Origin of the sequence: Pseudomonas sp. IB20 (genome assembly GCF_009707325.1) — a bacterium.
In the GTDB taxonomy this organism is placed as follows: domain Bacteria; phylum Pseudomonadota; class Gammaproteobacteria; order Pseudomonadales; family Pseudomonadaceae; genus Aquipseudomonas.
Genome location: NZ_CP046103.1, coordinates 57410 through 115080, shown reverse-complemented (window position 1 = coordinate 115080; position 57671 = coordinate 57410). Strand labels below are relative to the sequence as shown.

Annotated in this window: 54 protein-coding genes and 1 pseudogene (1 of these 55 cut by a window edge); 27 read left to right on the top strand and 28 right to left on the bottom strand. The window is 60.5% G+C overall.

Features of this window, described 5'->3' with window-relative positions; all coding sequences use genetic code 11:
* Positions 1-78: 78 nt before the first annotated feature.
* From GJU48_RS00545 to GJU48_RS00485, 13 genes are all read left to right on the top strand, one after another.
* The gene (locus GJU48_RS00545) at positions 79-399 is read left to right on the top strand and encodes a DUF2388 domain-containing protein (RefSeq protein ID WP_094949645.1); all 321 of its coding nucleotides are present in this window, start codon (positions 79-81) and stop codon (positions 397-399) included.
* A 105-nt stretch (positions 400-504) separates the two neighbouring features.
* Positions 505-813: a DUF2388 domain-containing protein gene (locus GJU48_RS00540; RefSeq protein ID WP_094949646.1), complete on the top strand. Its 309-nt coding sequence runs from the start codon at positions 505-507 to the stop codon at positions 811-813.
* A gap of 26 nt (positions 814-839) precedes the next feature.
* Positions 840-1160, top strand: coding sequence for a DUF2388 domain-containing protein (locus GJU48_RS00535; protein WP_094949647.1), 321 nt, complete (start codon positions 840-842; stop codon positions 1158-1160).
* On the top strand, positions 1157-3118 hold the full coding sequence (locus GJU48_RS00530; protein WP_094949648.1) for a DUF7844 domain-containing protein: 1962 nt from the start codon (positions 1157-1159) through the stop codon (positions 3116-3118). Before GJU48_RS00535 ends, GJU48_RS00530 begins: the two co-directional genes overlap by 4 nt.
* A gap of 246 nt (positions 3119-3364) precedes the next feature.
* Positions 3365-4672, top strand: coding sequence for a CitMHS family transporter (locus GJU48_RS00525; protein WP_094949649.1), 1308 nt, complete (start codon positions 3365-3367; stop codon positions 4670-4672).
* Positions 4673-4737: 65 nt separating this feature from the next.
* The gene (locus tag GJU48_RS00520; protein ID WP_094949650.1) at positions 4738-5505 is read left to right on the top strand and encodes a TerC family protein; all 768 of its coding nucleotides are present in this window, start codon (positions 4738-4740) and stop codon (positions 5503-5505) included.
* 199 nt (positions 5506-5704) lie between these two features.
* Entirely contained in the window at positions 5705-7363 is a 1659-nt protein-coding gene (locus tag GJU48_RS00515) for a Na/Pi cotransporter family protein (protein ID WP_094949651.1), read from the top strand.
* 165 nt (positions 7364-7528) lie between these two features.
* A complete protein-coding gene (locus GJU48_RS00510) occupies positions 7529-8914 on the top strand; it encodes a M16 family metallopeptidase (protein WP_094949652.1) in 1386 nt (461 codons plus the stop codon).
* A gap of 67 nt (positions 8915-8981) precedes the next feature.
* Positions 8982-10013 (top strand): DUF5924 family protein, encoded by a 1032-nt coding sequence (locus GJU48_RS00505; protein WP_094949653.1) that lies wholly within the window; start codon positions 8982-8984, stop codon positions 10011-10013.
* 54 nt (positions 10014-10067) lie between these two features.
* The gene (locus GJU48_RS00500; protein WP_094949654.1) at positions 10068-11216 is read left to right on the top strand and encodes an ABC transporter permease; all 1149 of its coding nucleotides are present in this window, start codon (positions 10068-10070) and stop codon (positions 11214-11216) included.
* Entirely contained in the window at positions 11213-12016 is an 804-nt protein-coding gene (locus tag GJU48_RS00495; RefSeq protein WP_094949655.1) for an ABC transporter ATP-binding protein, read from the top strand. The genes GJU48_RS00500 and GJU48_RS00495 overlap by 4 nt, the downstream gene beginning before the upstream one ends.
* 1 nt (position 12017) lies before the next feature.
* Positions 12018-12956: an MlaD family protein gene (locus tag GJU48_RS00490; RefSeq protein ID WP_094949656.1), complete on the top strand. Its 939-nt coding sequence runs from the start codon at positions 12018-12020 to the stop codon at positions 12954-12956.
* Complete coding sequence (locus tag GJU48_RS00485) at positions 12953-13564, top strand: ABC-type transport auxiliary lipoprotein family protein (RefSeq protein ID WP_094949657.1); 612 nt, start codon at positions 12953-12955, stop codon at positions 13562-13564. The genes GJU48_RS00490 and GJU48_RS00485 overlap by 4 nt, the downstream gene beginning before the upstream one ends.
* Positions 13565-13658: 94 nt before the next feature.
* Here the strand turns inward: GJU48_RS00485 and GJU48_RS00480 are convergent, their stop codons facing one another.
* The 5 genes from GJU48_RS00480 to GJU48_RS00460 all read right to left on the bottom strand — a co-directional run bounded on the left by GJU48_RS00480 (position 13659) and on the right by GJU48_RS00460 (position 18043).
* Entirely contained in the window at positions 13659-14888 is a 1230-nt protein-coding gene (locus tag GJU48_RS00480; RefSeq protein ID WP_094949658.1) for a nucleoside recognition domain-containing protein, read from the bottom strand.
* Positions 14889-14984: 96 nt separating this feature from the next.
* On the bottom strand, positions 14985-16316 hold the full coding sequence (gene gltP, locus GJU48_RS00475) for a glutamate/aspartate:proton symporter GltP (protein ID WP_094949659.1): 1332 nt from the start codon (positions 16314-16316) through the stop codon (positions 14985-14987).
* A 730-nt stretch (positions 16317-17046) separates the two neighbouring features.
* Positions 17047-17514, bottom strand: coding sequence for an inhibitor of vertebrate lysozyme family protein (locus GJU48_RS00470; RefSeq protein WP_094949660.1), 468 nt, complete (start codon positions 17512-17514; stop codon positions 17047-17049).
* 2 nt (positions 17515-17516) lie between these two features.
* Positions 17517-17681, bottom strand: a complete 165-nt coding sequence (locus tag GJU48_RS00465) for a DUF1328 domain-containing protein (protein ID WP_003170804.1) — start codon at positions 17679-17681, stop codon at positions 17517-17519.
* Positions 17682-17758: 77 nt separating this feature from the next.
* Positions 17759-18043, bottom strand: coding sequence for a hypothetical protein (locus GJU48_RS00460; RefSeq protein ID WP_094949661.1), 285 nt, complete (start codon positions 18041-18043; stop codon positions 17759-17761).
* Between the two features lie 389 nt (positions 18044-18432).
* Here GJU48_RS00460 and algB point away from each other — a divergent pair, with 389 nt between their 5' ends.
* Both algB and GJU48_RS00450 read left to right on the top strand, forming a co-directional pair.
* Positions 18433-19779 carry a sigma-54-dependent response regulator transcription factor AlgB gene (gene algB, locus GJU48_RS00455; protein ID WP_094949662.1) on the top strand — a complete coding sequence of 449 codons (1347 nt, stop codon included), beginning with the start codon at positions 18433-18435 and terminating at the stop codon, positions 19777-19779.
* 10 nt (positions 19780-19789) lie between these two features.
* A complete protein-coding gene (locus tag GJU48_RS00450; RefSeq protein WP_094949663.1) occupies positions 19790-21577 on the top strand; it encodes an ATP-binding protein in 1788 nt (595 codons plus the stop codon).
* Between the two features lie 184 nt (positions 21578-21761).
* On the opposite strand, the gene GJU48_RS00445 is transcribed toward GJU48_RS00450, so the two are convergent.
* From GJU48_RS00445 to GJU48_RS00420, 6 genes and pseudogenes are all read right to left on the bottom strand, one after another.
* Positions 21762-22538, bottom strand: a complete 777-nt coding sequence (locus GJU48_RS00445) for an N-acetylmuramoyl-L-alanine amidase (protein WP_094949664.1) — start codon at positions 22536-22538, stop codon at positions 21762-21764.
* 89 nt (positions 22539-22627) lie between these two features.
* Positions 22628-24681: pseudogene (locus GJU48_RS00440) on the bottom strand (GGDEF domain-containing protein).
* Positions 24678-25556, bottom strand: coding sequence for an endonuclease/exonuclease/phosphatase family protein (locus GJU48_RS00435; protein ID WP_094949666.1), 879 nt, complete (start codon positions 25554-25556; stop codon positions 24678-24680). Before GJU48_RS00435 ends, GJU48_RS00440 begins: the two are co-directional and overlap by 4 nt.
* A 10-nt stretch (positions 25557-25566) precedes the next feature.
* Positions 25567-26202 (bottom strand): thiol:disulfide interchange protein DsbA, encoded by a 636-nt coding sequence (gene dsbA / locus GJU48_RS00430; protein WP_094949667.1) that lies wholly within the window; start codon positions 26200-26202, stop codon positions 25567-25569.
* Positions 26203-26372: 170 nt separating this feature from the next.
* Positions 26373-26999, bottom strand: coding sequence for a c-type cytochrome (locus GJU48_RS00425; protein WP_094949668.1), 627 nt, complete (start codon positions 26997-26999; stop codon positions 26373-26375).
* Between the two features lie 33 nt (positions 27000-27032).
* Complete coding sequence (locus GJU48_RS00420; RefSeq protein ID WP_094949669.1) at positions 27033-27335, bottom strand: c-type cytochrome; 303 nt, start codon at positions 27333-27335, stop codon at positions 27033-27035.
* 192 nt (positions 27336-27527) lie between these two features.
* Between GJU48_RS00420 and yihA the strand changes: the two genes are divergently transcribed.
* Positions 27528-28169, top strand: a complete 642-nt coding sequence (gene yihA / locus GJU48_RS00415; RefSeq protein ID WP_025854318.1) for a ribosome biogenesis GTP-binding protein YihA/YsxC — start codon at positions 27528-27530, stop codon at positions 28167-28169.
* 269 nt (positions 28170-28438) lie between these two features.
* Here the strand turns inward: yihA and polA are convergent, their stop codons facing one another.
* Complete coding sequence (gene polA, locus GJU48_RS00410; RefSeq protein WP_094949670.1) at positions 28439-31228, bottom strand: DNA polymerase I; 2790 nt, start codon at positions 31226-31228, stop codon at positions 28439-28441.
* Between the two features lie 74 nt (positions 31229-31302).
* Here polA and GJU48_RS00405 point away from each other — a divergent pair, with 74 nt between their 5' ends.
* Positions 31303-31593, top strand: a complete 291-nt coding sequence (locus tag GJU48_RS00405; protein WP_094949671.1) for a DUF2782 domain-containing protein — start codon at positions 31303-31305, stop codon at positions 31591-31593.
* A gap of 56 nt (positions 31594-31649) precedes the next feature.
* Complete coding sequence (locus GJU48_RS00400) at positions 31650-32603, top strand: homoserine kinase (RefSeq protein WP_094949672.1); 954 nt, start codon at positions 31650-31652, stop codon at positions 32601-32603.
* 111 nt (positions 32604-32714) lie between these two features.
* On the opposite strand, the gene GJU48_RS00395 is transcribed toward GJU48_RS00400, so the two are convergent.
* Positions 32715-33644, bottom strand: a complete 930-nt coding sequence (locus GJU48_RS00395; RefSeq protein ID WP_094949673.1) for a zinc ABC transporter substrate-binding protein ZnuA — start codon at positions 33642-33644, stop codon at positions 32715-32717.
* Positions 33645-33702: 58 nt separating this feature from the next.
* Between GJU48_RS00395 and zur the strand changes: the two genes are divergently transcribed.
* The 4 genes from zur to GJU48_RS00375 are packed head-to-tail and all read left to right on the top strand — an operon-like array spanning position 33703 to position 36508.
* Entirely contained in the window at positions 33703-34185 is a 483-nt protein-coding gene (gene zur, locus GJU48_RS00390; RefSeq protein WP_094949674.1) for a zinc uptake transcriptional repressor Zur, read from the top strand.
* Positions 34185-34970 (top strand): zinc ABC transporter ATP-binding protein ZnuC, encoded by a 786-nt coding sequence (gene znuC / locus GJU48_RS00385; RefSeq protein ID WP_094949675.1) that lies wholly within the window; start codon positions 34185-34187, stop codon positions 34968-34970. Before zur ends, znuC begins: the two co-directional genes overlap by 1 nt.
* Complete coding sequence (gene znuB / locus GJU48_RS00380) at positions 34963-35751, top strand: zinc ABC transporter permease subunit ZnuB (RefSeq protein ID WP_094949676.1); 789 nt, start codon at positions 34963-34965, stop codon at positions 35749-35751. The genes znuC and znuB overlap by 8 nt, the downstream gene beginning before the upstream one ends.
* Before the next feature lie 37 nt (positions 35752-35788).
* The gene (locus GJU48_RS00375; RefSeq protein WP_094949677.1) at positions 35789-36508 is read left to right on the top strand and encodes a PA5502 family lipoprotein; all 720 of its coding nucleotides are present in this window, start codon (positions 35789-35791) and stop codon (positions 36506-36508) included.
* Between the two features lie 99 nt (positions 36509-36607).
* Here the strand turns inward: GJU48_RS00375 and katE are convergent, their stop codons facing one another.
* Entirely contained in the window at positions 36608-38749 is a 2142-nt protein-coding gene (gene katE / locus GJU48_RS00370) for a catalase HPII (RefSeq protein WP_094949678.1), read from the bottom strand.
* Positions 38750-39014: 265 nt separating this feature from the next.
* On the opposite strand from katE, the gene GJU48_RS00365 reads away from it, so the two are divergent.
* Genes GJU48_RS00365 through GJU48_RS00355 form a run of 3 tightly spaced genes read left to right on the top strand, consistent with a single transcriptional unit; the run spans position 39015 to position 41521 of the window.
* A complete protein-coding gene (locus GJU48_RS00365; protein ID WP_094949679.1) occupies positions 39015-40022 on the top strand; it encodes a methionine ABC transporter ATP-binding protein in 1008 nt (335 codons plus the stop codon).
* Entirely contained in the window at positions 40022-40696 is a 675-nt protein-coding gene (locus GJU48_RS00360) for a methionine ABC transporter permease (RefSeq protein ID WP_094949680.1), read from the top strand. The genes GJU48_RS00365 and GJU48_RS00360 overlap by 1 nt, the downstream gene beginning before the upstream one ends.
* Before the next feature lie 51 nt (positions 40697-40747).
* Positions 40748-41521, top strand: coding sequence for a MetQ/NlpA family ABC transporter substrate-binding protein (locus tag GJU48_RS00355; protein WP_094949681.1), 774 nt, complete (start codon positions 40748-40750; stop codon positions 41519-41521).
* A gap of 405 nt (positions 41522-41926) precedes the next feature.
* Here the strand turns inward: GJU48_RS00355 and GJU48_RS00350 are convergent, their stop codons facing one another.
* The 5 genes from GJU48_RS00350 to GJU48_RS00330 are packed head-to-tail and all read right to left on the bottom strand — an operon-like array spanning position 41927 to position 45850.
* On the bottom strand, positions 41927-42562 hold the full coding sequence (locus tag GJU48_RS00350) for an SCO family protein (RefSeq protein ID WP_094949682.1): 636 nt from the start codon (positions 42560-42562) through the stop codon (positions 41927-41929).
* A complete protein-coding gene (cyoE, locus tag GJU48_RS00345; RefSeq protein ID WP_083355933.1) occupies positions 42559-43458 on the bottom strand; it encodes a heme o synthase in 900 nt (299 codons plus the stop codon). The genes GJU48_RS00350 and cyoE overlap by 4 nt, the downstream gene beginning before the upstream one ends.
* Complete coding sequence (locus GJU48_RS00340) at positions 43446-44525, bottom strand: COX15/CtaA family protein (RefSeq protein ID WP_094949683.1); 1080 nt, start codon at positions 44523-44525, stop codon at positions 43446-43448. Before GJU48_RS00340 ends, cyoE begins: the two co-directional genes overlap by 13 nt.
* 10 nt (positions 44526-44535) lie before the next feature.
* On the bottom strand, positions 44536-45120 hold the full coding sequence (locus GJU48_RS00335) for a hypothetical protein (protein ID WP_094949684.1): 585 nt from the start codon (positions 45118-45120) through the stop codon (positions 44536-44538).
* On the bottom strand, positions 45086-45850 hold the full coding sequence (locus GJU48_RS00330) for an SURF1 family protein (protein WP_094949685.1): 765 nt from the start codon (positions 45848-45850) through the stop codon (positions 45086-45088). Before GJU48_RS00330 ends, GJU48_RS00335 begins: the two co-directional genes overlap by 35 nt.
* Positions 45851-45878: 28 nt before the next feature.
* Here GJU48_RS00330 and GJU48_RS00325 point away from each other — a divergent pair, with 28 nt between their 5' ends.
* Positions 45879-46082 carry a twin transmembrane helix small protein gene (locus GJU48_RS00325; RefSeq protein ID WP_016969525.1) on the top strand — a complete coding sequence of 68 codons (204 nt, stop codon included), beginning with the start codon at positions 45879-45881 and terminating at the stop codon, positions 46080-46082.
* Positions 46083-46088: 6 nt separating this feature from the next.
* Here the strand turns inward: GJU48_RS00325 and GJU48_RS00320 are convergent, their stop codons facing one another.
* The 4 genes from GJU48_RS00320 to coxB form a co-directional block, all read right to left on the bottom strand.
* Positions 46089-46976 carry a cytochrome c oxidase subunit 3 gene (locus GJU48_RS00320; protein WP_094949686.1) on the bottom strand — a complete coding sequence of 296 codons (888 nt, stop codon included), beginning with the start codon at positions 46974-46976 and terminating at the stop codon, positions 46089-46091.
* Positions 46977-47011: 35 nt separating this feature from the next.
* Entirely contained in the window at positions 47012-47563 is a 552-nt protein-coding gene (locus tag GJU48_RS00315; protein ID WP_094949687.1) for a cytochrome c oxidase assembly protein, read from the bottom strand.
* 135 nt (positions 47564-47698) lie between these two features.
* Entirely contained in the window at positions 47699-49285 is a 1587-nt protein-coding gene (gene ctaD / locus GJU48_RS00310) for a cytochrome c oxidase subunit I (RefSeq protein WP_094949688.1), read from the bottom strand.
* Positions 49286-49343: 58 nt separating this feature from the next.
* A complete protein-coding gene (gene coxB, locus GJU48_RS00305) occupies positions 49344-50471 on the bottom strand; it encodes a cytochrome c oxidase subunit II (RefSeq protein ID WP_094949689.1) in 1128 nt (375 codons plus the stop codon).
* A gap of 369 nt (positions 50472-50840) precedes the next feature.
* On the opposite strand from coxB, the gene GJU48_RS00300 reads away from it, so the two are divergent.
* Entirely contained in the window at positions 50841-51488 is a 648-nt protein-coding gene (locus GJU48_RS00300) for a hypothetical protein (RefSeq protein WP_094949690.1), read from the top strand.
* 130 nt (positions 51489-51618) lie between these two features.
* Here the strand turns inward: GJU48_RS00300 and GJU48_RS00295 are convergent, their stop codons facing one another.
* The 5 genes from GJU48_RS00295 to GJU48_RS00275 form a co-directional block, all read right to left on the bottom strand.
* Positions 51619-53160 carry a SulP family inorganic anion transporter gene (locus GJU48_RS00295; RefSeq protein ID WP_094949691.1) on the bottom strand — a complete coding sequence of 514 codons (1542 nt, stop codon included), beginning with the start codon at positions 53158-53160 and terminating at the stop codon, positions 51619-51621.
* Between the two features lie 84 nt (positions 53161-53244).
* Positions 53245-53976 (bottom strand): carbonic anhydrase, encoded by a 732-nt coding sequence (locus GJU48_RS00290; RefSeq protein WP_094949692.1) that lies wholly within the window; start codon positions 53974-53976, stop codon positions 53245-53247.
* Between the two features lie 227 nt (positions 53977-54203).
* Entirely contained in the window at positions 54204-55262 is a 1059-nt protein-coding gene (locus GJU48_RS00285; protein WP_094949693.1) for a PA0069 family radical SAM protein, read from the bottom strand.
* An 81-nt stretch (positions 55263-55343) separates the two neighbouring features.
* Positions 55344-56642, bottom strand: coding sequence for a cytochrome c (locus GJU48_RS00280; RefSeq protein ID WP_094949694.1), 1299 nt, complete (start codon positions 56640-56642; stop codon positions 55344-55346).
* Between the two features lie 12 nt (positions 56643-56654).
* Positions 56655-57671: the 3' portion of a GMC family oxidoreductase gene (locus GJU48_RS00275; protein ID WP_094949695.1), read on the bottom strand. The gene runs 768 nt beyond the window's last position; the window shows 1017 of its 1785 coding nt (coding positions 769-1785); its start codon lies beyond the right edge, outside the window; the stop codon is at positions 56655-56657.

Genomic DNA, 57671 nt, shown 5'->3' with positions numbered 1-57671 from the left:
GATGCTCAATCGCAACACTGTCGGTTTCACAGTGGCCGCTTTGCGCCGCTTTATTTGTTCATCTACAGGAGTCACTCCATGTCCCGTCTTCGCCTGCTCAGTGCCGCCGCCCTGTTGGCCGTGGCTGCCAATGCCAACGCAAGCAGCTTCATCGTGACCACCGATTCAATCGTCGGCGCGCTGAAAGCCACCTCCGACGCCAGCTCGGATGCCACCTCCTCACTGCGTGACAATAAAGTCGTGCAGGCCGCGCGTGACGACGCCGCCAGCTTTGTCGCCAGCGAAGGCGCCATCCGCGGTGTGAAACTGGAGAGCGCCCTGGCGCAGATCCGCCAACAGGCACCCCAACTCAATACCGCTACTGACGCACAGCTGGCCCAAGCGATCCTGGCCATCTGACCAAGGTAAATGCAAGAGGGCGCCAGCCGCTACCAAATGTGTCAGCGCTGGCTCTCGCCCGGGCATTGCGCTAGCCTTGGCGCTCGCTTTCAGTTGTCGAGTCCCATGGTTTTTTCATACCGCTTGTTGATCGTTCCCGTGTTGTTTTCCGCCTGTTGGTCGCCATCGGTGTTTGCCTTTGATGTGACCACCCAGAGCACCGTCATCAGTGCGTATGCCACCAGCAAGGTGACCTCCGCACCTTTTGACAGAAAGTTGATAGTGGCCGCCCAGGATGACGCTGCCGCTTTTATCGCCACTGACGGCCAATGGCGGGGCGCTCGTCTGGAATCTGCGCTGGATTATCTGCGCCGCACCCAGCCAAAACTTAACGCCAGCGACCTTGAACTGGCGCAAGCAATTCTCGTCCAATAATCATCTTTGTAATTCGGAGTTTTTCCATGCGTAGTCCGCTGATCGCCGCCGCTCTCGGCTTGCTGTTGTTGGCCGATGTTGCCCACGCGCAAACCCTGAAGGCCACCAGTAACATCATCGTGCGTGCATCGGCCCGCACCATTGACTTCACCTCGGACACCACCACGTCTATCCGTGATTCCAAAATCGTGCGCGAAGCCCACGATGACGCCGCCAGCTTCGTCGCCACCAACGGCGAGATCCGCGGCGCACAGCTCGAAGCTGCCTTCGACACCCTGCGAACCCGCGTGCCGCAAGCCCGCGACGCCAGTGACCAGACCCTCGCCGAAGCCATTCTCGCTCTGTGAGGCGCCTAGTCGCCTGGCTATTGGCTGGGACTGTGCTGCTCTGTGCAAGCGCGGCTCAGGCCGGCCTGCAACTGCGGCTCAAGACCGATGGCTTGAGCCCGGCCGAACAGCAGGCCAGCCAGGCATTGCTCGATGAAGCGATGCGCGCCTTGCCGCCGCGTTTTATCGAGCAGTTGGACCGGCGCATTGATGTCGGCTGGACCGACAAAATGCCTGAAAACGCCTACGGCCAGGCCTCACTGGTGTCCGAACTGGACCTCAACCAGAACCTGCTCGCCAGCCTGACCGACGGCAGCGCCGCCACCCAGAAGACCAACCGCCCCCACGGCACCGTGCGCCGCGAAATGCTCGCCACCGTGCTGCATGAACTGACCCACATCTATGACCGTGCGCGCCTGTGGTCCAAAGACGAGCGCACACTGATCCGTCGCTGCAGCCGCCAGAACAACATCACCGGCCTGATCGGCCTGACCGATCAATGCCGCGGCCAGAATGACCGCCGCTTTACCCTAAGTGACGACCCGCGCCTGCTGGACCTTGCCGGCTGGCCGCAATACGTTGGCCGTCGCGGCGAACGTGAACAAAACAACCATCAAGTCGCCCGCAGCCCAGATATCTACGAAACCACCAGCCCGCTGGAGTTCGTGGCGGTTAACATGGAGTACTTCCTCCTCGACCCAAGCTACGCCTGCCGCCGCCCCTCGCTGTTCCGCTATTACAAGGAACACTTCGGCTGGGCGCCGCCTGAGCAAGAAACCTGCGCCCAAACCTTTGCGTTCCTCAACGCAGGCAACGATTTCGCCAAGACGCCGCTGGGCCAGGTCGACCCGGAGCGGGTGTATGAAATCGACTACCTGCTCGCCGAAGCCAACCAGAACCTGGTCAGCCGCTGGGGCCACAGTATGTTGCGCCTGGTGATCTGCGCGCCCGGACGCCCACGCGGCCCGGATTGTCGGCTGGACTTGGACCAACACCTGGTGTTGTCCTACCGCGCCTTCGTCGGTGACGTACAACTATCAAGCTGGGATGGACTGGTGGGTAAGTACCCGTCGCGACTGTTCGTGCTGCCGCTGGCACAAGTGATCGACGAATACACCAAAACTGAGCTTCGTGGCCTGGCATCTGTTCCGCTCAAACTTACGCGTCAAGAGATCAACGACACCGTCGAGCACGCCGCCGAAATGCATTGGAGCTACGACGGCAACTATTTCTTCATTTCCAACAACTGTGCGGTGGAGAGCCTGAAGCTGTTACGTAGCGGCAGCGCCAACCCCCAATTGACCGGCCTGGACAACATCACCCCCAACGGCTTGCTGGAAGTTCTCAGCGCGCGCGGCCTGGCTGACACCAGTGTACTCAACGACAAACGCGAGGCGTTGCGCCTGGGTTACCACTTCGACTCGTTCCGCGAGCGCTACCAGGCGATGTTCGATGTGCTGCGCAAACACTTGCCGATCAAACAGACTCAGGTCGAAGACTGGCTGGCCCTCAGCGCCGAAGAGCGCCGCCAATGGTTCAGCCAGGCCGACCTGCGCACCAGCGCAGCACTGTTGCTGCTGGAACAGGCCAGCTATCGCAGGCAACTGATGTTGGCCCAGGACGAAGTCAAACAACGCTACCTGGGTGCTCGCGAGCTGAAAAACGGTGGCATGGAAAAAGCCAACAACACGCTGCAACAAATCCTCGCCAACAGCGGCTTCCTCAGCCGCCCGGCGGAACTGCTTGGCAGTGGCGGCTACGGCCTGCCGCAACCGTCGGAATCCAAACGCCTGGAATCGGAAAGCGCCGAACGCCAGAAGCAGCTGCAATCCTTGACCGGCGAGCTGGATAAAGAGGTGAGGGTGCTGCTGGAGCCTTCCCGCGCCGCCGAGATTGCCGCCTCCGAAGCCAACCTCAAGCAGGTGGGCGAGCACCTGCGGGCGCTGCACAAAGCGGCCGGGGGCCTTGAGCTTCCCTGATCCAAAAAAACAGGATAAGCCTCTCATCATCTGATTACACAGCGAAAGCTGGCTGAAAGCTTCCACGTCTAGGATCGCCCCACTGCCGGCAACAGACCGGCTGCTAACAACAACAATGGTGATTCCTGATGTCCGCTCGTAACCGCCTGTCCGCCCCCATTCCAACCGTACGCTACGTGCCTTTCGTACTGCGCTGACCCCACTCGGTTCGCCATTTCCTAGCCGCGCTACGCCTGGAGTATTCCTATGCTGACCTTCCTTGGCTTTGCCATGGTCATCACGTTCATGTTCCTGATCATGACCAAGCGCCTGTCTGCGCTGATTGCCTTGATCATCGTGCCGATCCTGTTCGCCCTGTTTGGTGGTTTTGCACCCGAAATCGGCCCAATGATGCTTGCGGGCATCACCAAACTTGCGCCGACCGGCGTGATGCTGATGTTCGCCATTCTTTACTTTGCCCTGATGATCGACTCCGGCCTGTTCGACCCGGCCGTGCGCAAGATCCTCAAGATGGTCAAGGGCGACCCGCTGAAAGTGTCGGTCGGCACCGCCGTGCTGGCTCTGGTGGTGTCCCTCGACGGTGACGGCGCCACCACCTACATGATCTGCGTCGCCGCCATGCTGCCGCTGTATCAGCGCATCGGCATGAGCCCGCGGATCATGGCCGGCCTGATCATCCTCGCCGGCGGCGTGATGAACATGACCCCGTGGGGTGGCCCCACCGCCCGCGCCGCCAGTGCGCTGCATGTGGACCCCTCAGATATTTTCGTACCGATGATCCCGGCCATGGCCGCCGGCGTGGTGGCGATCCTGGTGATCGCCTACATGTACGGCAAGCGCGAACGTGCGCGCCTGGGTGAACTGCACCTGCAAGGTGATGAAATCGACCACAGCGAGATCAGCGTTTCGCAATTCCCGGACGCCCGCCGTCCGAAGCTGATCTGGTTCAACGGTGCCCTGACCTTCGCCCTGATGTGCACCCTGATCGCCGGCCTCTTGCCGCTGCCGGTGCTGTTCATGGTGGCGTTCAGTATTGCGATGATCGTCAACTACCCGTGCCTGCAACAGCAGAAAGACCGCGTCGCCGCCCACGCAGGCAGCGTACTGGCGGTGGTGGGGCTGATCTTCGCCGCCGGTATCTTCACCGGCATCCTGTCGGGCACCGGCATGGTCGACGCCATGTCCAAAAGCCTGCTGGCGGTCATTCCGGAAGCCATGGGCCCTTACCTGGCGGTGATCACCGCGCTGGTCAGCATGCCGTTTACCTTCTTCATGTCCAACGATGCGTTCTACTACGGCGTACTGCCCGTACTCGCCGAAGCCGCCAGCCACTACGGCATCACCGCCGTGGAAATGGCTCGCGCGTCCATCGTCGGCCAACCCGTGCATTTGCTCAGCCCGCTGGTACCCTCGACGTACCTGCTGGTAGCCCTGGCCGGTATCGAATTTGGCGACCACCAACGCTTTACCCTCAAGTGGGCAGTGCTGGTATGCCTTTGCATAATGTTCGCCGCTTTGCTGATGGGGATTTTTCCGCTGTTCAGCACTCTATAGTCGTACCCGCTCACCCGCGCGGCGCTGCAGCTTGCGCGGTTTAACATTTGCTTAAAGGAATACACATGGAATGGCTGACCAATCCGGAAATCTGGATTGCCTTTTTCACCCTGACGGCCCTCGAGATCGTCCTGGGCATCGATAACATCATCATGATTTCGATCCTGGTCAGCCGCATGCCCAAGCATATGCAGGCGCGCACTCGGATCTTCGGCCTGGCCCTGGCCATGGTCACGCGAATCCTGTTGCTGCTGTCGATCACCTGGGTCATGCAACTGACCGCCGACCTGTTCGTGGTCTTCGGCCAAGGCATTTCCGGTCGCGACCTGATCCTGTTCTTCGGTGGCCTGTTCCTGCTGTGGAAAAGCTCCCAGGAGATGTACCACGCGCTGGAAGGTGAAGACGAAACCCACGACGAACCAGGCGGCAAGGGTGGCAAATTCATCTACACCATCATCCAGATCGCGATCATCGACATCGTGTTCTCCCTGGACTCGGTGATCACTGCGGTCGGCATGGTTTCCCACGTGCCCGTCATGATCGCGGCGATCGTGGTGGCCGTACTGGTGATGATGCTGGCGGCCGGCACCATCAGCGAATTCATCGACAAGCACCCGTCGCTGAAAATGCTCGCACTGTCGTTCCTGCTGGTCGTGGGTACGGTGTTGATCGCCGAATCCTTCGGTGTGCACGTGCCAAAAGGCTACGTCTACTTCGCCATGGCGTTCTCGCTGGCGGTGGAAGCGGTCAACATCAAGATGCGCACCGCCATCGCGAAAAACAGGAAACAGCAGGATCCGGTGAAACTGCGCAAGGACATTCCGGGTCAATAACACACACCCGCTGGAGGCGATGCATTTCCACGCAGAGCGTGGGAACGATCTTCATGACAGTTTTATTTCAAACCCTACTTTAGCTATGCGATGCTGGCGCGCAGCCCATTCGCCAACTACAGCTTAAGTACAAGACGTAGAGCGGCACGCGGCAATTCTTATTTGCTCTTTTTGAGCTAAACCACACGGGGGGCCGAGCATGCTGACCTTGCTCAATCTGCTTTCCGCCGTGACCCTGCTTATCTGGGGCACGCACATCGTTCGTACCGGCATCTTGCGGGTCTACGGTTCCAACTTGCGCCAAGTCATCGGGCAGAACATGTCCAAGCGCTGGCTGGCGTTTATCGCCGGTATCCTGGTGACGGCCATGGTGCAGAGCAGCAACGCCACGGCGATGCTGGTCACCTCATTTGTAGGCCAAGGCCTGATGGGGCTGATGCCCGCCCTGGCGACCATGCTCGGCGCCGACGTCGGTACGGCGTTGATGGCGAGGGTGCTGACGTTTGACCTGTCCTGGCTGTCGCCGCTGCTGATCTTTCTGGGGGTGATTTTCTTCCTGTCGCGCAAACAGACGCGGGCCGGGCAGATGGGCCGCGTCGGGATCGGCCTGGGCCTGATCATTCTGGCCCTGCAGTTGATCGTCGAAGCCGCCGGGCCGATTACCCATGCCCAAGGCGTCAAAGTGCTGTTCGCCTCGCTGACCGGCGACATCTTGTTGGATGCCTTGGTCGGCGCACTCTTCGCCATGATTTCCTACTCCAGCCTGGCCGCCGTGTTGCTCACGGCAACCCTGGCCGGCGCCGGCGTGATCGGCCTGCACGTGGCGATCGGTCTGGTGATCGGCGCCAATATCGGCAGTGGCGTGCTGGCTTTCCTCAGCACCAGCATGCAGAACGCAGCCGGTCGGCAAGTGGCACTGGGCAGCCTGCTGTACAAACTGATTGGCTTGCTGTTGATCATTCCGGTACTCGACCCGCTTGTCGGCTGGATGGACGGTCTGGACTACAGCGCCCAAGGCATGGTCATTACCTTCCACCTGCTCTACAACGTCAGCCGCTGTCTGATCCTGTTGCCGACCATCGGGCCGATGTCACGCCTGTGCGCCTGGTTGCTGCCGGAACAAGCCGAGACCAACGGCAAAGCCAAACCACGCCACCTCGACCTTGCGGCACTCGCCACCCCAAGCCTGGCCCTCGCCAACGCTGCCCGCGAAACCCTGCGCCTGGGTGACCTGATCGACAACATGCTCACCGCGATGCTCGAAGTGTTGCGCGGCAAGCAGACCGCCATCACCCAGGAAATGCGCAGCCTCAGTGATGACGTCGAGGCGCTGTACAGCGCGATCAAACTTTACTTGGCGCAAATGCCCCGCGAAGACCTCAGCGAACAAGACAGCCGCCGCTGGGCCGAGATCATCGAACTGTCGATCAACCTGAAACTGGCCGGTGACCTGATCGAACGCATGCTGCGCAAGGTCCAGCAGCAGAAAACCTCGCAGCGCCGGCAGTTCTCCGAAGTGGGCCTGGAAGAGCTGGCGGGCCTGCATACTCAGCTGATTGCCAACCTGCGCCTGGGCCTGTCGGTGTTCCTCAGCGCCGACCCGGAAAGCGCCCGCCAATTGCTGCGCGAGAAGCGCCGCTTCCGCGCACAGGAACGGCGCCTGGCCCACGCGCATGTCAGCCGTCTGCAACGCAAAATCGTACAGAGCCTGGAAACCAGCTCCTTGCACCTGGAGCTGATTGCCGACATGAAACGCCTCAACTCGCTATTCTGCAGCAGCGCCTATGTGGTGCTCGAAACATCCGACACCGGCGCGCTCTCCGCCGAAGATATCGCCGACATCACCCATTCACCCTGAACGTAAGACGGCGAGTGAAGTCAGTTAACAGTGGACCCCACTCGCCAGGAAGCTGTTATGCGTCGCCTGTTATTCGTCTGCCTGCTCGACATCACCCATTCACCCTGAACGTAAGACGGCGAGTGAAGTCAGTTAACAGTGGACCCCACTCGCCAGGAAGCTGTTATGCGTCGCCTGTTATTCGTCTGCCTGCTCATGGGCTCTGCACACGCCTTCGCTTTTGACCGCTTGCAAGTCGAGGGCTACACCTTGCCCAACGGCCTGCAATTGCTGCTCAAGCCGGGCACCGAACGCGGGCACGTGGCCATCCGCTTGGTGGTAGGCGTAGGCCTGGATGACTTCCCCTGCGAAGAAAAGGAGCTGCCGCACCTGCTCGAACACTTGTTGTTCAGTGGCATCGACGGCGGTGGCGAAGGCGACCTCGAAGACCGCATGCAGGCCTTGGGCGGCGAGTGGAACGCCTACACCAGCAACGCCGACACCACCTTTGTGATCGAAGCCCCGGCGCAGAACCAGCGCAAGGTGCTCGACCTGCTGCTGGCGATCCTCACCCGCTCCGAGCTGACCGACGCCAACATCAGCGCGGCAAAGCAAGTGGTCGAACGCGAAGACGGCGGCCATTACTCACACCTGCAACGCCTGCTCGACCGCCAGGACCTCGGCCACACCGCCAGCAACCAATTGGCTGTTGAGTTGGGCCTCAAATGCGCCGAACGCGCCGAGGTCGACCACCTGACCCGCGATCAGCTGCAGACCCTGCGCAAAAACTGGTACGCGCCCAATAACATGACGCTGATCATCGTCGGCGACCTCGACAAGCTGTTGCCGGCTTACCTGGAACGCACCTACGGCCAACTTGATCCCATCGAACCGAGCGAGCATTTGCCGCTACCGCAAATCCAGCACGCCGCCGCCAGCCACCGTGACCTGATCCACGGCTGGGTCGGTGACAGCGCCAAACTGCACTGGCTGTTCCCCGAACCGGTGCTGGACGACCAGCACGATGAAACTTACGACTTGCTCAAGGACTACCTCGACTGGGCGCTGTACCGCCAACTGCGCCTCAAGCACGGTTTGTCCTACGGCCCATGGAGCGAGCGCGAAGTGCTCGGCGGCGTCGGTTTCCTCAGCCTGAATGCCGACCTCGAGCGGGATAACCTGCCCGAAGCCGAACAAGTGCTGCAGGACCTCAAGGCGCAACTGCTCAAGGACGGTCTCGACGCAACGACATTCGTGCGCCTGCAGCAAGCCGCCATCGCGCGCCAAGCCTGGGCCGTGCAGGGCAACAGCGCGTTGGCCGATTATTACTGGAGTGCCTCCGGCGACTACGCCGACGGCCACTTCAGCGACCCAGTCAAACGCATCAAGGCCGTGAACCTGAAACAGGCCAACCAGGCCATGCGCCAGGTTTTCGAGCAGCCGGGCTATTGGCGCATCGAAAAACCACTGCTGAGCTACGACAGCCTGACCTGGATCGGCGCCGGCGTGCTCGGGTTAATCGCGATTGTGCTGGGCGGCTTGCGGCTTTATCGCAAACGGACCGCGCAATGAGGCACCGAACACAGGGCTAAGACGTTATTCTGTCTGGGTTTTTTCCTACATACACTGTGAACCGCCCATGCCAAACCTGCCGCCCCTTATCCAGCGCATCCTCGTACTGATCAAGCGCTACCCTGGGGTGATTGCGCTCGGCGGCTTTATCTCGGGCGTGTGCAGTTTCATCTTGGTGGACCGCCAGCAAGGCATGGCCAGCTGGATCGCGGTGATCATGCTGGTGAGCTGGCTGTGGCTGATGCTGGAAAACAGCTTTACCCGGCTGTTCACCAAAGTCTTCAACCGGGAAATCCCCGAGCCGCTGCTGCGCTACGCCACCCAGATGATCCACCAGGAAAGCCTGTTCTTTGTCCTGCCGTTCTTTTTTGTCACCACCGCCTGGAACAGCGGCCAATCGGTGTTCACCGGCCTGCTCGGCGCGGCGGCGCTGGTGTCGATCACCGACCCGCTGTACTACAAGTGGCTGGCGCCGAAACGCTCGCTGTTCCTGGCGCTGCACACTCTGACCCTGTTCGCCGCGCTGCTCACCGCGTTGCCGATCATCCTGCACCTGACGACCGCAGAGAGCTACAAATTGGCGCTGGGCGTAGCCATGGCGCTGTCGATCCCGAGCCTGGCCGCAAGCCTGCCGCTGCGCAGTATCAAAGGCTGGGCGATGCTACTGGGCGTGACGGCCGCCATTGGTTGCGCGGGTTGGTTCCTGCGCAGCTGGGTGCCGCCCGCCACGTTATGGATGACCGAAGTGGCAATCAGCACGCAGCTGCAAGACCGCACGCCCGGTGACGACCTCAAGGAAGTCAGCGCCGCCCAATTGCGCAGCGGCGGGCTGTACGCCTACACCGCAATCAACGCACCGCGCGGGCTGGACGAGCGGATTTACCACGTGTGGAAATTCAACGGCCAAGAGGTCGACCGCATCGCCTTGGATATCCACGGCGGGCGCAAGGAAGGCTACCGCGCCTGGACCCACAAGCAGAACTTCCCCGCCGATGCGGTAGGCCGCTGGCAAGTGCGAGTGCTGACGGAAGACGGCCAGGTCATCGGTGTGCTGCGCTTCAAAGTCACTGACACAGCACAAACGGACAACCCAAAGTAGGTTGTATCGTGCTATTACGTAGGGATTCTGGATAGCCAAACAAGCTCGGAGCTTATGACCACCCGTACAACAGCCGGCGCAGCCCACCTGGATACTTCTTCCGCCCCCCCGTTACTCAGGATTACGGGGGACTGGACGCTTGCCCACTACGCAAACCTGAAGAAGCTGTCGGACACGCTCGACGGCCAATACGACGCCGGCGCGCGCATCGACCTGAATGGCTTGGGCGCCCTGGACACCGCCGGCGCGTCGCTGCTGGTGGAGCTGCTGGGCCCGGAGCGTATCGAGCAGTCCGCCGAGCAAATCGATTGCAGCTTGTCTGCCGCCGACCGCGCGCTGCTCAAGACTGTCTACCGCTCACTCAATGATTTCTGCGTACCGACCAAAGAGCCGGAAGAGGCGACCGGCATCCAAGTGTTGGCGCGCATCGGCCGCGCCGTAGATACCGTGTGGCAAGACGGCATGAAGCTGCTCGGCTTCATCGGCCTGATCCTCGAAACCTTCGCCCGTGGCATGTTCCGCCCCAAGCGCTGGCGTCTCACACCGATGGTCGCGCACATCGAACAAACCGGCCTGGATGCCGCGCCCATTGTGGCGTTGCTGACCTTCTTGGTCGGCGCGGTGGTGGCGTTTCTCGGCGCCACGGTGCTCAAGAGTTTTGGGGCGACCATCTTCACCGTGGACCTGGTGGCGTTCTCGTTCCTGCGGGAGTTCGGCGTACTGCTCACCGCCATCCTGATCGCCGGCCGCACCGCCAGCGCCTTTACCGCACAAATCGGTTCGATGAAGGCCAACGAAGAAATCGACGCGATCCGCACCCTGGGCCTGGACCCGATGGAGCTGCTGGTACTGCCACGGGTGATGGCGCTGCTGGTGTCGCTGCCGATGCTGACGTTCCTGGCGATGCTCTCGGGGATTGTCGGCGGCGGTGTGGTGTGCGCCTTGGCCTTGGATATTTCCCCGGCGATGTTCCTCTCGCTGCTGCAATCGGACATTGGTGTGCAGCATTTCCTGGTCGGTATGGTGAAAGCACCGATCTTCGCCTTCCTGATTGCCGCGATTGGCTGCCTCGAAGGCTTCAAGGTCAGCGGCAGCGCCGAGTCGGTCGGCGCCCACACCACCTCCAGCGTGGTGCAATCGATCTTTGTGGTGATCGTGCTGGATGCCGTCGCCGCACTGTTCTTTATGGAGATGGGCTGGTGAGTCGTCTACACCGTGCGCCCACTGAGGCGGTGATCGAAGTGCGCGGCCTGTGCAACCGCTTTGGCAGCCAGAGCGTGCATGAAAACCTCGACCTGGAGTTGTATAAAGGCGAGATCCTGGCAGTGGTCGGCGGCTCCGGCAGCGGCAAGTCGGTGTTGCTGCGCAGCATCGTCGGCCTGCGCCGCCCCAGCGAAGGCGAAGTGCGGGTGTTCGGCAAGAACCTGCCAAGCCTGTCCGAACATGAGCGCTCACTGGTGGAACGGCGCTTCGGCGTGCTGTTCCAGAAAGGCGCGCTGTTTTCCTCGCTGACCGTCACCGAGAACGTCGCGCTGCCATTGATCGAACACGCCGGCCTCAGCCGCGCCGATGCCGAGCACCTGGCTGCGGTCAAGCTTGCCCTTGCGGGGTTGCCGCTGTCGGCGGCGGACAAGTACCCATCGTCACTCTCCGGCGGCATGATCAAGCGCGCGGCCTTGGCGCGGGCGTTGGCATTGGACCCGGACATCCTGTTTCTCGACGAACCCACCGCCGGCCTCGACCCGATTGGCGCCGCGCAATTCGACCAACTGATCCTGACCCTGCGCGATGCGCTGGGCTTGAGTGTGTTCCTGGTCACCCACGACCTGGACACGCTATACACCATCACCGACCGCGTGGCGGTGCTGGCGCAGAAAAAAGTGCTGGTGGCCGATGCCATCGATGTCGTCTCGGAAACGGACGACGCCTGGATTCACGAATATTTCCACGGCCCCCGGGGCCGCGCGGCATTGAATGCCGCTCAATCGCTCAACGAGGTATGACATGGAAACCCGAGCCCATCATGTGATGATCGGTCTGTTCAGCGTGATCGTGGTAGTCGGCGCGATGCTGTTTGGCCTGTGGCTGGCCAAGTCCAGCGTCGATAGCGCCTTTCAGGACTATGAAGTGGTGTTCAACGAGGCCGTCAGCGGCCTGTCCCAGGGCAGTTCGGTACAGTACAGCGGGATCAAGGTCGGCGATGTGATCAGCCTGCGCCTGGACCCCAAAGACCCGCGCCGTGTACTCGCACGCATCCGCCTGTCCGGGCAGACGCCGATCAAGGAAGACACCCAGGCCAAGCTGGCCCTGACCGGCATCACCGGCACCTCGATCATCCAGCTCAGCGGCGGCACACCGCAAAGCCCGGAGCTCAAGGGCAAAGACGGCAACCTGCCAGAAATCATCGCCTCGCCCTCGCCGATCGCACGCCTGCTCAATAACAGCAACGACCTGATGACCAGCATTAACCTGCTGCTGCACAACGCCAACCACATGTTCTCCCGCGAGAACGTCGAGCGCCTGAGCAACACGTTGGACAACCTGCAGCAAACCACCGGCGCGATTGCCGAGCAGCGCGGCGACATCAAAGTGGTGATGCAGCAATTGATGCAGGTGAGCAAACAGGCGACTGCCGCCCTGGAGCAAACCACCGTGCTGATGCGCAACGCCAACGGCTTGCTCAACGAACAAGGCAAGCAAGCCTTCGGCAGCGCCGAGCAAGCGATGAAATCCCTCGAGCAAAGTACCGCGACCATCAACACCTTGCTGACCAACAACAAGGACTCAGTGAACAGCGGCATGCAAGGCCTCAACGAACTGGCGCCAGCCGTGCGCGAGCTGCGCGAAACCCTGGGTTCGCTGCGCGCCATCTCTCGCCGCCTGGAAGCCAACCCCAGCGGTTACCTGCTGGGCAGCGACAAGAATAAGGAGTTCACGCCATGAAGCGCGCTTACCAACTGATCGCCCCCGTGGCCTTCGCGCTGATCAGCGCGTGCTCGATCCTGCCCAAGGCCGACCCCTCCGACGTGTACCGCCTGGCTTCGGCCCAGACACCCACCCAAGGCACACCGGTCAGCTGGTCGTTGCGCGTGTCCAAGCCGCAGAGCAGCGAATTCCTCGACAGCCCGCGCATTGCCGTGGTGCCCAATGGCAACCTGATCAGCAGCTACGCGAATTCACGCTGGAGCGACCCGACGCCGGTGTTGCTGCGCAATCGCTTTATGGACGGCTTCCAGCGCGATGGGCGCGTGACGCTGCTGAGCACCGACGAGACGAACCTGCAGGCCGACTATGAGCTCGGCGGGCAGTTGCAGGCGTTTCAGAGTGAGTATCGCGCCAGTGCGGTGGACGTGGTGATCCGCCTGGATGCGCGGTTGGTGCGCGGGAGTGATCAGCGGATTATCGCCAGCCGGCGGTTTGAGGTGCGCCAGCCGGTGGGTGACACCAAGGTGCCGGCCGTAGTGGCTGCGTTTGGGCAGGCGGGGGATCAGTTGAATAAGCAGGTGGTGGATTGGGTGGTGCAGCAGGGCAATACTGCTGCGAAACGCTGAGGGCCTCATCGCAGGCAAGCCAGCTCCCACATTTTGATGTGTAAATACATTCAAACAGGTGGGAGCTGGCTTGCCTGCGATAGCAATCTAAGCCTTAACCAAAGAACCAGTAGCACACCGAAATCGCCGCCACGACGCCAGCAAACTCAGCCAGTAACGCACATCCCACGGCATGCCGTGCCCGCTGGATCCCCACCGAGCCAAAGTACACCGCCAACACATAGAAGGTGGTCTCCGTACTGCCTTGGATCGTCGCCGCCACCAACGCCGGGAAGCTGTCCACGCCCTGGGTCTGCATGGTCTCGATCAGCATGGCCCGCGCGGCACTGCCGGAGAACGGCTTGACCATCGCGGTCGGCAACGCGTCGACAAAACGCGTGTCCATGCCCGTCCAGGCCACCACGTGGCGAATGCCTTCCAGGCCAAAGTCCAAGGCGCCAGATGCGCGCAACACGCCCACCGCGCAGAGCATCGCCACCAGATACGGCAGCAGGTTCTTGGCAACGTCGAAGCCCTCTTTGGCGCCTTCGACAAACGCTTCGTACACCTTGACCTTACGCAGCGCACCAATCACTAGAAACAACATGATCAGGCCGAACAGCGTCAGGTTGCCGAGGATCGAGGACAAGCCGGCCAACGCCGTGGCGGACAAGGTCGCCAACAGCGCCATAAAGCCACCGAGGATCAGCGCGCCGGGAATCAGGTAAGCCAGCACCACCGGGTCCCACAGCCGCAGGCGCTGCATTACCGCCACCGAGAGCAGACCCACCAAGCTCGAAGCGCTGGTAGCCAGCAGGATTGGCAGGAACACCAGCGTCGGGTCGACGGCGCCTTGCTGAGCGCGGTACATGAAGATGGTCACCGGCAACAGCGTCAGCGAAGACGCGTTGAGCACCAGGAACAGAATCTGCGCGTTACTCGCGGTGTTGGGGATGGGGTTGAGTTCCTGCAGCGCCTTCATGGCTTTCAGGCCGATAGGCGTGGCGGCGTTGTCCAGGCCCAGGCCATTGGCGGCGAAGTTAAGGGTGATCAAGCCAATGGCGGGGTGGCCGGCCGGTACTTCCGGCATCAGGCGGCGAAACAGTGGGCCCAGAGCCTTGGCCAGCCAGTCGACGATCCCGGCTTTTTCGGCGATGCGCAAGAAGCCCAGCCACAAGGTCAGGGTGCCGAACAGCAGCACCATCACTTCCACCGACAGTTTGGCCATGGCGAAAATGCTTTCCACCATTGCCGCAAAAATCCCGGCATTACCGCCAATCAGCCATTGCGCCAGTGCTGACACCATTGCCACGACAAAAAAGCCAAGCCACAGGCCATTGAGCATCAGTTAAATCCCCCGAAAGATGGGCGAATGATAGCGGGGCTGGCAGAAACGACAAACCCCGGATTTCCCGGGGTTTGTCTCAAAGCAGTCGTGCTATCAGCCGCGGGTAGCTTGCGCGGTTGGCGAAGCTGGCTTGCTGCGCCAGTGCGGCAGGGAGTTCCAGTAGCGCTCGCCCTTGGCGTCGTCGTACATGCCTTCCCAGCGAGAGATGACCAGTACGGCCAATGCGTTGCCGATCACGTTCAAGGCGGTACGCGCCATGTCCATGATGCGGTCGACACCGGCGATGAACGCCAGGCCTTCCAGCGGGATACCCACGCTGCCCAAGGTGGCCAGCAGCACCACGAAGGACACGCCCGGTACGCCAGCGATGCCTTTGGAGGTGACCATCAGGGTCAGCACCAGCATCAGTTGCTGGCCGATCGACAGGTCGATGCCGTACAGCTGGGCGATAAAGATAGCGGCGATGCTCTGGTACAGCGTCGAACCGTCGAGGTTGAACGAGTAGCCGGTCGGCACCACGAAGCTGCAAATGGCTTTTGGCGCGCCGTAGGCTTCCATCTTCTCGATCACACGCGGCAGCACGGTCTCGGAGCTGGCGGTGGAGTAAGCCAGGACCAGCTCGTCTTTGAAGATGCGTATCAGCTTAAGGATCGAGAAGCCGAACAGGCGCGCGATCAAGCCCAACACTACAAACGCGAAGAACAGGATGGCGACGTAAACCAGGATCACCAGCTTGGCCAGCGGCAGCAAGGAGGCGAAGCCGAAGTTGGCGACGGTCACCGCGATCAGGGCAAATACGCCGATGGGGGCGTACTTCATGATCATGTGGGTGACTTTGAACATGCTCTCGGACACGCCCTGGAACATGGTTACCAGCGGCTCGCGCAGTTCCGGCTTGAGGCTCGACAAGCCCAAGCCGAACAGTACCGAGAAGAAGATGATCGGCAGCATATCGCCACGGGCGACGGCGGCGAAAATGTTCGAGGGAATCAGGTTGAGGATGGTCTCGATGAACGCATGCTCATGCTGCACTTCGGCGGCAGTGGCCGTGTACTTGGAGATATCGACGGTACCCAGGGTACTCATGTCGATGCCGGCACCTGGGTGGAACAGGTTGGCGAGCAACAGGCCGACCACGATAGCGATGGTGGTGACCACTTCGAAGTAAAGGATGGTTTTGACGCCGATTCGACCGAGCTTCTTCGCGTCACCCACACCGGCGATGCCGACGATCAGCGAGGAAATCACAATCGGGATCACGATCATCTTGATCAGGCGGATAAAGATATCGCCCGCCGGCTGCAACACATTGCTGATCCACCAGGCTTTTTCAGCACTGAAATGGTTGAGCACTGCACCGATTGCGATCCCCAACACCAAACCGATGAGGATCTGCCAGGCGAGGCTTAGCTTTGCCTTCTTCATGTCATTACCCTTACTTCAAGTGGACTTAAGGCAAATGCGCCATCTGGAACGCTCGGAAGCGAAAAAGTGTGTGCATCTGCCTCCGTAGAAGGTCACCGCCGCATGGCCGAAATGGCTTACTGGCAGGCGAAAAAAGGCGCAACTATTCCCATGCAAGAGAGCGACGTCTAATGCCGTAAACGCCTACCCTATGCCGAATCGGCATGGCTTTTTTTGTAAATAACTGTCCGAACGGTCAGTTCAAATACGCCATTTAGGCAGGTGAATATGCCGTTAACCGGCCAATACCGGCTCGCTCAGAGATTTTGGACGACCTTCAGTCGCTGGCAAAAATGCCTGGGATTTGATGAGCTTGGCGTCGGATATGTCCTATGGCACGCGCAAAATTTTCTCGATAGAAGGTCACCGCGACACACCAAGTAATGTTTGCGAAGAGACAGAAAAGAAAATAGCGGCTATGGACAACATACAAGATGGGCAATGGGTGCCATAAGCCCGCCGCAAGTTCAGCAAGCTTGAGGACTTGTGAACTTGCGTCGCAGCTTTTCGCCTGACCCGGCCCTTGCGCAGGCACTCCCTGTACCCGTAGGTCACGCCGACCTCGATGGATCAGAGCAACCCGGCCCCCTGGTCATGCATCACCCTTGGCGGGCGATGCAGACAGAAAGAAGCGAAGGAGCTTCTTTCTATGGACGCCGGCCCCGTTGACGACAGAAGCGTCAGACGGAACCTAGTACCAATTCGGATCTTTCTTAAGCTGCTCCATCAGCAGCTTTTGCATGCCTTCGTTCGGCTTACCGATGAAACGGTAGTCGGCATGCCGTGTCGGGGACTTGTCTGCCGGCAGACCGGCCGGGACTTGTACCAACATGGCGTAGGCATCTTCCTTGTCGTAGCTGAAGGCAACGATCAGGCGCTTGTTCAAGCAGGTATCTGCTGTTTCGCAGAGCGGCCCGACCAAGTATTTCTCGCCATCTTCTTCCAGCGCATTCATTTGTTCGGCCGTACCCGACAGGTTCATCACCCATTCCGGCAGGCGCTCTTCTTTCTTCACCACGCTTTGCCAGGTTTCGCGGTACTGCTTGTCCGCACTGATCAACTCGTTGGCCCGGGATTGGCCGTCATTGGCGGCCATCACCAGGCCGCTACCGCCCAAGAGCAGGGCGGCAGCAATGGCTTTGATAGACAAAGTGGTCATATTCAGCCTCGGCCGCGACGACCAAAGAAGAACGAAGCGATGAACATCACCAGGAAGACCACAAACAGAATTTTTGCGATACCCGTGGCGGTGCCCGCGATACCACCGAAGCCCAGGACTGCAGCCACAATGGCGATGATCAGAAATGTGATTGCCCAACTCAACATGGTAATTCTCCTTACGCTTCTAGAGGGGTAACAGCGGTAGTGCAGTGCGCCGCTCAACACAAGCGACCTTTTGTTGCCTAGAACACCCAACGCTCTTGAGCGGGCAATTCGCCCAGGGTCGAACCCTGGTCAGCCACTCTCAATTGCGGGGCGGTTACATCGGCAGTCGCGCTGCCAACGGAACGGAAATGGGTCTGGGTCATCATCGGACGTTCAAATTGCGGGGCTTGCTGCTGACTCTGCTGCCAATGCTGCATCTGCTGGCCGGCAATCAACGTGACCATCAAGGCCAGGCTGGCGAACAGACCTTGCTGCAAGCGCAGTGGCGATACACGCAATTGGCTGAGGCTTTGGCGAGTCATGCTGCATTTCTCCCGCATTCTGAATATTCGGTCATGACACTGTTGGGAGAGGTATTGCAGGGTGCATGCCAGATCTTTTACAAAATAAAACTCAATAGAATCAGATAGTTATAAATACATTACAGCCGCTGAGCCCAGCATCCTGCACGATGCCCCTATCCAGGCCGTGCGAAATGCACGATGGTCAATGGTCGGGTCAAGGGATCGAAATCGGATATCGAGTTGCCGAAGTGGCAAGAGGGCATGAAAACGCCATCAACCAGCGCGTTTGTAGAGGGGTGTGCAGATACCTGCGCGAAGGTGCTTTTTATCAATCAGAATAAACCATGCAACTTGCCCGATTATTCCGGGACTAAACACCATCATTTATATTAAGGAGCGCGGGACAGATGGAATCAGCCAAGGAACTTCAAGGCCGTATTCTTTTAGTGGATGACGAATCCGCGATCCTTCGCACCTTCCGTTACTGCCTGGAAGATGAAGGCTATACCGTAGCCACCGCCAACAGCGCCGCCCAAGCCGACGCCCTGATGCAACGCCAGGTGTTCGACCTGTGCTTTTTGGACCTGCGCCTGGGCGAAGACAATGGCCTGGACGTACTGGCCCAGATGCGCATTCAGGCGCCGTGGATGCGCGTGGTGATTGTTACCGCGCATTCCGCCGTGGATACCGCGGTCGACGCGATCCAGGCCGGCGCCGCCGACTACCTGGTCAAGCCATGCAGCCCTGACCAATTGCGCCTGGCCACCGCCAAGCAGTTGGAAGTGCGCCAACTCTCGGCACGCCTGGAAGCGCTGGAAGGCGAAGTGCGCCAACCCAAAGACGGCCTCGATTCCCACAGCCCGGCCATGATGGTGGTGCTGGAGACCGCGCGCCAAGTCGCGGGCACCGACGCCAACATCTTGATCCTCGGCGAGTCCGGTACCGGTAAAGGTGAATTGGCCCGGGCTATTCATGGCTGGAGCAAGCGCTCGAAGAAGTCCTGCGTGACCATCAACTGCCCGTCACTCACGGCCGAGCTGATGGAAAGCGAATTGTTCGGCCATAGCCGTGGTGCGTTTACCGGTGCCAGTGAGAGCACCTTGGGCCGCGTCAACCAAGCGGACGGCGGCACGCTGTTTCTCGACGAGATCGGCGATTTTCCCCTCACCTTACAACCCAAGTTATTGCGCTTCATTCAGGACAAAGAATATGAGCGCGTAGGCGACCCGGTCACCCGGCGCGCCGATGTGCGCATCCTGGCGGCCACCAACCTGAACCTCGAAGACATGGTGCGCGACGGCCGTTTCCGCGAAGACTTGCTCTATCGCCTCAACGTCATCACCTTGCACCTGCCGCCGCTGCGTGAACGTAGCGAAGACATCCTGACCCTCGCCGACCGCTTCCTGGCGCGCTTCGTCAAAGAGTACGCGCGGCCCGCTCGCGGTTTCAGCGATGACGCCCGAGAAGCGCTGCTCAACTACCGCTGGCCAGGGAATATTCGAGAGCTACGAAACGTTGTAGAGCGAGCCAGCATTATCTGCCCACAGGAAAAGGTTGAAATCAGCCACCTCGGCATGGCCGAACAGCCGACCAACAATGCACCGCGTATTGGCGCGGCGTTGAGCCTGGATGAGCTGGAGAAAGCCCACATCGGCGCGGTACTTGCCACCAGCGACACCCTGGACCAGGCGGCCCGTACTCTCGGCATCGACGCGTCGACCCTGTACCGCAAACGCAAACAGTACAACTTGTGAGCTGTACCTTATGAAGCTAGCGATGAAACTGCGCACTCGTTTATTCCTGAGTATCTCAGCGCTGATCACCGTCGCCCTGCTGGGACTGGTCCTGGGACTGGTCAGTGTTATGCAAATGGCCAAGAGCCAGGAGTCGCTGATCCGCAGCAACTTCATCACCCTGGACCTTGGCCTCAAGCTGCGCCAGACCTTGGGCGACCAGTTGATCCTGATGTTGCAGGAGAAACCGGACCCCGAGGTGCTGAAAACCTCAAAACAGCAATACTTCGCCTTGCTGGATGAGGGCATCGCCCATGAACAGCAAGACGGCAGGCTCAGCGGGTTCAGCCAGGCACGCGTTGACTACCTGAATTTTATCAAGGCATTTGACGAGGCCCAGCAAAGCTCGCTGATCAACAATAAAAACCAAAAGCTGACCGAAACCTTTAATGCGTTGCGCAACGGCCTGATCTCCGAACACAAACAAGCCTTGGAGAATATCAACGCCAGCGAACACAAATCCCGCGACCGAGCGCTGTTGATTGCCGGTCTTCTGGGCCTGGTGGGCCTGGCGGTGTTGATCATCGGCTTCATCACCGCCCATGGCATCGCCCGGCGCTTTGGCGGGCCGATCGAAGCCTTGGCCAAAGCCGCCGACAAGATCGGGCAGGGCGATTTCGAAGTGACGCTGCCGATCTCTTCAGCAGCGGAAATGAACCTGCTGACCCGGCGCTTCGGCATCATGGCCGAAGCGTTGCGCCAGCATCAGGCGACCAATGTCGATGAATTGCTGGCTGGCCAGCAGCGCCTGCAAGCGGTGCTCGACAGCATCGACGACGGTCTGTTGATGATCGACCGCCAAGGCCGCCTGGAGCATCTCAACCCCGTCGCTCAGCGCCAGTTGGGCTGGGACGAGGCACGTTTAGGCCAGGGCCTGGGCGAGGCGCTGGGCCGCGCGGAAATGGATGAACAGTTGCAGCTAGTACTGCGCGGCGGCAACCTCGAGCGGGCGCCGGAAGATCTGGAAGTGGAGGTTGAAGGCGAACTGCGCCTGCTGACCTACAGCCTGACGCCGGTCAGCCACACCCAGGGGCATATCCTCGGGGCAGTGATGGTGTTGCATGACGTCACCGAACAGCGTGCCTTTGAGCGCGTGCGCAGCGAATTCGTGTTGCGTGCCTCCCACGAACTGCGCACGCCGGTGACCGGCATGCACATGGCCTTCGGACTGTTTCGCGAGCGGGCAAAGTTTCCGGCGGATTCCCGTGAAGCGGACTTGCTGGATACGGTCAATGAAGAAATGCAGCGCCTGATGCAGTTGATCAACGACTTGCTCAACTTTTCGCGCTACCAGAATGGCCTGCAAAAACTCACCTTGGGGCCCTGTGATGTCACCGACCTGCTGGAGCACGCACGAGCGCGTTTCACTGAGCTGGCGAGTGCTCAGAACATTGAATTGCTGGTGGAAGCCCAACCTGATTTGCCCAGGCTGTATGCAGACCAGGCTCAGCTTGAGCGTGTACTCGACAACCTGTTAGGCAACGCATTGCGCCATACCGCCGATGGCGGGCAAATTCGCCTGCAGGCACGCCGCCATGGCGAGCGCGTGATTATCAGCGTCGAAGATAACGGCGAAGGCATCGCCTACGGCCAGCAGGGGCGGATTTTCGAACCCTTCGTGCAGGTGGGCCGCAAGAAAGGCGGCGCCGGCCTGGGGCTGGCACTGTGCAAAGAGATCGTGCAACTGCACGGTGGCCGCATGGGTGTGTATTCGCGGCCGGGGCAAGGTACGCAGTTCTATATGGCGTTGCCGCTGTAGTCTGACTACTCGGGTTACCTACCGGCCGCGCCGAACAAAATGTGGGAGCGGGCTTGCTGTGGCGGGCCCGCTCCCACATTTTGAATCGGCTTACACGCTTAACTGCGGTTCAATGCGCGCACACAATGTGGGAGCGGGCTTGCTGTGGCGGGCCCGCTCCCACATTTTGAATCGGCTTACACGCTTAACTGCGGTTCAATGCGCGCAATATCGCAGCACTTTCAGCATCCGGCGTGCCATCAAACAGCGCTGGCCGGAAGTGCATCTGGAACGCCGCGATCACATGCCGTGTGGCGACATCCAACTCGCCGGTCTGCGGTGTCTGGTAGCCCAGGCGTGCCAGCTCTTCCTGGAACCAGGTGACGCTCGGCAGGTCAGCCGCGTACTGCACTTGGAATCGAGCAACGACTTGCGCGTCCGGCCAGATCCCCAAACCCTCAGCCGCTAAACGCTTCCACGGAAACAACGGGCCCGGATCGAGCTTGCGCAGCGGCGCGATGTCGCTATGGCCGATGATGTTCTTGGGATCGATGCCATTGCGCTTGCTGATGTCCTTGAGCAACACCACCAACGACTGCACCTGCGCCTCGGAATACGGGTACCAGACACGGCCCGTCGGTGTGTCGCGATAGCCTGGGTTGACGATCTCGATACCGATGGAGCTGGAGTTGAGCCAGGTACGGCCCATCCACTCGCTTTGCCCGGCGTGCCAGGCACGCTGGCTCTCGTCCACCAATTTGTAAATGGTGCCAGAGGCGTCGTCACCGATCAGGTAATGACTGCTGACCTGGCCGTGGGTTAACAGCGCCAGGGAGCGTTCAAGGTTGGTTGCGGTGTAATGGACGACCACGAACTGCACGCGGTTATCGTGGTTGACCGACGGGTGGCTGGTGTCCAGGCGCGGGCCACTGGCGCAGCCGGCGAGCAGGAGGAACATAAAGGCGATGCAAAAGGATTTCATAGCAGAAGACATTACGCTGAAGACGATAATGCAATAGTGTAACGTACCGTTTGTGGCTGAGCGGCCAAATTACAAAAATGGAACATATTTTAGGCCGCCTGCACTTGATTACGTCCCGCCGCCTTCGCACGGTAAAGCGCCTCATCGGCGCGCTTGAGCGCCAGGTCACTGCGCTCACCCGGCTGGAACTGCGCCACACCCATGGAGACCGTGATCGTTACCGGCTCGCCCTTGAAGTGGAAAGGGCACGCTTCGATCGCGGCACGCAGCACTTCGCCCACGGCGAGGGCATCCGTCAAGGCTGAGTCCGGCATCAGCAACACAAACTCTTCACCACCGAAACGCGCGATAAAGTCAGTGGGGCGCAGGCGTTTGCGCAACACATTGGCGATGATCTTCAGCACCTTGTCGCCCGCCAGGTGGCCGTAGCCGTCGTTGATGCGCTTGAAATGGTCCAGGTCCAGCATGGCCAGCGACAGGTTATTGCCGCTCTGGTGCCAGGTATTCACTTCATGATCCAGGCGCTCGCTCCAGGCCGCACGATTGGGCAGGCCGGTGAGCGGATCGATCAAAGCCTTCTGGCGCTGTACTTCCAGATGCTCGCGATAGCCTTGGGCTTCTTGCTCCATGCTCGCCACCCGCTCAGCCAGACCTTTGAGGCGCGCTGCCACTTCCTGCTCGCGCTGGTCACGCTGCTGCTGGTGCGCGTCCATCGTGCCGAGCAGGCCTTCGAGGTGGCTCTCCAGCACGTGCTTGAGGCTGTCCAGATCGGCCGCGTCCTGCACGCTGCTTTGCAGACCGTCGACCTGTTCACGAATCTGCGTGTCCAGCTCCTGAGCGGCCGAGCGGCTGTCGGCATGGCCTTCACTGGCTACCTGCAGGTGGCCCTGGAATGCCTCGAGGCGCTCGTTGAGCTGCTTGAGGTAGGCTTCGAACTCGTGTTGGCCACTGTCGGTGATCGCCAGCATCAGCACGGCCAGGTCGTCGAGGATCGGCAGCAACTCGTACCAGTTCAAGCCGTGGGCCAGGCGCTCGCGCATGGCTTCGGCCTGGGGCCGGTGACGCTCAGGCAGCGACAGGTCTTCCAGCAGGCCGAGCAAAGTGTCTTCGATATGCTTGGCGACGGAGCTGTAGGACGGCTCCGGCGAGTCAGGCAGAGCGTAGATGCCGTCCGATTGCAGTTCATCCGGATCGGGCTCGGGGCTCTCCAGCACCGGCGGCAGGGACAGACTGCCGATGGTGGTTTGCTCCGGCGTGTCGACCGCAGCCTGCGGCTCTTCGATAAATGCGGCGAGCGCGCTTTCGGGAGCAGCTTCCTCTGTCGGCGGCACAGGCGTCTCGGGTTCAGGCGCCTCGACAGACAGGACGGTAGCCTCCACTGATGCCGGAGCTTCGAACACAAATGTTTCACCAGCGGCCTCTGCAGTACGGGTGCAACACGTTCAGGCTGCGAGGGTGTCGGTGCTTGCGGCAACGGCGCGAAGGCGCGCAAAGCTTTTGTCAGTTCTTCGGATTGCGCCGGCTCTTGAGGCTCAGGCGCGGGTTTGGGCGCAGCGGGCTTTGGTGCAGCCAGCTCTGGCGTGGCTTCGACCAGCGGCGCGTCATTTGAGACTTCCTTCGCGCCAAACAGGCGTTGCAGCAGGCCTGGCCCAGGGCGCGTGGTTTCGCCGTCCGGCTCCAGGTTATTGAGGGCTTGCCCCTGCAGGCTGCTCAGCTCACTGAGTAGCAGCGGAATCTCCCGCGCCTGTCCGACTCGGCTATCCAGTTGCTTGGCGAAGGTTTTCAGCGGGCGGGCCACCTCACGCGGCAGCGGCAGCTTTTGCAGCTGCGCGACCAGGGCTGTGAGTGCAGTGCTCATCTGGTCGACGCGCGTTTCGCGGCGCTGCTCCGAATCCAGCACGGCTTTTTCCAAACGCGGCAGCAAGGCGGCGAGGGCGGCGTCCATGTCGTCGGTACGCACCACGTCGCGCATCTCCTTCATGCATTGGTCGACCGCGCGGTCGGTCCCTTCCGCCGCCAGCGTGCTGCGCACCAGCCCTCTGCGCAGCAGGTCGAGGCGGGCAGCCCAGCGGCGCTCGAGCTTGTCTTGCTGCTCGATGCTTTTGAGGTATTTCTCTTTCCAGCGCTGGGTGTCGTCGCTCATGCAAGGGGTCCGCGAGGGCCTGGGCTCAACGCGGGTAATGCATCAGCCGTGAGCGAACCCGGCAGACGAATCTCTACCGCGACCGGCAGGTGATCGGAGATGGGCTGCGCCAGCACCTGCACGCTTTCGAGCGTGAGGGTGGGGCTAAGCAGGATATGGTCAAGACAGCGTTGCGGGCGCCAGCTGGGAAACGTGGCTTCGACTTGCGGCGCCAGTAGCCCGAGGTCCCGCAACGGGGAATTCTGCAGCAGGTCGTTGGCATGGGTGTTCATGTCACCCATCAGTACCTGGTGTTTGTAGTTGCCAATCAATTCACGAATATAGGCGAGCTGCAGGTTGCGCGTACGCCCCCCGAGCGCCAGGTGCATCATCACCACGACCAAGGCTTCAGGGCCTTCGCCGAAACGCACAAGGATCGCCCCCCGGCCCTTAGGGCCTGGCAAGGGGTGATCTTCGATGGCAGTCGGCTTCAAGCGGCTGAGCACACCATTGCTGTGCTGCGCCAGGCGCCCGAGGTTGCGGTTGAGTTGCTGATACCAGTACGGGAACGCGCCGAGCTGGGCCAAGTGTTCCACTTGGTTGATATAGCCGGAGCGTATGCTGCCGCCGTCGACCTCCTGCAGGGCGACCAAGTCGAAGTCGTTCAGCAGATGGCCGATCTTTTGCAAGTTAACGGCCCGCCCGTTGTGTGGCAGCAGGTGCTGCCAACCACGGGTGATGTAGTGCCGATACTTCTCGGTACTGATGCCCACCTGAATATTGAAGCTGAGCAGGCGCAAGCGGCTGTCTGCCGGCAGGCCTGTGGTTTCCAGGTGGTGCTCGTTGACCTGCGGGTCGTGCAGGCCAACGACGCGTTCAGTACCCCAGCGGCGCATGGTAGGCCCCTTACTTGGCTGCGCGCTCTTTGGCGATCAGTTGGTCGGCAACGTTGAGGGTTTGCTCAGGACCACCGGTAGTGCCCAGGTCGAAACGGTATTTGCCGTTAACGACCATGCTCGGTACGCCTTGCACGCCGTATTTCTGCGCGAGTTCCTTGGCCTGCTTGATCTGACCTTGGATGGCGAAGGAGTTGAAGGTAGCCAGGAACTTATCCTTGTCGACGCCTTGAGTGGCGACGAAATCAGCCATTTCTTCAGGCTTGGTCAGGCGCTTACCTTGCTTCTGGATAGCTTCGAACACGGCGTTGTGGACTTTGTGCTCCACACCCATGGCTTCCAGGGTCAGGAACAGCTGACCATGGGCATCCCATGGGCCGCCGAACATGGCCGGGATGCGACGGAAATTAACGTCAGACGGGAGTTTTTCGGCCCATGGATTGATGGTCGGCTCAAAGGCGTAGCAATGCGGGCAGCCATACCAGAACAGCTCCACCACTTCGATCTTGCCTGGCTCCGAAACCGGGACCGGGTTGGCCAATTCAACGTAGGTTTTACCGGCTTCAAGCGGCACGTCGGCAGCTTGTGCGGTCATGCCGAAGAGGCTGACAGTGACGAGAGCGGCGCTGAGGATCAGATTACGCATGCTTTACTCCTGGACAAATAAAGTCGCCTCACGCGACCTTTAGTTGTGACAGGTCTACGCGGGCATGAGTTCGTTAGTGTACCGGCACCGGCCACAAAAAAGGGCGGCCTAAGCCACCCTTTTTATGCTTGCATCGATGGATTAATCGAGCGTTAACGTCGCCGGACTCATCAGTGCAGGCCCTGGATATAGCTGGACAGTGCTTCAATATCTTTATCCGACAGCTTTGCCGCAATGTCAGTCATCATTTTGTTGCTGGCATCGCCATCGATGTAGCGAACCTTCTCGCGGAATTCCTTCAATTGCTTGGCGGTGTATTGGGCGTGCTGACCACTCAGGTGAGGGAAGCCAGCCTCTGCCAGGCCACTGCCGCCTGCGATGTGGCAAGCCTTACAGGCGGGCATGCCGCCGATGGGCTGGTCTTCAGCGAGCTTGCCACCCTGAAACAACGCCTGGCCTTTGTCGACCAGCTTCGGATCGGCAGCTCCCACACTGCCCTTCTGGCTGGCAAAATACGCCGCGATGTCCGCCAGGTCCTGATCGCTGAGGTTAGTCAGCAGGCCGGTCATTTCCAACACCGTGCGCTTGCCATCCTTGATGTCGTGCATCTGCTTGGTCAGGTAACGCTCACCCTGGCCGGCCAGTTTGGGGAAGTTCGGCGCCGGGCTATTGCCATCCGGTCCATGGCAAGCACCACAAACGGCGGCTTTCGCCTGGCCCGCTGTAGCGTCGCCTGCAGCATGGGCAACACCGGTGATGCCCAAGGTCAACAGCAGACTCACGATCAGTTTGTTCATCAGCTAATCCAACTACGGCTAAGGGTTTAAGAGTTATCTACCGGGTTTACTCACCATCAACTCAATGATGGCCTGGTAATCCTCAGTACTGCAGTCCATGCACAAACCACGCGGCGGCATTGCCTTGAAACCCTGGGTCACGTGTTGCACCAGCGTGTCCATACCTTGCGCCAGTCTGGGCGCCCAAGCTACCTGGTCACCCCGTTTAGGGGCATTGGGCAGTTGGCCGGCATGGCAAGCCACGCAAACTCGGTTGTACACCGCCTCCGGATCCTGTGTAGCCTGAGCGCCGTAAAGCGGAATCAGGACACCAAAAGCGAGCAACCATCGGGTCATACATCGACCTTTTCAGGGTTTGAGAGCGTTTTGCGTTCTAATGCGCAATGAAGGTCTTTCGCTCCCGTGAACTTCATCCTTCGCTGGGACAAAGCACACACAAAATCTGCGGCATTATATACTGGCGCTACTGAAACGGAAACGACACCGCTTGCCGCACCCTTTTTCGGCACCGCCCACATCGGAAATCTCATGCAACTCAAGAACCCCATCCTCGGCCTGTGCCAACAGTCCACGTTCATGCTCAGCGCCGCCAAAGTGGACCAATGCCCCGATGACGAAGGCTTTGAAGTCGCCTTTGCTGGCCGTTCCAACGCCGGCAAATCCAGCGCGTTGAACACCCTGACCCACGCCAGCCTGGCGCGTACCTCGAAAACCCCGGGCCGCACGCAACTTCTCAATTTCTTCAAGCTAGACGATGATCGGCGTCTGGTCGACCTGCCGGGCTACGGTTATGCAAAAGTACCCATCCCGTTGAAGCTGCACTGGCAGCGTCACCTGGAGGCTTATCTGGGTGGTCGCGAGAGTTTGAAGGGTCTGATTCTGATGATGGACATCCGTCATCCAATGACCGACTTCGACCTGTTGATGCTCGATTGGGCCGTCGCCAGCGGCATGCCGATGCATATCCTGCTGACCAAGGCCGACAAGCTGACCTACGGCGCGGCCAAGAACACGCTGCTCAAAGTGCAGTCCGAAATCCGTAAGGGTTGGGGTGATGCGATCACCATCCAGCTATTCTCAGCGCCTAAGCGCATGGGCCTGGAAGAAGCCTACACCGTGCTGGCCGGTTGGATGGAATTAGCCGACAAAGGCGCGGAAATCGCGGAATAACTTTTCTGCAGGCAAAAAAAACCCCGGACTTCGTATGGGGAGGGGAAGTTCGGGGTCCAAGTTCCGGACCGCTAGGGCGGGGTCCAGATATCTGCCAACACTTAACACAACATAGGAGCATTGAAGGGCTTCACCACCCATTCAGTAACTCTGAGTAGCAGTTCACGGGTTAAGTTCCGGCAGGTCCAAAAAACTATTGGAAATAACTGGCGCCCGTTTCTGATCTAAAGCGCTCTGCCACCACGCCCGGTGACGGCAGAGCCGCGAAATCAATGCGCCTCGTCCCAGTTATCGCCAACGCCCACGTCTATTACCAAAGGCACATCCAGCTTGGCCGCCGCGCTCATGTGCTCGCGGATCTTCTCGCTGACCTCTGCAACCAGATCCTCACGCACCTCCAGCACCAGTTCATCGTGCACTTGCAGGATGACCTTGGCATCCAGGCCCGACTCAGTCAGCCAATTATCCACCAACACCATGGCTTTCTTGATGATGTCCGCTGCGGTGCCCTGCATCGGCGCGTTGATCGCCGTGCGCTCGGCCGCCGCTCGCTCCTGAGGCTTGTTGGAATTGATATCCGGCAAGTACAGCCGGCGCCCGAAGAAGGTTTCGACATAGCCTTGATCGGCCGCCTGGGCGCGCGTGCGTTCCATGTACTCGCGAACGCCGGGGTAGCGCGCGAAGTACACATCGATGTAGGCCTTGGCGGTCTTGGTATCGACGCCAATGTCCTTACCCAGCTTCTGCGCGCCCATGCCGTAAATCAGGCCAAAGTTGATCGCCTTGGCACTGCGACGCTGGTTGGAACTGACTTCAGCCAATTCAACCTTGAACACCTCGGCCGCCGTAGCGGTGTGCACGTCCAAATCGTTACGGAACGCATTCATCAAGCCCTCGTCCTTGGACAAGTGCGCCATGATCCGCAGCTCGATCTGCGAATAGTCCGCCGCCAGCAGCTTGTAGCCTTTTGGCGCGACAAACGCCTGGCGAATCCGCCGCCCTTCAGCGGTACGTACCGGGATGTTCTGCAGGTTCGGATCGCTGGACGACAAGCGCCCGGTCGCGGCCACAGCCTGATGATAAGACGTGTGAATGCGCCCGGTACGCGGGTTAATCTGCTCCGGCAGGCGGTCGGTGTAAGTGCTTTTCAGCTTGCTCATGCTGCGGTACTGCATCAGTACCTTGGGCAGCAGGAAGTCGTCTTCGGCCAACTTGGCCAGCACTTCCTCAGCCGTGGACGCCTGGCCCTTGCCGGTCTTCTTCAGTACCGGCAAGCCAAGTTTTTCATAGAGAATCGCCCCGAGCTGCTTGGGCGAACCCAGGTTGAACTCTTCACCAGCGATCTCGAACGCCTGGCGCTCCAGCTCAACCATCTTGTTACCGAGTTCGATGCTCTGGATACCCAGCAGCTCCTTATCCACCAGCGCACCCTGGCGCTCGATACGCGCCAGCACGGGCACCAGCGGTATTTCGATGTCCGTCAGCACACTGGCCAGGCTCGGTATGGCCGCCAGCTGTGCATGCAAGGCCTGATGCAGGCGCAGGGTCACGTCGGCATCTTCGGCGGCATACGGGCCAGCCTGCTCAAGCGCGATCTGGTCGAACGTCAGCTGCTTGGCGCCTTTGCCGGCGATGTCCTGGAAGCTGACGGTGTCGTAGTCCAGGTACTTCTTGGCCAGGCTGTCCATGTCATGCCGGGTCGCGGTGGAGTTCAACACGTAGGATTCAAGCATGGTGTCGAAGGCAATGCCGCGCACGGTGATGCCTTGCGCAGGGTCGCCACCGATGGCGCAGTTGGCCAGGATGTTCATGTCGAACTTGGCGTGCTGCCCGACCTTGAGCTTGGTCGAGTCTTCCAGCAGCGGCTTCAACGCCAACAGAACCGTGTCGCGATCCAACTGCTCCGGCGCGCCGATGTAGGAATGGGTCAGCGGGATGTAGGCTGCTTCATGCGGCTGCACGGCAAAGGAAACGCCTACCAACTGCGCCTGCTGGGCGTCGATCCCGGTGGTTTCGGTGTCGAAAGCAAACAGTTTTGCGGCATTCAGCTTTTTTAGCCAAGTGTCGAACGTGGCCTGGTCAAGGATGGTGGTGTAAGACGCTTCCACCGGCGCAGCCGCCTCAATCACTTCTTCAGCAGCCGGAGCAGCCTCAGTCGACGCCTTGAGCTCAACACGCTTGGCATCGCGCTGAATCTCGTCAATCCAGCTCTTGAACTCAAGCAGCGTATACAGCTCCAGCAACTTTTCGCGGTCCGGCTCGATCAGGTGCAGATCGTCCAGCCCCACATCCAGCGGCACGTCGATCTTGATCGTCGCCAGCTGATAGGACAGGAATGCCATCGCCTTATGCTCTTCGAGCTTGGCCGGCAGATTCTTGGCCCCGCGGATCGGCAGGGTCGGTACGATATCCAGCTGCTCATAAAGCTCTTTGAGGCCGCCGTTTACGCCCACCAGAAGGCCGGAAGCAGTCTTCGGCCCAATGCCCGGAACGCCTGGGATGTTGTCCGACGAATCGCCCATCAGCGCCAGGTAATCGATGATCTGCTCCGGAGCGACACCGAATTTCTCCTTCACGCCCTCAATGTCCATCGCGCTACCGGTCATGGTGTTGACCAAGGTAATGTGCCCGTCGACCAACTGCGCCATGTCTTTGTCACCGGTAGAAATCACCACCGGGCGGTCCGCCGCCGCACTGCTGCGGGCCAAAGTACCGATTACGTCATCGGCCTCCACGCCTTCGACGCACAGCAACGGGAAGCCAAGCGCGATCACACTTTGGTGCAGCGGCTCGATTTGCAGGCGCATGTCATCGGGCATACTCGGGCGGTTGGCCTTGTATTCGGCGTACATGTCATCGCGAAAGGTCCCACCCTTGGCGTCGAATACGACGGCGAACGGGCTGCCCGGATACTGCTTGCGCAGGCTTTTGAGCATGTTCAACACGCCCTTGACCGCACCGGTCGGCAGGCCTTTGGAGGTGGTCAGCGGTGGCAGCGCGTGAAAGGCGCGGTACAGATAAGAAGAACCGTCCACCAGGACGAGGGGGGCTTGGCTCATGAGCAGGATCAACCTTTTCGGCGGGTCAGGCGCTAGAATAGCCGGACCAATGACGACAAAGGGACAAGGTTATCATGCGTACAGTAAATCGCCTGTTGTTGACCGGTTTGATTGCGTTCTTGCCGCTGGCCGCCACGGCAGCTGACACCGCGCCCTCAGGAGACCCGGAAGTCACGATCCGCACCGAGGGTGACAGAACCATCCAGGAGTACCGCCAAAACGGTTTCCTGTACGCGATCAAGGTCACCGTGAAGGGCGCGCCACCGTATTTCCTGGTGCGCGCGGACGGAACCGATGCGAATTTCATTCGCTCTGACCAGCCGGATATGCTGATCCCGTCATGGAAGATTTTCGAATGGAAATGATTTCTTAACTTAAATTGGCGCCGCACACCACGGCGCCCGTACTGGCAGTTTTAACCATGTCTGTGTTCACCCCGCTGGCTCGGCCCGAGCTGGAAACCTTTCTCGCCCCTTACGGGCTCGGCCGCCTGCTTGATTTCCAGGGGATTGCCGCCGGTAGCGAAAACACCAATTTCTTTATCAGCCTGGAACAGGGCGAGTTCGTCCTGACCCTGGTTGAACGCGGCCCGGTCGCAGAAATGCCATTCTTCATCGAACTGCTCGACGTACTTCATGACGCCGACCTGCCGGTGCCTTACGCGCTGCGCACCACCGACGGTGTGGCGCTTCGCGAGCTGAAGGGCAAACCGGCGTTGCTGCAACCGCGCCTGGCCGGCAAGCACATCAAGGACGCCAACGCCCAGCATTGCGCCCAGGTTGGCGACCTGCTCGGCCATCTGCACCTGGCCACTCAAGGCGAAAAGGTGCTGGAGCGCAAGACCGATCGCGGGCTGGATTGGATGCTCACTGAGGGTGCGCAGCTTATTTCGCACCTGAACGACGCGCAGCAGCGCCTGCTACAAGATGCGCTGACCGAGATCGAAACCCACAAGGCCGAGATCCTCGCCCTGCCACGCGCCAACGTTCACGCCGACCTGTTCCGTGACAACGCGATGTTCGAAGGCACGCATCTGACAGGGTTGATCGACTTCTACAACGCCTGCTCAGGCCCAATGCTGTATGACGTGGCGATTGCCTTGAATGACTGGTGCTCGGATGCGGACGGGGTGATCGATGGGCAACGCGCCCGTGCGCTGCTGGGCGCCTACGCGGGTCTGCGCCCGTTTACAGCCAAGGAGGCCGAGTTGTGGCCGACCCTGTTGCGCGTGGCATGCGTGCGGTTCTGGCTGTCACGCCTGATCGCCGCGGAGTCGTTTGCCGGGCAGGATGTGTTGATTCATGACCCTGCGGAGTTTGAGCATCGGCTGGCGCAGCGTCAGCAGGTAACCATCCACCTGCCGTTCGCGCTCTAAAAGGCCTACTCGGTCAAAAAATGTGGGCGCTGGCTTGCCTACGATAGCGGTGTCGACTGACACGCCGCCATCGCGGGCAAGCCAGCTTCCACATTGGTTATGCGGCAATGGTTAGAGCGAGTCCAGGCACCCAGCCAGATCATTCCCCAACTTCTCTAGCACCTGCTCATAACCCTGAGCCGTCGCTGGCGTGTAACCACCCAACGCATCCAACTCCGCCAACTTCACCGGCAAACCAGCCACCAGTGTCTCAGCCAAACGCGGGCGCAACGGCGGCTCGCTGAACACACAGGTCTTACCGACTTCCTGCAACCGCGTACGCATCGCCGCTACATGCTGGGCGCCTGGCTGCACTTCGGCGGCAACGCTGAACACGCCGGTATGCTTGAGCCCGTAAGCGTCCTCGAAGTAATCGAAGGCTTCGTGGAACACGAAGTAAGGCTTGTTGCCCACGCTCGCCAAACGCGCTTTCAAGCGCGCGTCCAACGCATCCAGACGCTCATCGAACGCCTTCACATTGCGCTGATACCGCGCAGCATTGGCCGGGTCGGCAGTGCTGAGGTCAGCCGCCATGCGTGCAGCAATCACACGCGCGTTAACCGTCGACAGCCACAAGTGCGCATCCAGGCTGCCTGGGCGGTGATCGTGGTCGTGTTCGTCGGCATCGTCGGCATGCGAGTGGCTATCTTCACCGAAACGACGCAGTTTCATTCCCGCAAGGTCCTGTACCGCCACGGTGGGCAGACTACGCCCCTTGAGCACGCGCGGCAGGAAGCTCTCCATGTCCGGGCCGATCCAATACAACAGGTCCACCGACTGCACGCGCCGTACGTCGGATGGGCGCAAGGCATAGTTATGCGGTGACGCGCCGGGCGGCAGCAAAACTTCTGGAACGGCCACGCCGTCCTGCACCGCCGCGGCGATCAACTGCAACGGCTTGATACTGGTCAGCACCTTGACCTCGGCTTGCGCCGCCCCGGCGACGAACAAACTGGTGACAAATACGACAAAAACAGGAAAAAGTCGGGACACGATGACCACTCAATGACGTAGGAACGGGTAACATAATAACGTCTCTATCAAATGTCTGTCGCCGCTCATGCCTAAAACACCGCTTGCCAGCCGTCCCCACGACCACTCTCACTGCGTGCACACCGCGCTGTCGGAGGCCGATACCCTGTGCGCACAAAAGGGCCTTCGCCTGACCGCGTTGCGTCGTCGGGTGCTGGAACTGGTGTGGCAAAGCCACAAGCCGCTGGGCGCCTATGACATTCTGGGCGTGCTCAGCGAGCAGGACGGCCGCCGCGCCGCGCCGCCAACGGTGTACCGCGCGCTGGATTTCCTGCTGGAAAACGGCCTAGTGCACCGCATTGCCTCGCTCAACGCCTTCGTCGGCTGCAACCACCCGGAACACGCGCACCAAGGCCAGTTCCTGATTTGCCGCGAGTGCCACGCCGCCATTGAGCTTGAACAAAAAAGCATCAGCGACGCCATTATCAAGAGCTCGGCCGAGGTCGGCTTCAGGGTCGAAGGGCAAACGGTCGAAGTGGTCGGGCTCTGCTCGGGTTGCCAGGGGGCTTGATGAGCAACGCGTTAATCCGCCTGGAACAGGTTGGGGTCACGTTCGCCGGGCAAAACGTGCTGGATAACATCGCGCTCAGCGTGGAGCCCGGGCAGATCGTCACCCTGATCGGCCCCAACGGCGCCGGCAAGACCACCCTGGTGCGTGCCGTGCTCGGCCTGCTCAAGCCTGACACCGGCAGCGTGTGGCGCAAGCCGAAGCTGCGCGTGGGCTACATGCCGCAAAAACTGCACGTCGACCCGACATTGCCGCTGTCCGTGCTGCGTTTTTTGCGCCTGGTACCCGGTGTAGACCGCGCCCGCGCGCAGGGTGCGCTCAAGGAAGTCGGTGCCGAACAGGTGATCGACAGCCCGGTGCAAAGCATCTCCGGCGGCGAAATGCAGCGCGTGCTGCTGGCCCGCGCCTTATTGCGCGAGCCCGAGTTGCTGGTGCTTGATGAGCCCGTGCAAGGCGTCGACGTCGCCGGCCAGGCCGAGCTGTACAGCCTGATCACCCGCCTGCGCGACCGCCATGGCTGCGGCGTGCTGATGGTCTCCCACGACCTGCACTTAGTGATGAGCACCACCGACCAAGTGGTGTGCCTCAACCGTCACGTATGCTGCTCCGGCCACCCGGAGCAGGTCAGTAGCGACCCGGCGTTTGTCGAACTGTTCGGCAAAAACGCCCAGAGCCTGGCGATTTACCACCACCATCACGACCACGCTCATGATTTGCATGGCGCTGTAGTCGACGATCCCGCCACACCCCATACCCACGTCCATGGAGATAGCTGCAAGCATGGCTGATTTTCTGCTCTACGCCCTGCTGGCAGGCTTGGCTTTGGCACTGGTGGCGGGCCCATTGGGCTCGTTCGTGGTCTGGCGGCGCATGGCTTACTTCGGCGACACGTTGTCGCACGCCGCGCTGTTGGGCGTGGCCATGGGCTTTTTGCTGGATGTGAGCCCCACCATCGCAGTCACCGTCGGCTGCCTGCTGCTGGCGGTACTGCTGGTGACCCTGCAACAGCGCCAGCCGCTGGCCTCCGACACGCTGCTGGGCATCCTGGCGCCGAGCACCCTGTCCCTGGGCCTGGTGGTACTGAGCTTCATGCATGAGGTGCGCATCGACCTGATGGCTTACCTGTTCGGTGACTTGCTGGCGATCAGCCCCACCGACCTGGCCTGGATCCTCGGCGGCAGCGCCGCGGTGCTGCTCTTGCTGGTGGCCCTGTGGCGCCCATTGCTGGCGATCACCGTGCATGAAGAGCTGGCCACGGTGGAAGGTTTGCCCGTGCCGGCCCTGCGCATGACCCTGATGTTATTGATCGCGGTGGTGATTGCTGTCGCGATGAAGATTGTCGGCGTATTGTTGATTACTTCGCTGCTGATCATTCCCGCAGCCGCCGCCCAGCGCCACGCCCGGTCACCGGAGCAAATGGCGATCGGCGCCAGCCTGTTGGGCATGCTAGCAGTGTGCGGGGGCCTGGCGCTGTCGTGGTTCAAGGACACGCCAGCCGGTCCGTCGATTGTCGTCACGGCGGCCGCCCTCTTTCTGCTGAGTTTTGTCCTGCCCCGTCGAGGGGTGTAGACTTGCTCGCTTTTTGCGCAAATAGAGAGTCGCAGGAATGAAGCTGTTCAACGCCCGTTATCTGCTCCTTGCCGCATTTTCCCTGCTGCTGGGCGCCTGTCAAAGCACACCGCCCGCTGCCCCCGAGGTACTGGACGCACGCGCTGCGGCCATCGCGCAGCTGGAGCAAAACCTGGCCAGCAGTGAGCTAGCCACTGCCGAGGATGAGCTGGCCGCTTTGCAGACCCAGTCGCCCAACGATCCGGCTCTGGAAGCTTACCAGCGCCAATTGGCCGAAGCCTACCTGCAGCGCAGCCAGATCGTGCTGCAAAAAGGTGACGTCAACGCCGCCGCCACTGCCCTGAGCCGTGCCCGCGCACTGATGCCCAAGGCCCCGGCGCTGACCGGCGGCGTAAACAGCGCCATCAGCCACGCCCGCAAAGCCGAGTTGGATAAAGCCGAAGCCGCCTTAAAAGCTGCCGAAGCCAAACCACAAGCCAAGGTCATCGACCCGGCCGCTGAAAGCACCACGGTTGCGCTGAACCTCACCGATATCGAAGAACTTCGCCATCAATTGGATGCGATCGCCACCGATGTGGTGAATTACCAATGCGACGTGACCATCCAGGCGCCGCGCACCCAGGATTACCCATGGCTGGCCACGTTGCTGAGCAAACGGGTGAAGCGAATTGATTCGGGATATGACCTGAAAATTCACCGGCAGGTTGTGAAACACATCCCGGCGCAGATTGTGCTGACGCCGCGCAAGGCGGAATAAAGCATCGCGGGCAAGCCCGCTCCCACATTTGAACTGTGAATACATCCAAGTGTGGGAGCGGGCTTGCCCGCGATAGCGGTCTAACGGTCAACCAATAACTTAAGCCGGAATCGCCTTAGCCTTAGGCTCACGATCCCAAACCCGATGCTGTGCAATCGCGGCGAAAAACGCCTTAAATGCTTTGGCATCCGACCCAACGATCAACCCCGCATCCACTTCCAGCTTCAGCAGATCCAACAACGGTTTGGCATCACTGGCAACCGTAATCGCCTTCAAATGCTTGTACGCCTCCAACAGGAAGTGCAACGCCACGCCATCGCCACTCAATGCCTGCACCGACTTGGCGCCACCCGGTACAAACACCGCGTCAAACGCAATCGACGGCATGCCTTCCATTGACGCATCCACCTTCAGGCTCTTGCCATCGGCGGTGGTCACCGGTGCCGACGTCGGCCCCAGCAGTTTGGCGTGTGCGCCCTCAGCCTCCAGCGCCTTCTTCAGCGCGGCAATCGCTGCACCCTCTACACCGTTAGCCGCCAGGATCGCGACTTTGCGCGTCTTGATATCGCCCGAGAGCAGGTTCACCTGGCTCAATGCCGGCGACTCTTTCAGCGAGGACTTACGCGGCGCCACAGTGCCTTTGGTCGGCGCCGGTAAGCCGAGATTCTGCGCAACGCGCTTGGCCAGTTCCAGGTCGATATTGGCCAAAATCTCATTGACCTGACGGGCACGGATAAACTCGCGCTCCACCTTGCCCAACTCGAAGCTGTAGGCCGCAATGATGTGCTCTTTCTCGTGGTGGCTCATGCTGTGGAAAAACAACGTGGCTTGCGAGAAGTGGTCGCCAAACGACTCACTGCGCTCACGCACCTTGTTGGCGTCGACGCGCTCGTAATAGGTCTCGAAACCGCCATCCTGCGCAGCCGGTGGGGTTTCTTTCGGCCAGCCGCCATCAATCGAGTTCGGCTCATAGGCCGCACGGCCTTTGTCGATCACGGTGCGATGCTGGGCGTCGCGCTGGCCGTTATGGAACGGCGTCACCGGCCGGTTAATCGGCAGCTCATGAAAGTTCGGGCCACCGAGACGGCTGATCTGTGTGTCCGTGTAGGAAAACAGACGGCCTTGCAGCAGCGGGTCGTTAGTGAAGTCGATACCCGGCACGATGTGGCCTGGGCAGAAGGCGACCTGTTCGACTTCGGCGAAGAAGTTGTCCGGGTTACGGTTCAGCACCATCTTGCCCAGCGGCGTAATCGGCACCAGCTCTTCGGGGATGATCTTGGTCGGGTCGAGCAGGTCGAAGTCGAACTTGTGTTCGTCCTCTTCCGCAACGATTTGTACGCCCAACTCCCACTCAGGGTAGTCGCCGCCCTCAATCGCTTCCCACAAGTCGCGACGGTGGTGATCGGTGTCTTTACCGGCAAGCTTTTGCGCTTCGTCCCACACCAGCGAGCAGGTGCCGACTTTGGGATGCCAGTGGAACTTCACGAAGCTCGACTTTCCTTCGGTATTGATCAAGCGGAACGTGTGAATACCAAAGCCCTGCATGGTGCGCAGGCTTTTGGGGATGGCACGGTCGGACATGGCCCACAGCACCATGTGCGCCGATTCCGGCTGCAGCGAGACAAAATCCCAGAACGTGTCATGGGCCGAGCCGCCGGTAGGAATCTCGTTGTGGGGCTCAGGTTTTACTGCGTGCACGAAGTCGGGAAACTTGATCGCGTCCTGAATGAAAAACACCGGCATGTTGTTGCCCACCAGGTCGAAGTTGCCTTCGTCGGTGAAGAACTTCACGGCAAAGCCGCGCACGTCACGCACCGTATCGCCCGAACCACGCGGGCCCTGTACGGTGGAGAAGCGCACGAACACCGGGGTTTTATGCTCAGGGTTACGCAGGAAACCGGCCTTGCTCAGCGCCGAATGGTTCTCATAGGTCTGGAAGTAACCATGGGCGCCCGTACCGCGGGCATGCACGATGCGCTCCGGGATGCGCTCGTGGTCAAAGTGCGTGATCTTTTCACGCATGATGAAGTCTTCCAGCAGCGACGGGCCACGGGCGCCAACTTTGAGGGTGTTCTGGTTATCGGAAATCTTTACGCCTTGGTTGGTGCGCAGCGCCTGGCCGGTCGCGTCGGAACGGAATTCCTCCAAGGCCTGCAGCTTGGCGTTGGTGTTGCCACGGTCCAGGGTGTCGGTGCCCGCAAGCTCACTCTTCGGCGGGGTAGCTGGCTTCTTGGTACTCATCAGTCAAAACTCCTTATTCAAAGTGGCCAGAGCGGTCCCCGGCTCGTTTGAGCAAACACCCAGGCACGGCACCTGGGAAATTGAGTTGCTTAAGTAGTGACTGACACGGTTTTGCACCGTTCCTTTTTTATGACCTTTGATCGCGTTATTGCCAAATCGCTGGTTGAATGCGAAATAAATGCTAAGAAACACTATACGGACAGGCTAAAATGCGCGCCCGGCTAACAGCTGATCCCTTTTCCATGCGCCCCACAAGGTTCGCTACGTGATCGAGTTTCATAACGTCCATAAAACCTACCGCGTCGCCGGTAAGGAAATCCCCGCCCTGCACCCCACCAGCCTGCGCGTCGAAAACGGCCAGGTGTTCGGCCTCATTGGCCACTCCGGTGCGGGTAAAAGCACCCTGCTGCGCCTGATCAACCGCCTGGAGCAACCCAGCGGTGGGCAGATCCACGTTGACGGTGAAGAAGTCACCGCGCTGGACGCCAACGGCCTGCGCCGCTTCCGCCAGCAAGTCGGGATGATCTTCCAGCACTTCAACCTGCTCGCCTCCAAGACCGTTGCCGACAACGTGGCGCTGCCGCTGACCCTGGCCGGTGAGCTGTCGCGCAAAGAAATCGACCTGCGCGTGGCTGAGTTGCTCGCCCGCGTCGGCCTGTCGGACCACGCCAAGAAGTACCCGGCGCAGTTGTCCGGTGGCCAGAAACAACGCGTCGGCATCGCCCGCGCCCTGGCGACCAAGCCAAAAATCTTGCTGTGCGACGAAGCCACCAGCGCCCTCGACCCGCAGACCACCGCCTCGGTGCTGAAACTGCTGGCCGAGATCAACCGCGAGCTGAAGCTGACCATCGTGCTGATCACCCATGAAATGGACGTGATCCGTCGCGTGTGCGATCAGGTGGCCGTGATGGATGACGGCGTGATCGTCGAGCAAGGCTCGGTGACCGATGTGTTCCTGCACCCCAAGCACCCGACCACCAAGCGCTTTGTGCAAGAAGCCGAGCAGGTCGACGAAGGCGAGCAGCATGACGTGTTCGCCCATGTGCCGGGGCGCATCGTACGCCTGACGTTCCAGGGCGAATCGACTTACGCGCCGCTGCTGGGCACCGTCGCCCGCGAAACGGGGGTGGACTACAGCATCCTTGCCGGTCGCATCGACCACATCAAAGACACCCCCTACGGGCAACTGACCCTGGCCATCACCGGTGGTGACATGGAAGCGGCGTTCGCCCGCTTCACTGCGGCCGATGTGCACATGGAGGTCCTGCGTTAATGGACGTGTTACTGCATTACTTCGACAAAGTTGACTGGGCTGATATCTGGGTTGCCACGGGCGACACCATGCTGATGCTCAGCACTTCGCTGTTTTTCACCGTACTGGTGGGCCTGCCGCTGGGCATTCTGCTGTTCCTGTTCAGCCCACGTCAGTTGCTCGAGCAGAAAGCCACTTATGGCGTGCTGGCCTTCATCGTCAACGCTATACGCTCTCTGCCGTTTATCATTCTGCTGATTGTGATGATCCCTACTACGATCTTTATCACGGGCACTTCGCTTGGCGTGGCCGGCGCGATTCCCCCGTTGGTGGTAGGCGCTTCGACGTTCTTCGCGCGGCTGGTCGAAACCGCCTTGCGCGAGGTGGATCGCGGCATCATCGAAGCGACCCAGGCCATGGGCGCCACCACGCGGCAGATCATCGTCAAGGCACTGCTGCCCGAGGCAAAGCCCGGCATCATTGCTGCAATCACCGTCACCGCAATTGCCCTGGTGGGCTACACCGCCATGGCGGGCGTAGTGGGTGCCGGTGGGTTGGGTGACCTGGCAATCCGTTATGGCTACCAGCGTTTCCAGGACGATGTCATGGTCGTCACCGTCGTCATGTTGATTGTGCTGGTACAAATTCTGCAAACCATCGGCGACAAGCTGGTGACACACTATTCTCGAAAATAACGGCCATTGCCCGGCCCCCGCCGGCACATGCCCGAACAAGGAGCTTGTTGGATGAAAAAACTACTGGTTGCTTTCGCCGCCGTTGCCGCGTTTTCCGCCCACGCTGCCGAGACTATTACAGTCGCCGCATCGCCTGTGCCTCACGCGCAAATCCTCGAATTCGTGAAACCTGCACTCGCTAAAGAAGGCGTGGATTTGCAGGTCAAAGTTTTCACCGACTACGTGCAGCCAAACGTCCAGGTGGCTGAAAAGCGCCTGGACGCTAACTTCTTCCAGCACCAGCCGTACCTGAATGAGTTCAACAAAACCAAAGGCACTCACCTGGTGAGCGTCGCCGCTGTGCATCTGGAGCCACTGGGCGCCTACTCCAGCAAGTACAAAAAGCTGGAAGACCTGCCTGACGGCGCTAACGTCGTGATCCCGAACGACGCCACCAACGGCGGCCGCGCATTGCTGCTGCTGGCCAAGCACAACCTGATCACCCTGAAGGACCCGACAGACATCCTGTCGACCATCAAGGACATCTCCGGTAACCCGAAAAAGCTGAAATTCCGCGAACTGGAAGCCGCCACCCTGCCGCGCGTGCTGACCCAGGTCGACCTGGCGCTGATCAACACCAACTACGCGCTGGAAGCCAAACTAGACCCGTCCAAGGACGCCCTGGTGATCGAAGGCAACGACTCGCCTTACGTCAACATCCTGGTGACCCGCGACGACAACAAAGACTCGGACGCCGTGAAGAAGCTGGTAGCAGCCCTGCACTCGCCGGAAGTCAAAGCGTTCATTCTTGAGAAGTACAAAGGCGCGATTCTGCCGGCGTTCTGATCTGACCCGATCTCCAAAACACTGAAGATCAAAAATGTGGGAGCTGGCTTGCCCGCGATAGCAGAGTGTCAGTCACCGAAGATGGTGACTGGCCCACCGCTATCGCAGGCAAGCCAGCTCCCACATTTGTTTTGTGTTGCTCCGATCGTTCCCACGCTTGCAACCCAGGGCGCTCTGCGTCCGCTCTTCAGGTCGTGACGCGGAGCGTCACCAGAGGCATTCCCACGCGGAGCGTGGGAACGATCAGCGCCTACGTGCTTACTTACGCTGCAACTGTTTTGTGTTGCTCCGATCGTTCCCACGCTTGCAACCCAGGGCGCTCTGCGTCCGCTCTTCAGGTCGTGACGCGGAGCGTCACCAGAGGCATTCCCACGCGGAGCGTGGGAACGATCAGCGCCTACGTGCTTACTTACGCTGCAACAACCCTGGCAACTGCGCCACCAGCTTTTGATTGTTCAACGGCGCACGAATAAACCCGCGCTGCGTACCATCCGGCCCGATCAGCGCCAGGTTGCCGCTGTGGTCGACGGTGTAGTTGGGCTTGCTGGTATCCGCCGGAATGAACGGAATGCTCACCGCATTCGAAACCTTCTGCACATCGTCCACATTCGCGCCGGTCAGGCCTTCGAACTGCGGGTCGAAGTAGCCCAGGTACTGCTTGAGCTGAGCCGGGGTATCGCGGTTTGGGTCAACGCTGACCAGGATCACCTGCAACTTATCCACAGCCTCTTTGGGCAGTTCGCTCTTGATCTGACGCAGTTGAGCGAGGGTGGTCGGGCAGATGTCGGGGCAGAAGGTGTAGCCGAAGAACAGCAGGCTCCATTTGCCTTTCAACTCATTGACCACCACCGGCTGGCCGTTCTGGTTTGTCATGGTCACTGGCGGCAACTGGCGGCTTTGCGGCAGCAGGATGATGCCGGCGTCGATCAGCGCGGTGGGGTCACCCTGGCCCTTGCCGCTGAGCACTTTGTTAACGGTCAGGCCCATGATCAACGCGACGATGGCCACCAGGATAAAGACGGTTTTTTGAGTTCGAGTCATAGGTTCAACAGTAAGTAGTGGTCTACGAGCAGCGCGATAAACAGCAGGAACAGGTACCAGATAGAGTACTTGAACGTGTTGATCGCCGCGTGCGGCTTGCTGCCACGGTACAGCACCCAGGCCCATTGCAGAAAGCGCCCGCCCAATACTAACGCGCACGCCAGGTACAGCAGGCCGCTCATGTGGATCACATACGGCAACAGGCTTACCGCCAACAGGGCGAAGGTGTAGAGCAGGATATGCACCTTGGTGTAATGCTCGCCGTGGGTGACCGGCAGCATGGGGATGTCGGCCTTGGCGTATTCCTCCTTGCGGTGAATGGCCAGGGCCCAGAAGTGTGGCGGGGTCCAGGCGAAGATGATCAACACCAGCAGCAGCGGCTCGGCGCTGACATGCCCGGTAACCGCAACCCAACCCAGCAGCGGCGGCGCGGCGCCAGCGAGGCCGCCGATGACAATATTTTGCGGCGTCGCGCGCTTGAGAAACCCGGTGTAGATCACCGCATAACCGAGCAGCGAGGCCAGCGTCAGCCACGCCGCCAAGGGGTTGGTAAACGCCAGCAGCAGGGCCAAACCTGCAACAGCCAGAAACAAAGCAAAGGCCAGGGCGGCCACTGGCGACACGCGCCCTTCTGCCATTGGCCGTTTATGCGTGCGCGCCATGACTGCATCAATGCGCCGATCCACCACATGGTTGACCGCCGCCGCGCCACCGGCACACAGGGCAATGCCCAAGTTGCCGAAAATCAGCACCGCCCACGGCACACCGGCGCGGGTCGCGAGGAACATGCCCACCAGCGATGTGATGAGCATCAGCACCACCACTTTCGGCTTGGTCAGCTCCAAATAGTCCCGCCAGATCGCCTGATCGTGACGCGCGCCGATCAAGGTCGCCATGGCATCTCTCCTTTAAGGGTGATGAGGCCCGAAACGTGTTTGCGTGGAATGAAGCGCCAGCCGAACGGCAACTGATGGCGCACCCGGACCAGGCTGGTGCGCGCGTGGTAATTGACCAGCACCAGCGTCAGCAACAACGCCGCACCGCCGGCGTTATGGCCGACTGCAACCGGCAGCGGCAGGTGAAAGTAGACGTTGCTCAAACCCAGACAGAGTTGTGCCGCCAGCGCGATCAGCAGCAAGCCCGCGAGCCGGGTCATGCCCACAACGCGCAACTGCCAGGCCAAGCCCAACAGCACCAGCGTGACCAGCACCGCGCCGATCCGGTGGGTCAGGTGAATGGCCGTGCGCGCTTCACTGTCGAGCTGCCCGCCGAGGTAATTGGGGCCGATGTGTTGGGTGAGGTGGAAGCCATTAGCAAAGTCCGCCGCAGGCCACCACTCGCCATGGCACGTGGGCAAATCGATACAGGCCACCGCTGCATAGTTGGAACTGACCCAGCCGCCCAGCGCGATCTGGCCGATCACCAACACCAACCCGGCGGTTGCCCAATATTGCAGGCGTTTGGGCACGATCAACGCAGGCAGCACGCCGGACAGCCGAAGGGTCAGCAGAAACAACAAGCTCAAGGTGGCAAAACCACCGAGCAGATGGCCCGTGACCACTTGCGGCCACAGCTTCAACGTCACCGTCCACATGCCGAACGCTGCCTGGGCAAACACTACCGCCAACAGGAACAACGGCAACTTCACCGGCTGGCCCGGATCACGCCGATGGCTCCACGAACGCGCCGCCAGCAGCACGATCAGCACACCCAAGGTGCCGGCAAAATAGCGATGGGTCATCTCCGCCCAACCCTTGTCAGCCTCCACTGGCGCATCGGGGAAATGCAGCTCGGCATGCGCCAGCTGGGCTTCGCTTTGCGGCACGCTGATAAAGCCGTAGCAGCCCGGCCAGTCTGGGCAACCGAGGCCCGCGTGGGTCAGGCGGGTATAGGCACCGAGCAGCACGACGATCAGCGCCAGCAAGGTGGCAAACAACGCGAGGCGAAATCCAGGTTTGGCCATGACGATGCCCTTATCCGATGTTCGACAGTTTCAGCAGCAGGCGCAGGTCGTTGAGCAAGTCCTTGCCCTTGACCTTGGCGTCGTAGCGCAACACCAGGTTGCCGTGCGGGTCGACGATCCACAGTTGCGCATCGCCAGGTGCGGCGGCGTCTTTACTGAAGGTCGACAGGTCCAGCGGGTAGCGTTGCAGTTGCGGGTATTCGGCTTTGAGCTTGGCCTCGTAATCGCTGCTCACCGGCTGCGCACTGGCCAAGGCATGGCTGGCGCGGGACGCATCGCGGCCCAGGCTGATTTGCAACTGGCGCGCCAGGTACACCAGTTGCTGGCAGTCGGCGGCGCAGGCAGCGGGCGCGGTGACCAGCAACTGCCAGCGATCCTCATCGGCCTGCACGCCGATGTCGGCGCGGGTCTGGCCATTGCCGATCAGTTCGCCATGGTAGCTGCGGTTGTCCGGCACCCAGAACTGCAGTTTGTACATAAAGGTGGCCAGCGCCATCGGGCCGATCACCATCATCAAAATCAAAATCAGCTGCCAGCGGCCTTTGCGCCGGTCGGGCGCCTCAGATGCGCTGGGTGGATTCATGGCCGCTCCCATGGGACTTCTCCTTTTTGTTGTGCCAGCCGAGGTAGAGGTAAAGCGCCAGCAACGCCAGCGCCATGGCGAACCACTGCACGGCGTAGCCGACGTGTTTTTCCGGGCCCATGGCGACCACCGGCCAGGTGGTGTCGTACGTACCGGGGCCGGGTTCCGCGCGTAGCTCGTAGGCAAAGCCGCTACGGCCCAATTCAGCCCAGAGGGCGGTGGGGTGAAGCGCGGTAAGCAGGCGCGGCCATTGCGTGGTCGCGGGGTCGGCGTGCAACTGGAAGGTTTCGCCGGGGGCGACATACACCCAGGCGTCAAGATTCAACGGTTGCTCGGGTGTGCTGAAGACCGGTGGCGTGCGTCGGTCCGGCCACGGCAACCAGCCGCGATTGAGCAACAGCCACAGGCCGCTGGCCTGGTCGTGAAAGGGTTGCAACAACTCGACACCAGCCTTGCCATCGCGCATGCGGTTGTCGAGCAACACGCTGTGCTCGGCGTCGAACTGGCCACGCAGGCGTACGCGGCGAAAGGCCGGGTCTGCCCTGCCATTGAGTTGCACACTGTCGATGGGCTCGGCCACGCGCCGCTCGGCATAGCTGTCCACCAGCAGCTGTTTTTCATGGCCGCGCGCCAATTGCCAGAACCCCAGGCCCACCATCAACGGCAGCAGCACCAGCACCACCAACGTGGGTGCGAGCCCTGGGCGAAAGTCTTTTATGGCGCTGGCTATACTGGTTTTCATTGCCCGCCCATCCAAATGGAACCTGACCATGCTCAAAGCAGCTATTGCCCTGATGCTGATCGCGACTGTCGTAAGCCTGTTCAGTGGCTTGTTTTTTCTGGTCAAGGACGAGGGCAACTCCAACCGCCTCGTCACCGCCTTGACCGTGCGTGTCGTACTGGCCGCGATCACCGTAGGCTTGATCGCCTGGGGCTTCTTCAGCGGCCAGTTGGTGTCTCATGCGCCGTGGTAAGGCGCCTCACAGCACATAAACGAAGAAAAACAGGCCGATCCACACCACATCCACAAAGTGCCAATACCAACTGGCCGCTTCGAAGCCAAACTGGTGCTCGGCATTGAAGTGCCCGCGCAGGATGCGCATCAGCATCACAAACAGAATGATGGTGCCGATGGTCACGTGGGCGCCGTGAAAGCCGGTGAGCATGAAGAAGGTCGCGCCGTAAACGCCCGAGCCGAGGGTCAGGCCCAGTTCTTTGTAGGCGTGGATATATTCCTCAGCCTGGAACCCGAGAAACGCCAGCCCCAGCAGCACTGTGATCGCCAGCCAGATTTTCAGCGCGCCGCGATGGCCTTTGCGCAAGGCATGGTGGGCGATGGTGATGGTCACACTGGAACTCACCAGCAGGATGGTATTGACCAGCGGCAGGCCCCACGGGCTGATAGTGCCCTCCGGCGCTGGGTACAGTTTGGGGTCCGGGTTGTTGAGCAGCGGCCAGGCGAACTCGAAGTTCGGCCACAGCATATGCGCGACGCCTTTGGAGCCTTCACCCGCCAACCACGGCGCCGACAGGTGCCGCACATAAAACAACGCGCCGAAGAAGGCGATAAAGAACATCACCTCGGAAAAGATGAACCAGGTCATGCCCCAGCGAAACGAGCGGTCCATCTGCGGGCTGTACAAACCGGCACGGCTTTCCTTGATCACCGCGCCAAACCAGCCGAACAGCATGTAGGCCAATAGCAGGCCACCGACGAAAAAGATCCACGGGCCGTGGGATTCCGGGCGCGCCGCCTTCAGGTCGTTGAACCACACGGCCAGGCCGTACACGGTGATCAACATGCCAAACGTAGCAATTATTGGCCATTTGCTTTGTGCTGGTACGTAGTACGTATCATGAGACGACATGTATTCGCTCTCCTGATTGAGGGGGCAAACAGTAGCTAGCCGCCGGTGTGGACAGCCACCGGCGGTTGGCGCGCAGTGATATCAAACAGGGTGTACGCCAGGGTCAAATGCTTCACATCCTTGGGCATGTCACGGTCGACAATGAAACGCACCGGCATTTCGATGCGCTGACCTGGCTGCAGCACTTGCTGGGTGAAGCAAAAGCACTCGGTCTTGTGGAAATACATCGCCGCTTCGGCCGGGGAAATGCTCGGCACCGCCTGTGCCGTCATGGCCTTGTCGGTGGGGTTGTAGGCGACGAACAGCATCTCGGTGACTGCGCCGGGGTTGACCACTACCTCGTCAGCCTTGGAATGAAACTCCCAGACCATGTCGATGGCATTGGTCGACAGGAACTGCACGCGCACCTGGCGCGTAGGGTCGACCATCTGCTCGCCCTCGTACTGCCCGGCGGTTTTGCCGTTGATGCCGAACGCCTTGCACATCACGTCGTAGATCGGCACCAAGGCGAAACCGAAGGCGAACATCGCCACCACCAGGATCAGCAGGCGGGTGACCAGGCGCTTGATGGGCACGGACTCAAGCATGGCAGCCACCCCGCTTTTGACTTTCTGTGGGCGCTGGCTTGCCTGCGATGAGGGTTTGGCAGTTAGTTGCAGTCACACCGCTATCGCAGGCAAGCCAGCTCCCACAGGAGAGCGAGGTAGCCTGGGCCAGAGTGTTCACTTGACCTCCGGCGGCGTGGTGAACGTGTGGTACGGCGCAGGCGAGGGAATGCTCCATTCCAAACCTTCGGCGCCATCCCACGGTTTGGCCGGGGCTGGCGGGCCGCCGCGGATGCATTTGATGACGATGAACAGGAAGAAGATTTGCGTGGCGCCAAACATGAATGCGCCAATCGAGGAAACCATGTTGAAGTCGGCGAACTGCAGGTTGTAGTCCGGCACCCGGCGCGGCATGCCGGCCAGCCCCACAAAGTGCATCGGGAAGAACGCCATGTTCATGCCCACGAAGGACAGCCAAAAGTGCAGCTTGCCCAGGGTTTCGTCGTACATGTGGCCGGTCCATTTCGGCAGCCAGTAGTAGGCCGAGGCGAAGATGCCAAAGATCGCCCCGGGCACCAGTACGTAATGGAAGTGCGCCACCACAAAGTAGGTGTCGTGGTACTGGAAGTCCGCCGGAGCAATCGCCAGCATCAGCCCCGAGAAGCCACCGATGGTGAACAGGATCACGAAGGCCACGGCGAACAGCATCGGCGTCTCGAAGGTGAGCGAGCCTTGCCACATGGTGCTCACCCAGTTGAACACCTTCACGCCCGTCGGCACGGCGATCAGCAGCGTGGCGTACATGAAGAACAGCTCGCCCACCAAGGGAATGCCGACCACGAACATATGGTGCGCCCACACGATGAACGACAGGAACGCGATACTCGCTGTGGCGTAGACCATCGAGGTGTAGCCGAACAGTGGCTTGCGCGAAAAGGTCGGGATGATCGAGCTGACGGCGCCGAAGGCCGGCAGGATCATGATGTACACCTCGGGGTGGCCGAAGAACCAGAACACGTGCTGGAACAGCACCGGGTCACCGCCGCCGGCCGCACTGAAGAAGCTGGTGCCGAAGTGGATGTCCATCAGCATCATGGTCACGCACCCGGCCAGCACTGGCATCACCGCGATCAGCAGGAACGCGGTGATCAGCCAGGTCCAGACGAACAGCGGCATTTTCATCAGGGTCATGCCCGGCGCGCGCAGGTTGAGAATGGTCGCGACCACGTTGATCGCGCCCATGATCGAACTGATGCCCATCAGGTGGATGGCAAAGATAAAGAACGTCACGCTTTCCGGCGCGTAGGTGGTAGAGAGCGGGGCGTAGAAGGTCCAGCCGAAATTCGGCCCGCCGCCCGGGGTGAACAAGGTGGAGACCAGCAGCAGGAACGCCGCCGGCAGCAGCCAGAAGCTGAAGTTGTTCATGCGCGGCAGGGCCATGTCCGGCGCGCCGATCATCAGCGGGATCATCCAGTTGGCCAGGCCGACAAAGGCCGGCATCACCGCACCGAACACCATGATCAGGCCGTGCATAGTGGTCATCTGATTGAAGAACGCCGGCTGCACGATCTGCAGGCCGGGCTGGAACAGCTCGGCGCGGATCACCATGGCGAACGAGCCGCCGAGCAGGAACATAGTGAAGGCGAACCACAGGTACATCGTGCCGATGTCTTTGTGGTTGGTGGTCAGCACCCAGCGCATCAGGCCTTTGGCGGGGCCGTGGGCATGGTCGGTGTGACCATGGTCATCGATCACAGTGCTCATGGCCGTTCTCCTGCAGGCAAGTGGGCGAGGCGTTTCGTGGCATACGCAGTAAGGGCTGTCATTTGCTTTGCGCCTGCTTGATGGCCAGCACGTCTTTAGGCGTGACCATGTCGCCTTTGTTGTTGCCCCAGGCGTTGCGCTCGTAAGTCACTACGGCGGCGATATCCACTTCCGACAGCTGTTTGCCGAAGGCGGCCATCGCGGTGCCGGGCTTGCCGAAGTACACGCGGTGCAGGTGGTCTTCCTTGGGTCCGATGGCAATCGGCGAGCCTTTGAGCGCCGGGAACATCGGCGGCAAGCCTTGGCCTTCTGCCTGGTGACAGGCCACGCAGGAGGTGTGGTAGACCTTGTCGCCACGCGCCACCAGCTCTTCGAGGGTCCACTCTTTGGAGGTCAGCTCCTTAAGCTTGGCCGCTTCTGCCTTGCGCTCGCCGAGCCAGGTGTCGTAGTCGGCCTTGGATTTGACCTCGACCACAATCGGCATGAAGCCGTGGTCCTTGCCGCACAATTCGGCGCACTGGCCACGGTAGATGCCGGGTTTCTCGACCCGAGTCCACGCCTCGTTGACGAAGCCGGGGATGGCGTCGCGCTTGACTGCAAAGGCCGGCACCCACCAGGAATGGATCACGTCGGCGGCAGTCACCAGGAAACGCACCTTGGCGCCCACCGGCAGCACCAGCGGCTGGTCGACTTCGAGCAAGTAGTGCTCGCCCTTGGTGGCCTGGTTGTGGATCTGCTCGGCGGGTGTGGCCAGGTTGCTGAAGAACTCCACGTCCTGGCCCAGGTATTTGTAATGCCACTTCCACTGGTAGCCGGTGACCTGGATATCGATATCCGACTCACTGCTGTCGTAGATATTGATCAGGGTCTTGGTCGCCGGAATCGCCATCGCCACCAGGATCAGCAAGGGCACCACGGTCCAGAGGATTTCCACGGTCGTGCTCTCGTGAAACTTGGCGGCCACCTGGCCCGTGGACCGACGGTGCAGGATCATCGACCAGAACATCGCGCCAAACACGACAATGCCGATCACCACACAAATCCAGAAAATGGTCATGTGGAGGTCAAACACGGCGTGACTGACTTCAGTAGCCCCTGGCGTCATATTCGTTGTCCAGGCGGCGTGCGCCTGGCCGAATACTGACCACAACAGTAGGCCCATCCAAACGTGTGGATGTCGCGTCATTGCGGGTTCCCCTTTATGTTTCTTGTTATCCCGCCGGTTTGCACCTGCGGCGAAGGGAGCGGCTTCCATACTGCTTACAACCGCCAAGCCTTGCCTGCGTCATGCAGTTGGGCGTCATCAGCTAATTGCGTACAAAACCGAGTATAGACAGCCGCACCAACCCCGCAATGTGTAAGGCCAAATGAGCAAAAACAGACGGGCGGACCTAATAACTACGGGGCCGCAAACGTTTATCCGACGAACGATGGCAATTCGATATAACGCATGCGCATAACCATGAAATAATTATGACAAACGCGTCTTAGGCTCTCGTATAAACGAGCTACCTTGTCCTTTCCCTTTTCCTACGCCTGTTTCACTGGAGTTTTCATGAACACCGCCGCATTGCGCGAGCAGATTTCCCGTGCCCATCAACACGAAGCCAGCACTGGCCAGCTTGCCCAGCAACTGGAAAAACAATTGCCGCACCTGCATTCGGCCATTTCCCTGACTGACGGTGATCGCAACATTGTCATGACCCGTTTTGTTACTGCCTACATCGAACTCGTCCCGGACTTGCTCGAAGCCGCCAATGACGTGGCCCGCGAAGCCGGCATCGAAAGCCAGATCAAACCGGTGCTGAAAATCGCCGAGCATTTCTTCCTGCAGCCGCCCGCGATCCTGGCCGGCCATGAAGGCCTCGACAGCCTGCTGGACGAGGCTTACCTGGCTCACCGCTTGGTGGAAGAGGTCAACGATCTGTACATCAAGCATTTCGGCCAGCCGCTTATTCCGGCGGACACCACTGTGGCTAACGTGATTGCCCATCAGCTGATTGGTGAAACATTCGCCAATAAGCTGGATGAAGCCGTGCACCTGGCAGTGGATGAGATGCTCAACGAGGAGAGCTTTGCGCTGGAGTCGGTCGAGGCGTATCGCGAACAGCTGAAAAGCCCGGAAACGGAAGCGGCGTGGAAGCGCTGGCCGTGCCTGTCGCGGCAGTTGGGGGTTGAGTTGGCGTTGGATCAACCGGCTTAAACTTCCGATCGGACGCGAGCCAAATGTGGGAGCCGGGCTTGCCCGCGATTGCAGTGGGTCAGTCAGCTAATGTGTTGACTGACACTCCCTCATCGCGGGCAAGCCCGGCTCCCACATTGTTTTGTGGTGCTCAGACAGGGGCCGAACCAATCCCCACCGTCGTGCGCACCCGGCCTTCCAGCCGGCGCTTCAACCCGCGCGCCTCGATCATCAGCTTCGAGCCCTTGGCCGCATTGGCCCGGCCCCATTCCTCCAGCAACTCCAGGCAGGAATGGTCGATGTAACTCAGGTTGCTCAGCGGCACATGCAACGTAGTCCCCGCAGGTACCGAGGACAGCACTTGGGTCAGCGCCGGCACTTTCAGAAAGGTCGCCGCACCGGTCAGACGCAACTCCATCTCACCGTCCTGGGGCAGGTCGATCAGGCTGATTTTCAGTCGCGACGCCTTGAAGGCGAGTTTGACCAACGTCAGCCCGAAGCCCACCAACACGCCGGTCGGCAGGTCGGTAAAGATGATCGCCAACGCCGTTGCGGCATAGGTGAACATCGGCATCCGCCCATAGCGGCCCAGCGCTCGGAATGCTTTCACGTCCACCAGCTTGATCCCGGTGTACACCAGCACACCCGCCAGGCTCGCCACCGGAATGCTTTGCAGCACACTCGACAGCAGCAGCACGAACCCGAGCAGCCACACACCGTGGAACATCGCCGACAAGCGCGTGGTCGCACCGGCCTGCACGTTAGCCGAGCTGCGTACGATCACGCCGGTCATCGGCAGGGCGCCGACCAAACCACAGAGCATGTTGCCCACACCTTGAGCAGACAATTCTTTGTCGAAATCGGAACGCTGACCGCTGTGCATGCGGTCAACCGCTGCGGCAGACAGCAGCGTCTCGGCACTGGCGATGAACGCCACAGCGAACGCGGCGATCAACAGCTGTGGGTCGGCCAGGTTCAGCAGGTCGCTGGGGCGCAGCCAGTCAATGGCATCGGCGAGGTTTTCCGGGACTTCCACGCGCTTGACCTGCAACGCCAGCACCAGGCTGGTGACGGTTGCCAAGCCCACGCCCAACAAGGCGCCGGGCACGAAACGCAGTTTTTGCGGGCGGAATTTATCCCACAGGTACATCACCAGCATCGTCGACAGGCCGAGCAACCCGGCTTGCCAGCCAAGGCCGCCGCCGAGGGTCGGGATCGCCTCGATCACTGCTGCCGGGAAGCCCGCCAGGTTATCCAGCCCTGAAGGCTTGGGTGCGCCGTCGAGCATCACGTGGACCTGGGACAGCACGATCAACACGCCGATCCCCGCCAGCATGCCGTACACCACCGCCGGCGCCGTGACACGGAACCAGCAGCCCAGGCGCAAACGCCCGGCCACCAGTTGCAGGAACCCCGCCAGCAGCAGGATCGGCCCGAGCATCATCATGCCGTGCTGGCGCACCAGCTCGAACACCAACACCGCCAAGCCCGCTGCGGGGCCGCTGACTTGCAGCGGCGAACCCGCCAGCCAGCCCACCACCAAACCACCGATAATCCCAGTGAGCAGCCCTTTGGCCGGCGGCATACCGGAAGCAATCGCAATGCCCATGCACAAGGGCAGGGCAACCAGAAACACAACCACGGAGGCGAGCAGCTCCCGCGGCAATACAACTTTTAATTGAGCAGCACGCATGATGACTCTCCCGAGGCATTCGCCGGGCGCGGCAATGCCTGGCTGCATCCATGACAGCCACCGCATTACCCGGCAGGAAAGTGTTTAGAAGCGCGCTTTAGGCGTCGCGCAAGGGATTGGCCCGTCGCCGCTCAGCGGTCGGAACGCCGCTTGATCCGCATCGTAAGCGCGGATTTCACTGGTCTCGATGTTGTAGATCCAACCATGGATAAACAACTGACCATTGGCCATGCGCGAAGCCACGGAAGGGTGGGTGCGCAAATGCTGCAACTGGGCGATGACGTTTTCTTCGGTCAGCACCTTCATGCTTTCGCCTTCATTGGCGCAGTCGCAGTTGTCCTCGACCATGGACTTGGCGACCTCGGCGTGTCGCAGCCAGGCCCGTACCGTCGGCATCTTTTCCAGGCTCTGGGGGTTGAGCACCGCCCGCATGGCGCCGCAATCGGAATGCCCACACACGATGATGTGCTGCACGCCCAGGGCAAGTACCGCGTACTCGATGGCCGTGGAAACACCGCCGTTCATCTGGCCGTAGGGCGGCACCACGTTACCCACGTTACGGGTCACGAACAGGTCGCCGGGGGAGCTTTGGGTGATCAGCTCCGGCACGATCCGCGAGTCGGCGCAGGTGATGAACATCGCCCGTGGGCTCTGGGCCGTGGCGAGTTTCTTGAAGAGTTCTTCCTGCTGGGGGAAGACGTCGTGATGGAAATGCAAAAAGCCGTCAACAATGTGCTTTAGCGCTGCATCGGCGGTTTCCGCCACCTGAGAGGCTGAAGCCGACGCAGCCGACGGCTGTTTATCCTTATCACTCATGATTCATCCTCTTGATTAATGCAGGGAGAGTGTTCAGATCAATTCGACGCTGAGCCAGTGGAATAGTTGTGAACGCCAAAGACCCAGCTTTCGACCCGTCAGTCACTCACTGGACAAGGTAGCCGTCTAAACTTAACTCAAACTGAATGAACCGCTCTAAATCGCGGGTTTAGGTGATGTCAATACGCGACTATTCCTACAAAATCGAACGGCATTGCCTCTTCAGTTTACAACAATGCCATCTGCCTGCCCGGTGGACAGAACGCGCTGCAATCCAGATTAAACCCTTCCCGCCGGTTCAGCCCCAGGCGCTTGATGGCTTTGCTGAAACGCTGCGCCAACAGATCGGCAAATGGCCCCTCGCCACGCATGCGCACACCAAAGCGGCTGTCGTAAACCTCCCCCCCGCGCACCTGGCGCACCAGGCTCATCACATGGGCCGCACGCTGCGGGTAATGCGCCGCCAGCCACTCCTCGAACAGCGGCGCCACCTCCAGCGGCAGGCGCAGCATCATATAGGCTGCACTTTGCGCACCGGCGGCGTGGGCTTCGGTCAGCAGGCTTTCCAGCTCGCTGTCGTTGATCATGGGGATCATCGGCGAGCACAGCACGCCCACCGGGATGCCGGCCTCACGCATCACCCGAATCGCCCGCAATCGCGCCTTGGGCGCCGCCGTGCGCGGTTCCAAGATGCGCTTGAGCTCGTCGTCCAGGCTGGTAAGGCTGATCATCACCGCCACCAGCCGTTGCCGGGCCAGCTCGGTCAGCAGGTCGAGATCGCGCAAAATCAGCGAGCCCTTGGTGATGATGGTCACCGGATGGCGGTAGCGCAGCAGCACTTCGAGGGTTTGCCGGGTGATCTTGTATTCGCGCTCGATGGGCTGGTACGGGTCGGTATTGGAGCCCAGGTTGATCGGCGCACACACATAGCCCGGCTTCGACAGCTGTTGTTCCAGCACATCGGCGGCATTGGTCTTGGCGATCAGTTTTGTTTCGAAATCCAGCCCCGGCGACATATCCCAATAGGCATGGCTGGGCCGCGCGTAGCAGTAGATGCACCCGTGCTCGCAGCCGCGATAGGGGTTGATCGAGCGATCAAACGGCAAGTCCGGCGAGTTATTGCGGGTGATGATGCTCTTGGCAGTTTCGATACGCACTTCGGTGCCCTGGGTCGGCGGCACTTCCTGGAACCAGCCGTCGTCTTCGGCCACGCTGACGGTAGGCGCAAAACGGTTATGCAGGTTGGTAGCCGTGCCCCGGCCACGGGGCGGCAGAGGTGTAGACATGAAAACGCCTCGATACTGTTTTTATGTACAGTATAGAGGCGTCATCGTTATGACCAGTGCCGTTTGGCGGCGAGCACAGGATTAGTGCTTTTGCGTCACTTGCCCCAGGTCATCGCCCGAAGTAGTGCGCATATCACTCTTGCGCAGGTCCGTCACGTCGCTGGCTTTTACCGGCGCGCCCTTATTGCCCCAGCTGCCACGGACGAAACTGACCACATCCGCCACTTCCTGGTCCGACAACCGCCACGCGAATGCCGGCATGGTGAACGTCGAGGGTGCCGTGTGGGTGGCCGGCAAGGTGCCGCCGTTCAACACAATGTTGATCAGCGACGTAGCATCTGCCGTCTGCAACACCGGGTTACCCGCCAGTGCCGGGAACACCCGCGTATAGCCATGGCCGTCGGTACGGTGGCAGGCCGCGCAGTTGTCGATGTACACCGACGCGCCCGGCTTGCTGTCGTCACCTTTCCACAGCGCCTCGGCCACCTGTTTGTCGTACTGGTGCGGCTGATCTTTAGGGTCCACCGCCGGCAGGCTTTTGAGGTAACGGGCGATAGCGGTCAGGTCGTCCTGGGACATGTACTGCATGCTGTGCACCACCACATCGCTCATGCCGCCAAACACCGCGCTGCGATCACTGCGGCCGGTCTTGAGGAATTGCACCAACTGCTCCTCGCTCCAACTGCCGAGGCCGTCCTTGTGGTCGCCACGCAGGCTTTTCGCGATCCAGCCTTCCAACGGCGCGCTGCCGGACAGGAAGGCGTTGCCGTCAGTGGCACTCAGGGCTTTTTCCTGCATGGTCAGCGCGCGCGGCGTGTGGCAGGCGCCACAGTGGCCGAGGCCTTCAACCAAATACGCACCACGACTAACCACCGGATCGGCAGCCGCTTGTGCCGGATGCTCTTGCACTGTCGGCGCAAACATCCACCGCCAGGCCGCCAACGGCCAGCGCATGCTCAGGGGCCAAGGAATATCGCTGTCCTTGTTCGCTTGGGCGACCGGCTCAACACCCTTCATGAAGTACGCATACAGCGCCTGCATGTCGCTGTCGCTGACACGCGCGTAAGACGGGTAGGGCATCGCCGGGTAAAGCGTACTACCGTTCTTGGCGACGCCATGGCGCACGGCCTTGTCGAAGTCTTCGAAGCTGTAGTCGCCCAGGCCGGTCTTGTCCGGGGTGATGTTGGTGGAGTAGATCACGCCGATCGGGGTTTCCATCGGCAGGCCGCCAGCGAAGGGCTTGCCACCCTTGGCGGTGTGGCAGGCCACGCAGTCACCGGCGCGGGCCAAGTATTCGCCCTGTTTGACCAGGTCGGTTTCGGCGGCGCTCACCGAGCAGCTGCTGAAGAGCGCCAAGGAGGCGATAACGAGTGCTTTCATGGTCATCGCTCCTTATGCCTGAACCAGTGGGCCGGGGTTTTTAAGGTACTGCTCACGGATCGCCCGCGCCGACCAATAGGTCAACGCCGCTACCAGGCCGGTAGGGTTGTAGCCCAAGCCTTGTGGGAAAGCCGACGCGCCTGGGACAAACACGTTGTGTACGTCCCAAGATTGCAGGTAACGGTTCAAGGCACTGGTTTTCGGGTCGGTGCCCATGATCGCGCCACCGTTGAGGTGGGTGGTCTGGTAAGCCGCGGTGTTGAAGTGCTCACCGACCTTTTTGCCCAACACAGCAATGGCCTTGGGGTTCATCGCTTCGGCGACTTTGCCCATTTTCTCCATCATGAAACGGTTCATCTTGATGTCGTTTTCCTGCCAGTCGAACGTCATCCGCAGCAAGGGCAGGCCGTAGGCATCGCGGTACACCGGGTCCAGATCCAGGTAGTTGGCCCGGTAGGATTGATGCGCGCCGTGGGAGTCCATCGACACTTGGTGGGTGTAGTAATCGGCGGTGGCGCGTTTCCATGCACTGCCCCACGCCGGGGTGCCCGGCGGGTTGGACGTACCGGCAATCGGCCGGCTGCCGGCCTGGTTGACCCACATCGGCGAACCGCCAACAAAGCCGTGCGGCCCGTGGTCGAAGTTGTCCGCGTTGAAGTCGTCGATGGCCACGCCATTGCCGCCCGCACCGATGAAGTTGTTGGTGTGGGTGTCCTTGTCGAAGAAGGCTTTGATGGTACCCATGTTCTGGTAGGCGAAGTTCCTGCCCACCACGCCCTCATTGGTGATCGGGTCGTAGGGCTTGCCGATACCCGAGAGCAACATGAGGCGCACATTGTTGAACTGGAAGGAACCGATGATCACCAGATCCGCCGGCTGCTCGCATTCGCGACCCTGGCCGTCGATATAGGTCACGCCGGTGGCTTTGCTCTTGGTGCTGTCGAGGTTGACCTTGAGTACGTGGGAATTGGCCCGCAGCTCAAAATTCGGCACTTGGCGCAACGCCGGCAGGATGTTTACGTTCGGCGA

Bases quoted from the DNA above. Each gene is read 5' to 3' on its own strand.
- coxB (WP_094949689.1), bottom strand. From the start codon at position 50,471: ATGACGCGACATCCACACGTTTGGATGGGCCTACTGTTGTGGTCAGTA.
- GJU48_RS00450 (WP_094949663.1), top strand. From the start codon at position 19,790: ATGAAGCTAGCGATGAAACTGCGCACTCGTTTATTCCTGAGTATCTCA.
- GJU48_RS00535 (WP_094949647.1), top strand. From the start codon at position 840: ATGCGTAGTCCGCTGATCGCCGCCGCTCTCGGCTTGCTGTTGTTGGCC.
- GJU48_RS00360 (WP_094949680.1), top strand. From the start codon at position 40,022: ATGGACGTGTTACTGCATTACTTCGACAAAGTTGACTGGGCTGATATC.
- dsbA (WP_094949667.1), bottom strand. From the start codon at position 26,202: ATGCGTAATCTGATCCTCAGCGCCGCTCTCGTCACTGTCAGCCTCTTC.
- yihA (WP_025854318.1), top strand. From the start codon at position 27,528: ATGCAACTCAAGAACCCCATCCTCGGCCTGTGCCAACAGTCCACGTTC.
- GJU48_RS00500 (WP_094949654.1), top strand. From the start codon at position 10,068: ATGACCACCCGTACAACAGCCGGCGCAGCCCACCTGGATACTTCTTCC.
- GJU48_RS00315 (WP_094949687.1), bottom strand. From the start codon at position 47,563: ATGCTTGAGTCCGTGCCCATCAAGCGCCTGGTCACCCGCCTGCTGATC.
- GJU48_RS00320 (WP_094949686.1), bottom strand. From the start codon at position 46,976: ATGTCGTCTCATGATACGTACTACGTACCAGCACAAAGCAAATGGCCA.
- GJU48_RS00375 (WP_094949677.1), top strand. From the start codon at position 35,789: ATGAAGCTGTTCAACGCCCGTTATCTGCTCCTTGCCGCATTTTCCCTG.
- algB (WP_094949662.1), top strand. From the start codon at position 18,433: ATGGAATCAGCCAAGGAACTTCAAGGCCGTATTCTTTTAGTGGATGAC.
- GJU48_RS00505 (WP_094949653.1), top strand. From the start codon at position 8,982: ATGCCAAACCTGCCGCCCCTTATCCAGCGCATCCTCGTACTGATCAAG.
- ctaD (WP_094949688.1), bottom strand. From the start codon at position 49,285: ATGAGCACTGTGATCGATGACCATGGTCACACCGACCATGCCCACGGC.
- GJU48_RS00515 (WP_094949651.1), top strand. From the start codon at position 5,705: ATGCTGACCTTGCTCAATCTGCTTTCCGCCGTGACCCTGCTTATCTGG.
- GJU48_RS00460 (WP_094949661.1), bottom strand. From the start codon at position 18,043: ATGACTCGCCAAAGCCTCAGCCAATTGCGTGTATCGCCACTGCGCTTG.
- GJU48_RS00295 (WP_094949691.1), bottom strand. From the start codon at position 53,160: ATGCGTGCTGCTCAATTAAAAGTTGTATTGCCGCGGGAGCTGCTCGCC.
- GJU48_RS00405 (WP_094949671.1), top strand. From the start codon at position 31,303: ATGCGTACAGTAAATCGCCTGTTGTTGACCGGTTTGATTGCGTTCTTG.
- katE (WP_094949678.1), bottom strand. From the start codon at position 38,749: ATGAGTACCAAGAAGCCAGCTACCCCGCCGAAGAGTGAGCTTGCGGGC.
- GJU48_RS00545 (WP_094949645.1), top strand. From the start codon at position 79: ATGTCCCGTCTTCGCCTGCTCAGTGCCGCCGCCCTGTTGGCCGTGGCT.
- GJU48_RS00540 (WP_094949646.1), top strand. From the start codon at position 505: ATGGTTTTTTCATACCGCTTGTTGATCGTTCCCGTGTTGTTTTCCGCC.
- znuB (WP_094949676.1), top strand. From the start codon at position 34,963: ATGGCTGATTTTCTGCTCTACGCCCTGCTGGCAGGCTTGGCTTTGGCA.
- GJU48_RS00490 (WP_094949656.1), top strand. From the start codon at position 12,018: ATGGAAACCCGAGCCCATCATGTGATGATCGGTCTGTTCAGCGTGATC.
- GJU48_RS00330 (WP_094949685.1), bottom strand. From the start codon at position 45,850: ATGAAAACCAGTATAGCCAGCGCCATAAAAGACTTTCGCCCAGGGCTC.
- GJU48_RS00300 (WP_094949690.1), top strand. From the start codon at position 50,841: ATGAACACCGCCGCATTGCGCGAGCAGATTTCCCGTGCCCATCAACAC.
- GJU48_RS00400 (WP_094949672.1), top strand. From the start codon at position 31,650: ATGTCTGTGTTCACCCCGCTGGCTCGGCCCGAGCTGGAAACCTTTCTC.
- GJU48_RS00520 (WP_094949650.1), top strand. From the start codon at position 4,738: ATGGAATGGCTGACCAATCCGGAAATCTGGATTGCCTTTTTCACCCTG.
- GJU48_RS00510 (WP_094949652.1), top strand. From the start codon at position 7,529: ATGCGTCGCCTGTTATTCGTCTGCCTGCTCATGGGCTCTGCACACGCC.
- GJU48_RS00445 (WP_094949664.1), bottom strand. From the start codon at position 22,538: ATGAAATCCTTTTGCATCGCCTTTATGTTCCTCCTGCTCGCCGGCTGC.
- GJU48_RS00325 (WP_016969525.1), top strand. From the start codon at position 45,879: ATGCTCAAAGCAGCTATTGCCCTGATGCTGATCGCGACTGTCGTAAGC.
- znuC (WP_094949675.1), top strand. From the start codon at position 34,185: ATGAGCAACGCGTTAATCCGCCTGGAACAGGTTGGGGTCACGTTCGCC.
- zur (WP_094949674.1), top strand. From the start codon at position 33,703: ATGCCTAAAACACCGCTTGCCAGCCGTCCCCACGACCACTCTCACTGC.
- GJU48_RS00425 (WP_094949668.1), bottom strand. From the start codon at position 26,999: ATGAACAAACTGATCGTGAGTCTGCTGTTGACCTTGGGCATCACCGGT.
- GJU48_RS00350 (WP_094949682.1), bottom strand. From the start codon at position 42,562: ATGACTCGAACTCAAAAAACCGTCTTTATCCTGGTGGCCATCGTCGCG.
- GJU48_RS00290 (WP_094949692.1), bottom strand. From the start codon at position 53,976: ATGAGTGATAAGGATAAACAGCCGTCGGCTGCGTCGGCTTCAGCCTCT.
- GJU48_RS00485 (WP_094949657.1), top strand. From the start codon at position 12,953: ATGAAGCGCGCTTACCAACTGATCGCCCCCGTGGCCTTCGCGCTGATC.
- gltP (WP_094949659.1), bottom strand. From the start codon at position 16,316: ATGAAGAAGGCAAAGCTAAGCCTCGCCTGGCAGATCCTCATCGGTTTG.
- GJU48_RS00525 (WP_094949649.1), top strand. From the start codon at position 3,365: ATGCTGACCTTCCTTGGCTTTGCCATGGTCATCACGTTCATGTTCCTG.
- GJU48_RS00470 (WP_094949660.1), bottom strand. From the start codon at position 17,514: ATGACCACTTTGTCTATCAAAGCCATTGCTGCCGCCCTGCTCTTGGGC.
- GJU48_RS00285 (WP_094949693.1), bottom strand. From the start codon at position 55,262: ATGTCTACACCTCTGCCGCCCCGTGGCCGGGGCACGGCTACCAACCTG.
- GJU48_RS00435 (WP_094949666.1), bottom strand. From the start codon at position 25,556: ATGCGCCGCTGGGGTACTGAACGCGTCGTTGGCCTGCACGACCCGCAG.
- GJU48_RS00280 (WP_094949694.1), bottom strand. From the start codon at position 56,642: ATGAAAGCACTCGTTATCGCCTCCTTGGCGCTCTTCAGCAGCTGCTCG.
- cyoE (WP_083355933.1), bottom strand. From the start codon at position 43,458: ATGGCGACCTTGATCGGCGCGCGTCACGATCAGGCGATCTGGCGGGAC.
- GJU48_RS00465 (WP_003170804.1), bottom strand. From the start codon at position 17,681: ATGTTGAGTTGGGCAATCACATTTCTGATCATCGCCATTGTGGCTGCA.
- GJU48_RS00355 (WP_094949681.1), top strand. From the start codon at position 40,748: ATGAAAAAACTACTGGTTGCTTTCGCCGCCGTTGCCGCGTTTTCCGCC.
- polA (WP_094949670.1), bottom strand. From the start codon at position 31,228: ATGAGCCAAGCCCCCCTCGTCCTGGTGGACGGTTCTTCTTATCTGTAC.
- GJU48_RS00420 (WP_094949669.1), bottom strand. From the start codon at position 27,335: ATGACCCGATGGTTGCTCGCTTTTGGTGTCCTGATTCCGCTTTACGGC.
- GJU48_RS00480 (WP_094949658.1), bottom strand. From the start codon at position 14,888: ATGCTCAATGGCCTGTGGCTTGGCTTTTTTGTCGTGGCAATGGTGTCA.
- GJU48_RS00335 (WP_094949684.1), bottom strand. From the start codon at position 45,120: ATGGGAGCGGCCATGAATCCACCCAGCGCATCTGAGGCGCCCGACCGG.
- GJU48_RS00340 (WP_094949683.1), bottom strand. From the start codon at position 44,525: ATGGCCAAACCTGGATTTCGCCTCGCGTTGTTTGCCACCTTGCTGGCG.